The organism is Micropruina sp. (assembly GCF_027492755.1).
In the GTDB taxonomy this organism is placed as follows: Bacteria; Actinomycetota; Actinomycetes; order Propionibacteriales; family Propionibacteriaceae; genus Micropruina.
In genome coordinates this window covers 8,277-58,302 of the sequence record NZ_JAPUED010000118.1, presented here as the reverse complement: position 1 = coordinate 58,302, position 50,026 = coordinate 8,277, and the positions used below count along the sequence as shown (strand labels likewise).

Below are 50,026 nucleotides of genomic sequence, written 5' to 3'. Positions count from 1 at the left end.
GGTCGGGCCGCAGCAGGTAGGCGGCCAGCTGGGTATCGCTGGCCAGCCCGTTCAGTTCCCAGCCGCGCGACCAGAGGGCCAGCAGCGGCCCCTTCGCGTCATGCAGCGCCTTGGCCGCAGTGTCGTCGGCCAGCCAGGCGGCGAGCGCGTTGTCGTCCTCGGGGGTCAGCTCGGTCACGTCCAGCCAGCAGGCGGCACCGTCGGCGGCCGCCAGCGCCAGCCCGGTGATGTCGCCGGCGCCGGCGCGCCAGCTTCCGGTGACGTCGAGCCCGGTGAGCTCACCACGGCCGTGTTCGGCCAGCCAGTCGGCCAGTGCGCCCGGCTCGAGCACGTCGCCGACCACCTCGAAGCCGCCGGAGGGCCCGGTCTGCTCGGCCGGCAGGGTCTCCATCAGCCGGTCGCGCAGCACCCGGAACTCCAGGCCGTCGAAGACGGTGTGCACCGCTTCCCGGTTCCAGTCGCGGCGTTCCAGTTCGGGGACGGTGACCGCCAACTCGAGGTCGCCGACCAGGGCGTTCAACTCGCGGTTGCGGATCACGTCGTCGAGGTGTGCGCGCAGCGACTCACCGGCCTTGCCGGGAATCTCGGCGGCGCGACGGACGATGTTCTCCAGCCCGTCGTAGGCGCCGATCCATTTGGCGGCTGTCTTCGGGCCGACCCCGGGCACGCCCGGCAGGTTGTCGGAGGTCTCCCCCACCAGCGCCGCCAGCTCGGGGTACTGCGCGGGCGGCACGAAGTAGCGCTCGAGCACCGCCTCGGGGGTCATCCGGGCCAGGTCGGAAACGCCCTTGCGCGGGTAGAGCACGGTCACGTCGTCGGTGACCAGCTGCAGCGTGTCGCGGTCGCCGGTGCAGATCAGTACCTTCAGGCCCTGCGCGGCTGCCTGCTGGGCGAGGGTGGCGATGATGTCGTCGGCCTCGAAGCCGTCCAGCTCGACGTGGGTGATGTTGAGCGCGTCGAGCACCTCTTTGATCAGCGCGACCTGACCGGTGAACTCGGCCGGCGACTTCGAGCGGTTCGCCTTGTACTCGCTGTACTGGTTGCTGCGGAAGGTCTGCCGGGAGACGTCGAAGGCCACCGCCAGATGGGTCGGCTGCTCGTCGCGCAGCACGTTGATCAGCATCGAGGTGAAGCCGTAGACCGCGTTGGTGTGCTGCCCGGTGGTGGTCGAGAAGTTCTCCACGGGCAGGGCGAAGAAGGCTCGGTAGGCCACTGAATGGCCGTCGATCAGCAGCAGCGTGCCCGGGGAGTCACTCACCCATGCGAGGGTAGCGGAGGCCGCCGACAAAAGCGGACGCCATCGGACGCCGGCGACGGCCCGACAGCGATGTGGAATCGTAGGCGCCATGAGTCTGCCGGAGTGGGCCCAGGGCGTCCGTAGCGCCCTGGACGACAAGATGGGCATCGAGCTGTTCGAGATCGGCCCGCAGCGCAGTCGCGGCCGGATGCCGGTCGAGGGCAACACCCAACCGTTCGGGCTCTGGCACGGGGGCGCGTCCTGCGTGCTGGCCGAGACCCTCGCCTCACTGTCGGCCTACGCCGAGGTAGCCCCCTCGGGTCGTGCGTACGGTGTCGACATCAACGCCACCCACCACCGGCCGGGCACCTCCGGCTGGGTGAACGGCGAAGCCACCGCGTTGCACATCGGCGGCCGGCTGGGCACCTGGGAGGTGGTGCTCACCGACGACGCCGGCGAGCGGATGTGTACCGCTCGGGTCACCTGCGCGCTGGTCCGGCCGAAGAAGCAGTGAACCCGGACGACGTGGTGGCCGCCCTTCGTGCGGCCGGCTGCGTCTTCGCCGAGGACGAGGCCGCCCTGCTGCTGGCCGCACCCGGTCCGCTGGGGCCGCTGCTGGCCCGCCGCGTCGCCGGCGAACCGCTGGAACAGGTGCTGGGCTGGGCCGGGTTCGACGGCCTCCGGGTGGCGATGGCGCCCGGCGTCTTCGTACCGCGGCGGCGCTCCGAGCTGCTGGTCCGACTGGCCGCGGACGGCGTCCGGGCCGGTGACCTGGCGGTCGATCTGTGCTGCGGCAGCGGCGCCCTCGGGATGGCGCTACGCGTCCGCGTCCCCGGCATCGAGCTGCATGCCGCCGAGCTCGACCCGGACGCCGTCCGCTGTGCCCGCGGGAACCTGCCCGGCGCCTCGGTCTGGCACGGCGATCTCTGGGACGCCCTGCCGGCCCGGTTGCGCGGCCGGGTCCGGGTGGCGCTGGCCAACGCGCCCTATGTGCCGTCCGAGGCGATCGCGCTGATGCCCACGGAGGCCCGCGATCACGAGCCCCGGTTCACCCTGGACGGCGGCGGCGACGGGCTGGACGTCCATCGCCGGATCGCCGCCACCGCCCGCGATTGGCTGGCTCCCGGTGGACGGCTGCTGATCGAGGTGTCGGACGCCCAGGCCGGCCCCGCCGTCAGCCTCTTCGAACGCGCCGGGCTGCTGCCCGCCGTCCACACCGATGACGGCCTGGACGCCACCGCGGTGGTCGGGACATTGCCAATCGGATAGCGGTAGGTGACCGCAAAGAACCGTCCCCGGCGACCAGAAGAACCGTCCCCGGCGACACCTGAACATGCGACTGCGCCGGCCCACCGACGATGCGGTGGAACCGGCGCAGTTCTCGATCTAGCCGGTCAGGCGCCCGGACCGTCGAATCTGGCGGCGATGAGTCGGCGGAGGACCCGCGGGTCACCGCCCTCCGCGCCTGATTCGTGGTCGACGGGACCGGCAACTGCGTACCAGATCGCGCTCTTGATGCCTTGATAGAAGCGCCCATCCCGAACGGGATCGTATGCCTCTGCGCTATTCACTTTTCCTCACTCCTCGCATTGGATACAGATCAGTATACTGATTCGCGTGCGAGTATGCGAATGATGTGCGAGCGTGCGAATGAATGGTTGGGCCTGGTGCGAGCGGCTCCGAATGTGGTCCGGCAAGCTCGGCCAACGACTCCGACGGCTCAGCGCTGGGGCTTCTTGCCGCCCTTGGAGTGGCCGATCACACCCTCGGCGACCTCGCGCATCGACTTGCGCAGGTCCATCGCGGTCTTCTGGATCCAGCGGAACGCCTCGGGCTCGGTCAGGCCCAGGCCCTCCATCAGCAGCCCCTTGGCCTGCTCGACGATCTTGCGCGATTCGAACCGCTCCTGCAGATCGTCGATCTCGTCCTCGAGCGCCTTCAGCTCGGCGTGCCGGGCCATCGCGACCTCGATCGCCGGCACCACGTCGGACGCGTCGAACGGCTTCACCACGTACGCCATCGCGCCGGCCTCACGGGCCCGCTCGACCAGCTCGCGCTGCGAGAACGCGGTCAACATGACCACGGGCGCGATCCGCTCCTCGGCGATCGCCGAGGCCGCGGAGATGCCGTCCATCTTCGGCATCTTGACGTCCATCACCACCAGGTCGGGCTCCAGCTCGCGAGCCATCGCCAGCGCCTGCTCGCCGTCGCCGGCCTCGCCGATCACTTCGTAGCCCTCGGCGGTCAGCAATTCCACGAGATCGAGCCGGATGAGGGCCTCGTCCTCGGCAACGAGTACTTTCGCGCGGCCCTTGGGGGGTGCGGCTTCGGACGTCATTGTCTGCCCTCTTCTGTCGTGGGGACGGGTGGCCGGTCGGGCACAGGGAGCACCTTACTCCGACGGGCACACTCGACGAGAATGTGGCATGATCGTAGGGCTCCAGCCGGGGTGGCGGAATGGCATACGCGGACGGCTCAAACCCGTCTGCCCGCAAGGGCATAGGGGTTCGACTCCCCTCCTCGGCACTTATTCGGTCACGAGCGCGGAACGGCGAGCGGTTGTATGCTGCCCGGTATACCCCCTTCGAAGGAGATCCGGTGGCCCGACGATCGACCCAGACGATCGCGGCTGACGCGGTCCACGAACATCTACGCAACGCGATCCTGAGCGCCGAGTACCGCCCGAACCACCGGCTCGTCGAGCAGGAACTCTCCGACCAGCTCCACGTCAGTCGCACCCCCGTCCGCGAGGCACTGCTGCGGCTGAAACAGGAGGGCCTGGTCGTCCAGCAGAAGGGCTGGGTGGTCCGCGACCACGCGCCGCACGAGATCGTCGAACTGCTCGAGGCACGGGTCGAGTTCGAGTCGTCCGCGGCCCGGTTGGCCGCGGCCCGGATCACGTCGGAGACCTTGACGAAACTGCTCGAGCTGATGGAACGGATGGAGCACACCGAATCGCGGGCCGAGGTGAACCAGATGAACGACGAGTTCCATCTGCTGATCACCCAGTCTTCACAGAACCACGTGCTCACCGATGCCGCGCGCGGCACGATGATCAACTACTGGAACTTCAACGCCCCGATCGTGTTCACCGAGGCGGACATCCGGCTGGTCAACGACGAGCACCGCGCTCTCCATGCCGCGCTTGCCGCCGGCGACGGCGGGGCCGCCGCCGCAGTGGCCCGCACCCACGTTCAGCGGACGGCCGACATCATCACCCGCGCGCTGCGGCTGGACGCCACGTGATCGAGCAGCCGTTGCCGCTCACCGCCGGGTACAGCCATCTGTTCCGCGGCATCCGCTTGAGCCTGCCGCACGGCCTCGCACCGCCCCTGCGGCCGTGCGAGGTCCGGCTGGCCTTCAGCGATGGCGTCGAGCTGGCGGCCGAGTTGCTGACCGCACGCGACGGCGAGCTGTTGCTTGCGACACCGGCCTACCGCACCGCCGCCGGCAGCGACGTCGGGGCCGGGCTGTGGCCGGTCCGGGAGGTCGCCGACAGCGCGGATTCCGGCCAGCTCACGTTGCGCCTCGGCCCTCGGGTGGCCTGACCGGTCGGCGGTCCACCGCCTGCCGGAAGGTGGATATTCCGAACAGTGCGACACCGGCCAGCACGATCCCGATGCCCAGCCAGGCCTGCCAGCCCGGCCGCTCCCCCAGCACCAGCACGCCCAGGGCGATCCCGACCAGTGGCTGCAGATAGGTGTTCAGGCTGGTGATCGTCGATCCCCAGGTGCTGATGAAGTAGAAGAACATCACGTAGCCGAAGGCCGATCCGAGCACCCCCAGCTCGAGCAGCGCCAGCCACGAGACCAACGCGGCGTCAGCGGGCAGCTGCCATTCTCCGGTGAACAGCAGCACCGGGAGCAGCCACACGGTGCCGAAGCCGATCTGCAGAAAGGCGACGAGCAGCGGGTGGACGCCGGACACGAAGCGCTTGGTGTAGACGTTCGCCGCCGCGTAGTTGGCCGAGGTGATCACGATGATCACCGACCAGAACAGGTTGCTGGAGCCGGCCGGGTTGACCAGGGTGAGCAGGGCCACGCCGCCGAAGGCGATGCTGACTGCCACCAGCCGCGTCACCCCGAACATCTCGGTGCGCAGCCCGAGGGTCGCGATCAGGAAGACGAAGATCGGCGTCGTGGACGACAGCACGATCGCCGTGGACGAATTCACCCAGACCTGAGCCCAGGTGAGCAGGGTGTAGGGCAGCGCGATGCTCATCAGGCCGAGCAGTGCGAAATGGCCCCACAGTGCCGCGGTGCGCGGCCAGCGCGGCCGGATCACCGCGACGACGACGCCCAGGATGACCGTCGCGATCAGCATTCGCACCAAGACGATCTGGAACGGCGTGAAGGCTTTCAGGGCCAGGGCGGTGAAGAAGAAGCTCGACCCCCACACGGTGGTCATCAGGGCGTACAGCGCAACGCGGCCCGGGGTCACCGGGCCGGTCGCGGCGTGGAGCGGACGATCCGCCCGCACCACGCCGGGCTGAGACGAAGTGGTCACAGTGGTGTCAGGACTCCATCGCGGTGAGGAACGAACGGGTGCGGTCGTGCTCCGGGTTGGTGAGGATCTTCTCCGCGGAGCCGGCCTCGACGATGCGTCCGTCCACCATGAAGATGATGTAGTCCGCGATGTCGTGCACCAGTGGGATGTCGTGCGTCGCCATCAGCATGGTCGCCCTGTTGGCGGCCATCCCCTTGATGACGTTGGCGACCTCGACCCTCAGTTCGGGGTCGAGTGCGCTGGTCGGCTCATCGAGCAGGATCATGGTGGGATCCATCGCCATCACGCGGGCGATCGCCACACGCTGTTGCTGGCCGCCCGAGAGCTGAGCCGGGAAACGGTCTTCGCGCCCTACCAGGCCGACCCTCTTGAGGGCGTCCATCGCGGACGCTCGAGCCTCGGCCTTGGATCGTCCGAGCACCTCGATCTGCCCGTACATGACGTTGGCGACAGCGGTCATGTGCCGGAACAGGTTGAAGTTCTGGAACACCATGCCGATCCGGGCCCGCTGTGCCGCGGCCTCCTTGTCGGGCAACGGCTCCAGGTAGTCGCCGACCTTGCGGTAGCCGATCAGTTCCTCGTCCACCTCGATCGTGCCGGAGTCGATCGGCTGCAGGTTGTTGACGCAGCGCAGGAAGGTGGACTTGCCGGCACCGGACGGCCCGATCAGAGCCACCACCTCGCCGGAATGGACCCTGACCGACACATCGTGCAGCACCTTGACGTCCCCGAACGACTTGTAGACGTGCAGGGCTTCCATTTTCAGTTTGGGTTCGGTCATCGCCCTACCTCGCTGGGAATCTGCGTTCGAGGAACTGCTGGAGGAACGTGATGAGCGCCGTCAGCACGAGGTACCAGAACGCCGCGACGAGCAGCAGTTCGAGGTACTTGAAGTTGGAGTAGTAGATCCGGCTCACGGTGAGCAGCAGCTCCATGTACCCGATGGTGTAGGCCAGGGAGGTGTTCTTGATCATCATGATGTACTGGTTGCCGGCCGACGGAAGGATGATCCGGAAGGCCTGCACAAGAACGATCTGGGTGGTGATCTTCCTGCGCGGCAGGCCCAGGGCGGCCGCGGCGTCGCGCTGGCCCTGGTCGACACCGAGGATGCCCGAACGGACGACCTCGGCCATGTAGCCGGTCTCTGCCAACGAGAGCGCGAACAGACCCGCGATGAACGGCGTGAAGAACACGCTCGCCGGTTGGTCGACCCACACCACGTCGGTGAACGGGATCCCGATCCGGACCTGGCCGATCATCCGAGGGATGGCGTAGAACCAGATCAGCAACTGGACCAGCATCGGTGTTCCCCGGAAGAAGAACACGTAGGCCGCGGCCACTCCCGAGAGCACCCGGTTGCTGGATATCCGCATCAGCGCGACCAGGGTGCCGAGCACCAGAGCGATCGCCGTCGACAACGTGGCCAGGCTGACGGTGCCCCACAGGCCGGCCCAGATCTGCGGGCCGAACAAGTACCGGGCCACCGTCGCGAAGTCGAAGACTCCCGAGACCACGAAGCTGACGATCACCCAGCCGACGATGACAATGACCACCGCCGCCTGGAGGAACTGGCCCCACGGGAACTTCGACCGCACCGGGAAGTAGACGGCCTTGGACGCCTCGGTCGCGGCCGTCATGGCAAGACCGCCCGCTTTACGACGAGTCGATCACGGCGTCGCATTGAGATCACCGTTCAACGCCGGCTTCTTCAACCCGCCACGGTCGATGCCCCACTTGGTGAGGATCTTGTCGTAGCTGCCGTCGGTCATCATCTCCTGCAGGGTGTTGTACACCGCGTTGCGGAGCGCGGTGTTCTCCTTGGTGAACGTGTAGTTGATCAGGTAGTCCACCAGGACGTAGTCACCGATGGTGACCAGGTTCTTCGGATCCTGCTTGACGATGTACTGGCTCTGCGCCACGTCGGGGGTGTAAGCCTCGATCCGCTTGGACAGCAGCCCCTGAACGCCGAGGTTGGTGTTGGTGTAGGGCTCGATCTGGATCGGGTTCCCCCCGCACTTCTCATTCTCCTTGGCGATCGCCGCCTGCAGCGTGGTGGAGCCCTCGAGCATGCCGATCTTCTTGCCACAGAAGTCCTGGGAGGTCTTGTACTTCCCCTCGTCCTCCTTGCGCAGAATGTAGGTGGCGCCCGACTGGAAGTAGCCGACCATGTCGACCTGAGCCAGCCGATCGGGGTTGGGGCTCATGCCGCCCGATCCCATGTCGAACTGGTTCGACTGCAGGCCGGTGATGATGGCCGAGTAGTCGACCTGCTGCCACTCGACCTTCAGGTTGAGCCGCTTGCCGATCTCATCGATGAAGTCGACGCTGAAGCCCTGGACGTTGTCCTTGCCCTCCTCGAAGAACTCGCCCGGGATGTACGACTGCTGGGAGCCGACCTTGAGGACACCGGGCGTGAGGGTATGGACCTCGGCCGTCGAGCCCGAGGGTGACGCGCTGCTGCTACTGCTGGGGCCGACGCATGCGGTCAGCATCAAAGAGGCCGACGCCACGGCAGCCGCCGCGGTCAGACCGGCACGAAGGGTACGCAACATGGTGGTCTCTTTCCTTGAGGCGAATAAGCGGATTGTTCTTTCGTGGTAGGGGTGGGTCGGGCCGGTCACCGGGTGTCCGCCGAGCGACCGGGCGCCACGGCAGGTGCCGGACGGTCGAAATCGGGGCATTCGGCGGCGGCGTCGAAGATGGCCTGGACCTCGCTGCGGTAGTCGAGCGGGAACTCCTGCTCGACCAGGCCGTTGGGCACGCGCTCCCAGTAGAACCGCGGCGGCCGCATCGGCTGCCCGGGCTGCGAGAGCACGTAGGTGAACGCGTCATAGGTCTCACCGTCGTCGCCGCGGACGGTCAGGAAGATGATGTCGAAGTCGTCGAAATCATCTTTGACGCGATCGTCATTGACCTCGAAGACAATTCCCCTCGCGGTCTTGCCGAGGGTGCCGACGTCGGCCAGGTGGCACCAGCCCCGGTCGGTGCGGTCGCCCGCCGCCCGGAACTGGATCTGATGGTTGGGCGCGGTCGCCTTGGTGACCGTCACCGCCTCCGGCAGGTACTTACGCAGCTCGGAGTCGAGCAGGTACGTGCAGTAGCCGAAGTAGTACATACGGGTCTCCTCCCGACGACGCACCGTGCGTCGTCTGTATGGTGAACCGTACACGAGTTGGTATACATTGCCTAGAGCGTGCAGCGGCTCGAGGCATCCGCGCTCCCGCACCACACCCCGGACCCGGACCGCGTGCGTCCGGCAGAAAGGACCCGAAATGAGCGACCTATTCACCCAGCTGCACCACGTGTGCATCGTCGTCCATGACCTCGACCGCGCCGTTTCCGCTTATCAGCGGCTCGGCGTGGGTCCCTGGTTCGACTACCCCAAAGGCGGAGCCTACGTCGAGTACGACGTCCCCGACCCGGCCGGTTCGGCGGCCATGCGGTACAAGTGTTACGACTTCGAGAACTTCCAGCTGCAGCTCTGTCAGCCCGGCCCCGAGGACACTCCGCAGCGTCGTTTCCTGGACGCCCACGGCGAGGGCGTCTACCACCTCGGCTTCGAGGTTCCCGACCTGGCTGAGGCCGTCGCGACCGGTGGACGGCTCGGCCTGGACGTCATCGCGAAGGGCCAGCGCGCCGACGGCTCCGGCTTCGCCTACTTCGATACCCGTGCCGAGACCGGGGTGACGCTCGAGGTGCGGCGCACCAGCGCCGGCACGACGTCCGAGTCCGACCGGTACTGACCGGGCACAGCGCTCCGAACCGAAAGGAACAGCCATGGACGCCGCCACCACTCCCCCGCTTCCGATCAACGAGACCCCGCTCGACTACGCACCGGGTTCGCCCGAACGGGCCGAACTCCTGGCCCAGATCGACCGGCTGCAAGCCGAGCAGCACCCGATGGACGCCGTCATCGGCGGCCGGCACCGGCCGGGCGGAGGTGAGCAGATCACCGTCAGCCAGCCGCACGACCACCAGCACGTGCTGGGGGTGCTGGGCGCCGCCACCACCGCCGACGCCGCCGATGCCATCGCCGCCGCCCAGGCGGCCGCACCCGGCTGGCGCGAGCTCTCCTTCGACGACCGCGCCGCGGTGTTCCTGCGGGCCGCCGACCTGCTGGCCGGCCCGTGGCGGCAACGGCTCAACGCCGCCACCCTGCTCGGGCAAGGGAAAACCGCCTATCAGGCCGAGATCGACAGCGCCTGTGAGCTGATCGACTTCTGGCGGTTCAACGTGCACTACGCCGCGCAGATCCTGGGCGAACAGCCGATCGCCAACAGCCCCGGGGTGTGGAACCGCCTGGATCACCGCCCGCTGGAGGGTTTCGTCTACGCGATCACCCCGTTCAACTTCACCGCGATCGCCGGCAATCTGCCCACCGCGCCCGCGCTGATGGGCAACACGGTGCTGTGGAAGCCGTCGCCCACCCAGCAGTTGGCGGCGAGCCTGACCATGGAATTGCTGGAGGAGGCCGGGCTGCCCGCCGGTGTGATCAACATGCTGCCCGGCGACGGGCTGGCGGTCTCCGAGGTCGCGCTCGCCGATCCCGGTCTGGCCGGAATCCACTTCACCGGGTCGACCGCCACCTTCCACCGGCTGTGGGGCGAGGTCGGCGGCAACATCGGCCGCTACCGCAGCTATCCGCGGCTGGTCGGGGAGACCGGTGGCAAGGACTTCGTGATCGCCCACCCGTCCGCCGACGACGACGTGCTGCGCACCGCCCTGATCCGTGGCGCCTTCGACTACGCCGGTCAGAAGTGCTCGGCAGCGTCGCGGGCCTACTTGCCGCGGAGCGTCTGGAACCGGATGGGCGGCGAACTGATCGACGCGACCGAGGCACTGCCCATGGGCGACCCCCGAGACTTCGGCAACTACCTCGGTGCCGTCATCGACGACCGTGCGTTCGCCAAGCAGCGGGCCGCCATCGAGCGCGCTCAGGCGCAGCCGGGCCTCACCGTCGCCGCCGGCGGCCGGCTCGACGATTCGGTGGGATGGTTCGTCCGGCCGACGATCGTGCTCGGCGACGACCCGACCGACGAGGTCTTCCGTACCGAGTACTTCGGACCGATCCTGGCCGTGCACGTCTTCGACGACGCCGATTTCGACGCCGTCCTGGGCCAGGCGGAGGCGGCCTCGCCGTACGCCCTCACCGGTTCGGTGATCGGCCGGGACCGGACGGCCCTGGCCTCCGCCACCCGGTTGCTGCGGTTCGCGGCGGGCAACCTGTACCTCAACGACAAGCCCACCGGTGCCGTGGTCGGGCAGCAGCCCTTCGGCGGCGCCCGCGCATCCGGCACCAACGACAAGGCCGGGGCCCCACAGAATCTGCTCCGCTGGACGAGCCCCCGGGTGATCAAGGAGACCTTCGTTCCCCCGGTCGACCACCGCTACCCGCATATGGACTGACCGGGCTCGGACGTCGGCCCACCCGGTTCCGGCCGCGGGGAACCCCCGGGTCGCCGGCCGGACACGGCTCGGTCGGCCGGTGGACGGACGACCGAGGAACGGCCACCCGACGCGAACCTGGCGTTCTCCGCGGCCGCTACTGCGTAGGCTCCCCTTCGAGGCGGCGATCCGCGCCGCTCAGCGAAGGGAGAGTCATCGTCATGCGCGCCTTCACTTTCGCCGGGCCGTCCGCCCCGGCCAGGCTGACCGAGATCGCCACCCCCGAGCCGGGTCCCGGTGAGGTGCGGATCCGGGTCGGCGCGAACACGGTCTGCGGCACCGACCTGCGGATCCTGCGCGGCGAGAAGACCAAGGGCGTCGATCTGGGCGTGGTGCTGGGTCACGAGGTCTCCGGCCATGTGGACGCCGTCGGCGACGGCGTCCGGAACTTCGAGATCGGCGACCTGGTGGCGATGCCGCCGTCGCTGATCTGCGGGCTGTGCGGTCCCTGCCGGCGCGGCTACGAGCACCTGTGCGAGCGGGTGCACCTGGTCGGCTACGACGTCAACGGCGGGCTGGCCGACTACATGCTGATGCCGCGGGTCGCCGTCGCCAAGGGTCTGCTGATGAAGGCACCCGCAACCCTCGAGCCGGCGCAGCTCTCGTTGGCCGAACCGCTCTCCTGCTGCCTCAACGGGCTGGACAACTACCGGGTCGAGGTCGGTGACACGGTGGTGATCCTGGGGGCCGGCCCGATCGGCATGATCCATCTGCAGCTGGCCCGGCTCGCCGGTGCCGCGAAGGTGATCATCTCCGAGCCGCATGCCGGACGGCGCGGCCGCGCCGCCGCGTCGGGCGCCGATGTGATCGTCGACCCGGCCACCCAGGATCTGCTGGAGGTCGTCCGGGACGAGACCGGAGGCGCGGGTGCCGACGTCGCGGTGCTCTGCATCGGGCTGCCCGAACTCGTCAACGAATGCCTCAGCATGGTGCGCAAGCGCGGCCGGGTGAGCATCTTCGCGGGCCTGGCCGGCGAGGGCTGGTCGAACATCGCCGCGAATCTGATCCACTACCGCGAACTGACCGTGGTGGGCGCCTCGAACTCGGGCCGGGAGAGCTTCGCCCGAGCCATCCGGCTGCTCTCCAGCGGTGCGATCGACACCGGTTCGCTGCTCACCCACACCTTCGGGTTGTCCCGGGCGGCCGAAGCGATCGAGTTCGTGGCCACCCGCGAGGGGCTCAAGGTGGCGGTGGTTCCCGACTGACCCATCGGCGCCAAGCCCGCCGAATCACCGCCAACCCCACAGAACCTGTGGGTTACCACACGTAATTTGTCCCTTTCCGCGGTCGGACCCTCCCGGCAACGCGCCGCATCGAATACCGTTCAGGGTGGGGAGGCAGCAACGTCGCGTCCTCCCAGGAGAGCAATGTTGCTCGCAGAAAGGAGCCACCATGGCGAAGGACAAGAGGTTGGTCATCGGGATCGACTTCGGCACCGGCAGCTCGAAGGGCGTCCTCGCCCGGCTGAACGGCAAGGTGATCGCCACCTCGGAGAAGCCGCACCGCACCTCGATGCCGAAGCCCGGCCATGTCGAGCACGACGCCGACGAGGTCTGGTGGGCCGACTTCCTGGCCATCACCGCCGACCTGCTGCACAAGGCGACCGGTCCCGTCGTCGGCATCACCACCTCGGGCATCGGCCCGTGCAGCGTTTTCACCGACGGCGACGGCAAGCCGCTCCGTCCGGCGATCCTGTACGGCGTGGACACCCGCGCCTCGAAGGAGGTCGCCGAGCTGACCGACAAGCTGGGCACCGAGGCGCTGATCGAGCGCTGCGGCAACGTGCTGACCTCGCAGTCGCAGGGTCCGAAGTTCCTGTGGACGGTGCGCAACGAGCCGTGGGTGTGGGAGAAGACCAAGTACTTCTTCATGGCCCAGTCGTATGTGGCGTTCAAGCTGACCGGTGCGTACGTGCTCGACCACCTGTCGGCGTCCATGTTCGACCCGATGTACTCGCCGAAGACCCAGGACTGGATCCCGGAGTGGTGCGAGATGGTGGCCCCGGGCCTGCAACTGCCCGAACTGAAGTACTCCAACGAGATCGCCGGCTACATCACCGCCCAGGGCGCAGCCCTCACCGGCCTGCCCGAAGGCATCCCGGTCGGCGTGGGCACCACCGACGCCTTCAGCGAGGCGCTCAGCGTCGGGGTGAAGGATCCGGGCGACGTGATGCTGATGTACGGCTCGACGATCGTCGCCAACCTGGTCGCCAGCCAGTTCATGGCGCACCCGAACCTGTGGGCGATCACCGGCCTGTACCGCGACACCTTCGCGCTGGCGGGCGGCCTGTCGGCGTCCGGTGCGTTGACCACCTGGCTGAAGGACATCAGCGGCGGCACCGAGTACGCCGTGCTGTCCGAGGAGGCCAGCGACGTCGCACCCGGCTCGAACGGCCTGCTGGCACTGCCCTACTTCGCCGGCGAGCGGACGCCGATCAGCGATCCGCGGGCCCGCGGCGTGATCGCCGGCCTGACCCTGAGCACCACCCGCGGTGAGCTGTACCGGGCGCTGCTCGAGGCCACCGCCTACGGCACCCGGCATCTGCTGGAGGCCATCAAGGAGGCCGGCGGCGAGGGCAAGCGGTTCGTCGCGGTCGGCGGCGGCACCAAGGGCGGCCTGTGGACCCAGATCATGTCGGACGTCTGCGGCATCGAGCAGGTGCTGCCGAAGCTCGCCATCGGCGCCAGCTACGGCGACGCCCTGATCTCGGCCCAGAACGTCGGCGAGGCGGACGAGTCGACCAGCTGGATGAAGGTCTCGGCCCACGTCCAGCCCGATCCGGAGAACAAGGGTCTCTACGACGACTTCTTCGGCAAGTACCTCGAGCTCTACCCGGCCACCAAGGACGTCGCGCACTTCCTGGCCGACCACCAGCTCGCCGACTAGCCCTTGCAGTCAAACGACGGACGCGACCACCTCGGTGGTCGCGTCCGTTGGTCGTTGATCGAGCTTGCCGAGATCGGTCACCAGGGTTTCGACAAGCTCAACCAGCGGTGGCCCGTTGATCGAGCTTGCAGATGGTGAGTTCGGGGCTACTCGTGCAGTTCGTAGATGCGCACCGAGTTGGTCTGGCCGCCGCTGCCGGAGGGGTTGCCTGCGACGATGACGATCAGGTCGCCGGGCTTGACCCAGCGGGTCTCCATCAGTGCGGCTTGCACCGACTGGACCATCGATTCGGTGGAGACGAACTCGGGCGTGACATAGGACTGGACCCCCCAGCACAGGGTCAACTCGAGGGCCGTCCGGGGCTTCGGGGTGAAGGCCATGATCGGGATCTCGCAGCGCAGCCGGGCGAGTCGGTGCGGGGTGTCGCCCGAGACGGTGAAGGCGGCCAGGTACTTCGCACCGACCCGTTCGGCGATGTCGACCGCGGCCTTGGAGATGACGCCGGCGTGGGTGTGCGGATCCCAGTCGATGTGCCGGATGTTGATCAGGCCCTGCTCTTCGGTGTAGTTGATGATCCGGCTCATCACCTCGACGGCCTCGATCGGGTACTCGCCCATCGCGGTCTCGCCGGACAGCATCACCGCGTCGGCGCCGTCCAGGATGGCGTTGGCGACGTCGGAGGTCTCGGCCCGGGTCGGCTGTGGCGCCCCGATCATCGACTCCAGCATCTGGGTGGCGACGATCACCGGCTTGGCCCATTTGCGGGCCTCTTCGATGATCCGTTTCTGCACCGACGGCACCTGCTCGGGCGGCAGTTCGACGCCCAGGTCGCCGCGGGCCACCATCACCGCGTCGAAGGTGTCGATGATGTCGTGCAGGTTGTCGATCGCCTGCGGCTTCTCGATCTTGGCGATCACCGGGACGTGCCGGTCCTCGGCGTCCATGATCTCGCGCACCCGGTCGTAGTCGGAGGCACTGCGCACGAAGGACAGCGCCACCATGTCGACGCCGTGCCGCAGCGCCCAGCGCAGATCCTGCTCGTCCTTCTCGCTCAGCGCCGGCACCGAGACGGCCACGCCGGGCAGGTTGATGCCCTTGTTGTTCGACACCCGGCCGCCGACGACCACCTCGGTGACCACGTCGGTGTCGGTCACCTCGACCGCACGCAGATGGATCCGGCCGTCGTCGACGAGTACCTGGTCGCCGGGCTGGACGTCCATCGTGAGGGTCTTCAGCGTGGTGCCGCAGCGTTCGGCGGTGCCGAGCACCTCGTCGGTGGTGATCACGAACCGCTGCCCCGCCTCGAGGATCGCGAAGTCGTTCTCGAACCGGGTCAGCCGGATCTTCGGGCCCTGCAGGTCGGCGAACACACCCACCGGACGACCCACCTCGTGCGAGGCGTCCCGGACCAGCTTCAACCGCCGCATGTGCTCCAGGTGGTCGCCGTGAGACATGTTCAGGCGGGCTACGTTGATGCCGGCCTCCATCAGGCCGATCACCTTTTCCAGACTGTCCGTCGAGGGACCCAGTGTTGCCACGATCTTCGCTCTGCGCACGTTGTGCACCCTAGCGGACTGTCGTTAACAGCGGGATGACGGAATCGGGCAATCGGGCGTCACAGCTCGCGGAGCTGCTGCAACGCCGCGGCCAGGTCATCGGGGTAGGGCGAACTGAACCGCACCTGCTCACCGCTGCCGGGGTGTTCGAAGCCGAGTTCGACGGCGTGCAGCCATTGCCGCTCCAGCCCCAGCCGGCGGGCCAGCACCGGGTCGCTGCCGTAGAGCGGGTCGCCGACGCAGGGATGCCCGATCGCCTGGCAGTGCACCCGGATCTGATGGGTGCGGCCGGTCTCCAGGTGCACCTCGAGCAGGGTGGCGCCGCGGAACACCTCGAGGGTGTCGTAGTGGGTGACGCTGTGCCGTCCGCCGTCGATGATCGCCATCTTCCAGTCGTGCCCGGGGTGCCGTCCGATCGGTGCGTCGATGGTGCCCACGTGCGGGTCGGGAAAGCCCTGCACCAGCGCGTGATAGACCTTGTCGACCGTGCGGTCGCGGAAGGCTCGTTTGAGCAGCGTGTAGGCGCGTTCGCTCTTGGCCACCACCATCAGCCCCGAGGTGCCGACGTCCAGCCGCTGCACGACGCCCTGTCGTTCGGCCGCCCCCGAGGTGGAGATCCGGAACCCGGCCGCGGCCAGATGCTCGGTCACCGACGGGCCGTCCCAGCCCAGCGACGGATGCGCGGCCACCCCGGCCGGCTTGTCGATCACCACGATGTCGGCATCGTCGTGCACGATCCGGACGCCGGCCACCTCGCGCGGCACGACCGGCACGGACGCCACCGGCTCGGGAAGCGTCACCTCGAGCATCTCGCCGCCGTTGACCCGGGTCGACTTGGTGACGCCGCGGCCGTCGAGTTGGACGTGGCCGTCGGCGATCAGGTCGTCGATCCGGCTGCGGGAGAGTCCGGTCATCCGGGCGGCGGCGCTGTCGATGCGTTGGCCGGCCAGGCCGTCCGGCACCAGATGGATGCTCACGGCCGGGCTTTCGCCGAGGTCGACCCGCCCCGCTCGGCCTTCTCGCCGGACAGCGTCACGCTGGTGATCAGGGTGAGCCAGATCACCGTGACCGCGGCGAAGGTGATCCAGATGTCTGCCACGTTGAAGACCGCGAACCAGGGCACCTGGAGGAAGTCGACGACATGGCCGTGGAACGCCCCGGGTTCACGGAACAGGCGGTCGAAGAGGTTGCCTGCGACGCCGGCCAGCAGTAGCCCGGTGGCCACCGCCCAACCCGGATGCCTCACCCGGGGGACCATCCAGAACAGCAGGAAGAGCAGGGCGGCGATGGCCAGGCAGGTGAGCACCACGGTGAAGCTCTCCCCCATGCTGAACGCCGCGCCGGGGTTGCGGATCAGCCGCAGGTACAGCTGTCCGGGAATGACCTGCACCGGCGCCGTCGGGTCGAGGTTGGCCAGCACCCATTCTTTCGTCGCCCAATCGAGGGCGAAGCCGCACAGTCCGAGCAGCACCGCCCACAGGCCGTAGCGGCGGGTCTTGCCGGCTATCGCCGTTCCTCCCGCTTCTTGCAGTCCATGCACAGGGTGGCCCGGGGGAAGACCTGCAGCCGGTCCTTGCCGATCGGTCGTCCGCAGGATTCGCAGCTGCCGTAGTCACCGGTGTCGAACAGCCGCAGCGCGAGCTGGGCCTGATCGAGCATCTCGCGGGCGTTCTGCGCCAGCGACATCTCCTGGTCACGTTCGAAGTTCGTCGAGCCGACATCGGCCGCGTCGCGTCCGGCGCCCTCACTGCCGTCGGAGAAAAGATCCTCCAAGCCGGCCTGGGCGACCGCGATCGCCCGCTCCAGGCGGGCCACCTCGCCGGTCAGCTCCTCACGGATCTCGGTCAGTTCTTCCTGAGTCCACGGCTCTTCGCCCTCGGCGACGGGAATGGACGCCGGACCGTTGACAACGGGATCCGTCCTACGAGCCGGTGACATGGCGAAGAACTCCTTGGGTCGTGTTCCGAGCGGAGAGAGTATCACCCGGCTCGAAGCAACCGAAGGCCACGACTGCCGATGATCTGCCGCGACGCAACCGGCCGAGGAGTGCGCCGCCGGGCACGGCCGCGGACGTGGGACGAAAAGAACCGTCCCCACAGTCACCGGGGACGGTTCCTTCGGTCACCGGGGACGGTTCTTCTGGTCACCCGGATGGCGAGCGGGGGGTCAGCCCTGTTCGTTGAGCAGAGCGTCCAGCCGCGGCGTCGCCGATGCCTCGGCGGCGGCCGGGTCGAGCAGCTCGGGCTCGTCCTCGGGCCGGGCCTTGCCGGACAGCGAGTCCAGGTGCGCCTGCAGCTGGGTCGCCAGGCTCTGCCGGAACCGCTCCTCGAACGAACGCAGGTGGTCGACCTTGCCGCGCAGCTCGTCACGCTCGCTCTCCAGCACCGAGAACAGCTCGGTGCGACGCTCGGCGAGTTCGGCGTTCAGGGCCTCGGCCTTCGCCTTGGTCTCGGACGCCAGCGCTTCGGCGGCCGCGCTGGCCTGCTGCTGGATCTCCTCGGCGCGGGCGCGGGCGCCGGTCAGCGCCTCGTGCGCCTTCGCGGACGCGTCCTCCACCGTCGAGGTGGCCTTGCTGGACGCCTCGGAGCTGATCCGCTCGGCATCGGCTTCGGCGTCGCCGACCAGCCGCTCGGCCTGCTCGGTCGCCATCTGCAACAGCTTGGTGACCGCGGGCGCGGCATCCGCGGCAGCGGTGACCTCGATGTGCTCGATCTTCGAGGTGCGCTCGACCTGCGCCTCCCGGGCGGTGGCCAGATCGGCGCGGACGCCGTCCAGCTCGGACTGCAGCCCGCTGAGGCGCTCATCGCGACCGGCCAGCTCGCCCTTGACCTGGTCGAGTTCGGCCTGCAGCCTGCCGACCAGCTCACCCTGGTCGCCGTCGGCCAGCGAGCCCTTCGCGGTCTGCAGCTCGGCCCGGACGGTCTCCAGCTCGCTGCCGCGTCCGTCGAGTTCGCCGCGCAGTCGCTCGACCTCGGCGTTGGCGTCGGCGAGCTGCTGGCGCAGCTCATCGGCCTCGGCGCCACCGTCGGCGGCCGGCGGCACAGCACCGCCGTCGCCTGCGGTCAGCGCCTCGACCTGCTTCTTCAGGGTCTCGTTCTCTTCGCCGAGTTGCGCCAGCGTCACCTCGACCTTGTCGACGAAGTTGTCCACGTCCACAGGCTCATAGCCGTTGCGGCGAGCCAGGTGGAAACGAGTCTGACGGACCTGCTCCAAGGTCAAGGTCATGCTTCACCTCACGAAGGAAGGATGGGAAAGAGCCTCGGTCAGGTTATCGGTGCGGACACCCGAACACAAAGGTTCCCGGGCAGCTCCGGACGACGCTCAGACCATGAACAGCAGGACCAGTCGCTGCACGAACGAGAGCCCGAGGAAGAGCACCAGGAAGCCCAGATCCCAACTGGTCGAGCCGATCCGCACCGGCGGAATGATCTTGCGCATCAGCCGCAGCGGCGGGTCGGTGAGGGTGTAGACGAACTCGGCGAAGACCAGCATGAAGCCGCGCGGCTGCCAGTCCCGGACGAAGAGGGGGACGAACGAGAGCACGGCCCGTGCCATCAGAATCGCCAGATAAGCCCACAGCACATACCAGAGGATCAATCCGACCAGTTGCACGGGCACTTCCTTCGGTGATGAGCCTGGCTAGCTCTGGTTGTAGAAACCCCCGGCAAGCCGCTCCTTGTCCTCGGCGGTCACGTTGATGTTGGGCGGCGAGAGCAGGAACACCTTGCTGGTGATGCGATCAATACTGCCATGCAGTCCGAAGATCAGGCCCGCGGCGAAATCGACCAGCCGCTTGGCGTCCTCGCCTTCCATCTCGCCGAGGTTCATGATCACCGGGACGCCGTCGCGGAAGTTCTCACCGATGGTGCGCGCCTCGTTGTAGGTGCGCGGGGTGACGGTGATGATCCGGCTCAGGTCGGCCGGGCGCTGCACCGGCGCCGTCGGCCGGCGGGACTCCAGTTCGGTGACGGTCGCCGCGGCGGGCACCGGCGCGGCCGGAACCGCCTGTTGGTGAGCGACGGGCGCCGCCGCCTGCGGGCGTTCGCCCTCGCGCGGCACCTCCTGGGTCACGTCGTCGACGCCGTACTCGGATTGTGCGTAGTTGTTGTCCGAGACCAGCCCGAGCCAGACGGCCGCCTTCTTCAGTGTGTCAGCCATTTCCCATCCCTCGTCCGCGCGTACAAGCTGCAACCTAACCATGGTGACAGGCGGTCCAGCGGCAATCTTCATCCGACACGCGCGGCTACGAAGGTGTGCCGCCGGTCAGCCAGATGATCCCCGCCTGCCGTCCGGACGCGGCGGCATCGCGCCGGTAGGAGTGCAGGGTCGGGGTCTGCAGGGTGCAACGGCCGACCTCGTGCACTCGCACCCCCAGGCCGGTCAGCACCCCGAGGGCGCCCGCCCCCAGGTCGAGGCCGGGAGTGCCGCGGTCGGTGGTGCCGCGGCTGCCCGGCACCCGCTGCTCCACCTCGGTGGCCATCGCCTCGGGCACCTCGTAGCAGCGGCCGCAGATGTGCGGCCCGATCCACGCGGTGATCGCTTCCGCCCCCGCGTCGCGCATCGCGGCCACCGTGGTCTGCAGCACGCCGTCGGCCAGGCCGACCCGGCCGGCGTGGGCGGCCGCGATGACGCCGCCGGCGGCGTCCGCGAACAGCACCGGCACACAGTCGGCGACCCGGACGGCCAGGCCGATACCGGGACGGGTGGTGAGCAGGGCGTCGGCGCTGCGGGTGGCCAGCACGGCCAGATCGGTATCGGCCCCGACGACGGCGACGTCGGTGCCGTGCACCTGGCTCACCACGGCCAGCGGCACGCCCAGGTCGGCCTCCAGCACCGCCAGGCCGGGGGCCCGTCCGGTGGCGCCGTGCGCGCCGCCCAGGCTGAGCACACCGCCGTCGGTCGCGACCGCGTCGGAAAAGGCGACCCCGACGCCGTCGGCGCCGGGGTCACGGTAGAAGTCGTACATCGCTGAGGTTCCGCAGGTAGGGGCTGTCGAGTTGGGCGTCGTTCCAGTGCGTGCATGAGTGCCGCCGACGAGGGAGTCGTGGCGGAGCCACGACGACTGAGGAGAAGGTGCTCAGGTGCGTGCTGGGGCGGCGGCCAATCGACATACGCCCTACCTGTGGGACCTCCTACTTCAGGAAGTCGGGCACGTCCAGGTCGTCGTCGGCCGGCGGCTGCATCGGACGCGGCGCGTAGCTGGGGCGCTCGACCGGGGGCTGCTGCTGCGGGCGGGCGAACGGCTCGGCGGGCTGGGCCGGCGCCGTGGGCTGCACCTGCGGGGCCGGACGGGTGAACGTCGGCTCCGGACGGCTCACCGGCGCCGCGCCGGGACGCCCCTGGCGCAGGTCGGGTGACCGGGTGATGCCCGGCTGGCGTCGCGGCGGCTGCCCGCCGTCGAAGCCGGCCGCGATCACGGTGACCCGCACCTCGTCGCCGAGCGCGTCGTCGATCACGGTGCCGAAGATGATGTTGGCGTCCTCGTGGGCCGCCTCCTCGATCAGGTTGGCCGCCGCCGAGACCTCGAACAGGCCCAGGTCGGAGCCGCCCGCGATCGACAGCAGGACGCCGTGCGCACCGTCGATGCTGGCCTCGAGCAGCGGCGAGCTGACCGCCATCTCGGCGGCCGCCCGGGCGCGGTCCTCACCGCGGGCCGAGCCGATGCCCATCAGCGCCGAGCCGGCGTTGCTCATCACGGCCTTGACGTCGGCGAAGTCGAGGTTGATCAGGCCCGGGGTGGTGATCAGGTCGGTGATGCCCGAGACGCCCTGCATCAGCACCTGGTCGGCCTGCTTGAAGGCGTCCAGGATCGCCACCTGGTGGTCGGTCATCTCCAACAGCTTGTCGTTGGGGATGACGATCAGGGTGTCGACCTCCTCGCGGAGGTTGCTGATGCCGTTGTCGGCCTGGGTGGCGCGGCGCTTGCCCTCGAACGAGAACGGCCGGGTGACCACACCGATGGTCAGCGCGCCGAGCGAGCGGGCGATCCGGGCCACCACAGGCGCGCCGCCGGTGCCGGTGCCACCGCCCTCGCCCGCGGTGACGAAGACCATGTCGGCGCCCTTCAGCACCTCTTCGATCTCGTCGGCGTGATCCTCGGCGGCCTGCCGGCCCTTATCGGGATCGGCGCCGGCGCCGAGTCCGCGGGTCAGGTCGCGGCCGATGTCGAGCTTCACGTCGGCGTCGCTCATCAGCAACGCCTGCGCGTCGGTATTGACGGCGATGAACTCGACGCCACGCAGGCCCGATTCGATCATCCGGTTGACGGCGTTGACACCACCGCCACCGACGCCGACGACCTTGATGACCGCCAAGTAGTTCTGGGATGCACTGCCCACGAAGATTCCCACCTCAATAGCGCTGTATGCGTTGCCGAAAAAGTCTCAAGTTGCGGTGCAGACCGCACGGGGAAGGCAACTCGGTGACGTCGAGAGCAAGGCTACGCAGCCGCCAACACCCCCGTCCAACGCGAGGTGGCTCATCGGCGAGTCCCTCAAGTACTACTTCAGGGTTGTCTCGACCTCATCGAGTGACCGGGTTGGACGGCGCAGAGACGTCATACACCCGGTGCTGATGGGCCATCAGCACGCTCAGCACCTGCGCCTTCAGTTCGGATTGTTCCGCGCTGCCCCAGATCACCGTGACCCCGCCGGACAGGCCCAGGGTGATGCTGTCGGGAGTCTCGGCCGACAGCGTCCGGATCCTGCCGCGCACCTCGGACGGCAGGCTGCGCAGCACCGTGCCCAGGTCGCGGATCAGCCGGGCATCGCCCGAGGGCACCCGGGCGGCCAGCACCCCACGCGGCGGCTGCGCCGCCGAATCGAAGATGATGCCCTGATCGTCGGCGATCCAGTAGCCGCCGGGGGTCTCGATGGCGAAGGCCGGCGTCCGCTCGGTGAGGGTGATCCGGATCGTGTTCGGCCATTGCCTGGCCACCGACACCCGGGCGACGGCCGGCAGCCCGGCGACCCGGGTCGCGACGGCGTCCAGGTCGACCCGGGCCAGCGGCTGCCCGGCCGGCACGTCGGCGACCCGCTCCACCTCGGCCGCAGCGACCAGCTTGGCGCCCTGCACCTCGACGTCCTTGACGCCGAGCACGGACGAGCCGAACACCAGCCAGGCCAGGGTGCCGAGCACGACGACCACCGCTGCCGCGATCGCGATCAGCAGCACCCGGCGACGGCGTCCGCGGCGACGGCGCAGATCGAGCCGCTCGGTCGCGTCACTGACCCCGGTCACCGTCATCGGGCGGCCCCCACGGCCGCGGGACCGACCGCGGTGACGTCGCCGGCGCCCACGGTGAGCGCCAGGTCGCCGGGCCGCAGCAGGCCGGCCAGCACCTCCGGAGCACGCTGTTTGTCGGCCACGTAGGTCACCGCCGCGGCGCCGGCAGCGCGGGCGGCCTGCGCCACCAGCTCACCGGTGACACCGGGGATCGGGTCCTCCCGGGCCGGATAGACATCGAGCACCACCACTTCGTCGGCCGCCGCCAGGGCGGCGCCGAAGTCGGCCGCGAAGTCGCGGGTGCGGGTGAACAGGTGGGGCTGGAAACAGACCACCAGACGGCCCTCGCCGGCCAGTGGCCGGGCCGCGGCGAGCAGGGCCCGCACCTCGGTCGGGTGATGGGCGTAGTCGTCGTAGACCCGGGCACCGCGCACCTCGCCGACGTAGCTGAACCGGCGGTGAGTGCCGCGGAACGCACCGACGGCCTCGCGCAACACGGCTCCGTCCAGCCCGAGCGCACGGCCGATCGCGTAGGCGGCGGCCGCGTTGGCCAGGTTGTACCGGCCCGGGACGGCCAGTCGCAGCGGCCCGGCGTCGCCCTGCGCGGTGAGCGTCGCGGACGCGGTCGGGGTGTCGGTGACCAGGTCGCTCAGCCGGACGTCGGCCTCGGCAGATTCGCCGAAGGTGAGCACCCGGCGTCCGCCGCCCTCGATGCGCGGCCGCAGTGCCCGGGTGCCCGGGTCGTCGGCGGACAGCACCACGGTCCGGACGCCGGGGCGGGTCGCCAGCGCCACGAAGCCGTCGAAGTAGCGCTCGGGCGTGCCCCAGTTGTCCAGGTGGTCGGCCTCGATGTTGGTGATCGCCACCACCTCGGCCGGGTACTGCAGGAAGGAGCCGTCCGATTCGTCGGCCTCGACCACGAACGCCTCTCCCGCGCCCAGCCGCGAGCTGCTGCCGGTGCTGGCCAGCGGCGACCCGATCACGTACGACGGGTCGGCGCCGAGCGCGGTCAGCATCTCGGCGGTCATGCCGGTGGTGGTGGTCTTGCCGTGGGTGCCGGTGATCGCGACGCCACGTCGGCCCAGCATCAGCGCGCCCAGCGCCGCGCTGCGGTGCCAGACCCGGAGCCCGCGGCGGCGGGCCTCCGCGAGTTCGACGTTCGACTCCCGCACGGCCGAGGACACCACCACCGTGCGCGCGTCGCCCAGATTGGCCGGATCATGCCCGACGTGGACGGCGATGCCGGCCTGTTCCAGCCCGCGCAGGGTGGCCGAGTCGGCCTGGTCGCTGCCGGAGACTGCGACGCCGAGAGCCGCGTATGCGGCGGCGATCCCGCTCATCCCGGCGCCGCCGATCGCGATGAAGTGGACGCCACCCAGCTCGTCGGTGGGCAGCAGCTCCACGGGTTCGACCAGCGCCATCTCAGGACCGCCTCGGACGTGCCGACCCGGCATTCGTCGAACCGGCGATGGCCAGCACCCGCTCGGCCAGGGCGCCGGCGGCGTCCGGTGGCACCAGGTCGCGGCTCGCCCGGCGCATCGCCGGCAGCCGCTCCGGATCGTCGAACAGCGCCCGCACCTCGCGGGCCATCCGGACGGCGTCGAAGTCTGCGTTGTCGATCAGCAGCGCAGCCCCGCCGTCGACCAGGAAGGTCGCGTTGCGGGCCTGCTCACCGTTGCCGTGCGGCAGCGGCACGAAGACCACCGGCAGGCCGACCGCCGCGGTCTCCATCACCGTGCCGGCGCCGGAGCGGCCGACCATCAGATCGGCGGCGGCGTAGGCGTCCTCCATGGCGTCCACGTAGCCGAGCGGGACGTAGCGGGCGCCGGTGGTGTCGTCGGTCACCACCACGTCGGCGTCGGAGATGTTCTTCGGCCCGAGCACGTGCAGGATCTGGATGCCGGCGGCGAGCAGTTCGGCGCGGGCGCCCAGGGTGGCGGTGTTGATGCTCTGCGCGCCCTGGGAGCCGCCGGAGACCAGCAGGGTGGGTCGGTCGGCGTCCAGGCCGAACCCGACCCGGGCCTCCCCGCGGCGGGCCTCGACGTCCAGCTCGGCGATGCTGCTGCGCAGCGGCAGGCCGAGGTACTGCGCGCCCGGCAGCGGGGTGTCCGGGAAGGAGACGGCGACCAGCCGGGCGAACCGGGCCGCCACCTTGTTGGCCAGGCCGGGCAGCGCGTTCTGTTCGTGGATCACCACCGGGACGCCCATCGTGCGGGCCGCCAGGTAGACCGGCAGCGACACGTAGCCACCGAAGCCGACCGCGACATCGGCCTTCTCCCGGGAGAGGATGCGGCGGGCCTGGCGCACCGAGTCGACCAGCCGCCACGGCACCTTGAGCAGGTCGACGGTGAGTGAGCGCGGCAGCGGCACCGGCGGAATCAACTCCAGGCGCAGCCCGGCGGCCGGCACCACGGTCGTCTCCAGGCCTTTCGGGGTGCCGACCGCGACCACGCTGCCCGACGCGTCGGCGCGGGCGATCCGTTCGGCGGTGGCGATCAGCGGCGAGGTGTGTCCGGCGGTCCCTCCACCGGCCAGCACGACGTGAGCCATGATCCTCCTCGCGGTATGTCTCTCAGATGGGCTGCTGCGGGCCGCGGTCCAGAACTATCGGGATTCGACCACGGTGACCGCTTTGCGGCCCTTGCGCTTCTTGCGCTCGGCCAGCCTACGGGCGTCCGGCTCGAGCTTCGCACACGCCAGCAACAGGCCGATGCCGGCAAGGTTCGCCATCAACCCCGACCCACCGTAGGAGAGCAACGGCAGCGTGACGCCCAGCACCGGGATCATCCGCAGCACCACCATCACGTTGACCAGCGCCTGGATCATCAACCATGAGGTCACCCCGGCGGCCAGATAGCGGCAGAACGGCAGGTCGGAGCGCAGCGCGATGCGGAACCCGGCATAGCCCAGCACCAGGAACAGCGACAGCACCACCAAGGTGCCGACCAGGCCGAGTTCCTCGCCGATGATCGCCAGCACGTAGTCGGTGTGCGCCTCGGCCAGCGAGCCCCACTTCTGCCGGGACGCCCCCAGCCCCAGGCCCCACCAGCCGCCGGAGGCCAGGGCGAACACCCCGCGCAGCGGCTGCATGTTGACACCCATGGTGTCGTGGTCGGCGTTGAAGAAGCCGAGGATGCGGCCCATCCGGTTACCGGACGTGGCGACCAGGATGAGGACGGCCGCCGCCACCGTGACGCCGATCGAAGCGAGGATCTTCCAGGACGCACCGACGTACCACAGGATGGCCACCACGATGGCGCCCATGATCATGCCGGTGCCCAGGTCGTGCTGCAGCACGACCAGGCCGATCAGCAACGCCGAGACCGGCACGAACGGCACCAGCAGATGCTTGGGCTGGTCGAGCAGCTTCTGCTTGCGGGCCAGCAGATCGGCGCCCCACATGATGATCGCCAGCTTGCCCAGCTCGGAGGGCTGGATACGGAAGAACGACGTGCCGAACTGCACCCAGTTCTGGTTGCCTTTCGCCTCGCCCCAGCCGAGCGGGGTGAAGGTGAGGATCTGCAGCAGCAGCGCGGCGATCACCAGCGCCCAGCCCAGGATCTTCAGCGCCCGCGGTTGCAACCGCGACAACACCACGGCGGCGATACCGCCGACGGCGAGGAAGAAGACCTGCCGCTTGACGAAGTAGTAGGCGTCGCCGAAACGGACGCTGCCGAGCACGCTGGACGCCGACAGCACCATCATCATGCCGAGGCTGAGCAGCAGCACGGTCGGCACCAGCACCAGGTAGAAGCTGGCCTTCGGGTGCGCCAGCGCCTCGCCGATCACACTGGGCCGGCTGCGCCGGCGGGTGGCACGGGTGGTGGTCTGCTTACGATCCAGCGGGGAAGAAAGGATCGCCACTTGCCTCAGCCCTTCTCCTCGACTCCGGTGATCGCTCGGACCGCCTGGGCGAACGCCGTGCCGCGCGCGTCATAACCGCTGAACATGTCCTTGCTGGCACAGCCGGGAGCCAGCAGCACGACATCGCCCGGTCGGGCGAACCCGCGCGCGGCGGCAACCGCCTGCGCCATCGCACCAGTGTCGGTGGAATCGATGACGGTGACGGGGATCTGCGGCGCGTGTCGGGCGAGTGCGTCCGCGATCACCTCGCGATCGACGCCCAGCAGCACCGCGGCGCGCAACTTGTCGCCGTAGGCCTGGACCAGTTCGTCGAAGCTGGTGCCCTTGGCCTGGCCGCCGGCGATCCAGACGATCGAGTCGAAGGCCCGCAGCGACGAGGCGGCCGCGTGCGGGTTGGTGGCCTTGGAGTCATCCACCCACCGGACGCCGTCGGCCTCGGCGATGGTCTGGATCCGGTGGTCGCCGAGTTCCAGGTTCCGCAGCCCGTCGCGGACGGCGGTCGCCGGCACTCCGAACGACCGGGCCAGCGCCGCGGCCGCCAGGGCGTTCTCGACGTTGTGCGGAGCGTAGGGCCGGACGTCGGACAGCTTGCCGAGTTCCATCGCCGAGTCGCGACGCTGGGCGATGAACGCCCGGTCGACCAGCAGGTCGTCGACCACGCCGAGCTGACCGATGGTCGGGATGCCCAGGGTGAAGCCGATCGCCCGGGCACCCTCGGTGACCTCGGCCTCCTCGACCATGTGCAGGGTCGCCTCATCGGCCACGTTGTAGACGCAGCTATGGGTGACCCGGGAATAGATCCGGGCCTTGTCGGCGGCGTAGGCGGCCATCGCGTCCGCCGCGTCGCTGTCCCAGGACGCCGGGTCGGCGTACCACTCCAAGTGGTCGGGGTGCAGGTTGAGCACGGCCGCCGAGTGCAGGCTGAGCGAGTGGGTGGAGTGCAGCTGGAAGCTGGACAGCTCGACGGCCAGCACGTCGTAGCTGACCTCGTCGAGGATCGCCTCGACGATCGGACGGCCCACGTTGCCGACGGCGCTGGTGGTCAGCCCGGCGGCGGTCAGCATCGATTCCAGCATGTTGACGGTGGTGGTCTTGCCGTTGGTGCCGGTGACCGCCAGCCAGGGCACCACCCGGTCGGGTTGCATCATCCGCCAGGCCAGCTCGACCTCGCCCCAGACCGGCACCCCGCGCCGGCGGGCCTGCGCGATCAGCGGGGCGCGCGGCGTCCAGCCCGGTGAGACGACCAGCAGGTCGGCCTGCTCGGGCAGCGTCGCGGTCGACCCGGGGCCGAGCCGCACCTGGGCGCCGAGGATCTCCAGGATCTTCGCCTTCTCGGCGTTGGCCGCGGTGTCGGCGTCGTCGAGCACCAGTACCCTCGCACCCAGTTCGAGCAGTCCGTCGGCGGCCGCATAGCCGGACGCCGCCAGCCCGGCGACCACCACGGTGGCCTGTCCCCACGGCGACAGCCGGGTGGCGTCCGGCAACCAGTCGATCACGGTAGGCCCACCGTCCATTCGGCGTAGAAGATGCCCAGGCCGAGCGCGACGCACAGCCCGCAGATGATCCAGAACCTGATCACGATGGTGATCTCGGCCCAGCCCAGCAGCTCGAAGTGATGCTGCAGCGGGGCCATCTTGAACAACCGTTTGCCCTTGGTCGCCTTGAAGTAGCCGACCTGCAGCACCACCGAGAGGGTGATGATCAGGAACAGGCCGGCGACGATCAGCATCAGCAGCTCGGTGCGGGTGAATACCGACAGCGCCGCCAGGCCGCCGCCGATCGCCAGCGAGCCGGTGTCGCCCATGAAGATCTTGGCCGGGCTGGCGTTCCACCACAGGAAGCCGAAGCAGGCACCGGCCAGAGCCAGCGAAACCAGCGCCAGGTCGCGTGGATCACGCACCCAGTAGCACTGCGGGCCCGAGGTGGACAGCGTCGCGCAGGACTGGTTGTTCTGCCAGATGTTCACCAGGGCGTAGGCGGCGAACACCATGGTCGCCGCACCGGTGGCCAGGCCGTCCAGGCCGTCGGTGAGGTTGGCCGCGTTCGACCAGGAGGCGATCACCAGGACGATCCAGATCACCGCCGCCCAGATCGGCAGCTGCAGCCAGCTGATGTCACGCAGGAACGAGATGGCGTTGCTGGCCGGGGTGATGCCCTGGTCGTCGGGGAACTGGAAGGACAGGATCGCGAACGAGATCGCGACCAGCGCCTGCCCGGCCAGCTTGGCCCGGCTGCTCAGGCCCAGCGAGCGGGCCTTGGAGATCTTGATCCAGTCGTCGGCGAAGCCGACCAGGCCCAGCCCGGTGACGAGGTACAGCACCAGGATCCCGGACGCCGTCGGCGGCGACCAGGTGATCAGATGGGACAGCGCATAGGCGAAGATGACCGATCCGATGATGACGATGCCGCCCATGGTCGGAGTGCCGCGCTTGGTGTGGTGCGCGGTCGGGCCGTCGTCGCGGATGAACTGGCCGTAGCCGTTCTTGACCAGCACCCGGATCGCGAACCGGGTGCCGATCAGGGTGCCGAGCAGGCCCAGTCCGCCTGCGAGCAGGATGCTCCTCACGCCGTCCTCCCCGCCTCGCGCTGGGGGCCGGACGCCAGCGCGTCCGCCACCACGTCCAGGGCCAGCCCCCGGGATGCCTTGACCACCACGACATCGGACGGTTGCAGATCAGCCCCCGCCACCGCAACCGCGGCGGCCCGATCGGGGACCACCTGGACCGTCTCGCCAACCTCGCGAACCCCCGCGGCGATGTCGTCGGCGAACTCGCCCACGGCCACCACCTCGAAGCCGAGACCGGCGGCCAGCTCACCCAGCCTGCGGTGCTCGTCGGCGGCGTCCGGGCCGAGTTCGAGCATGTCGCCCAGCACCGCGATCAGCCGGCCCCCCGGACGCCGCATCGCGGCCACCGTGGTCAGCGCGGCCCGCATCGAGTCGGGGTTGGCGTTGTAGGAGTCGTTCACGATCAGCACGCCGTCCGCGCGTGGGCTGAGCTGCATCCGCCACCGGGACCGGGCGGTGGCGGTACTCAGTGCGTCGGCGATCAGTGCCGCCGGCAGGCCGGCCGCCAATCCGGCGGTGGCCGCGGCCAGCGCGTTGGCGACCTGGTGCCGTCCGGAACCCTGCAGGCGCACCGGCGCCGAGGCCTCGACCGCGCCCGCGGCGCGCAGGGTGAACGCGTAGCGCTGCAGCTCGTCCGGTGCGCTGTCGGCGGCCCAGACCCGCAGCTCCCCGGTGATCGGTTCGCCGGCCAGCGAGAAGGTGGCCAACCGAGCCGCGGTCCGGGAGGCCATGCCGAGCACCAGCGGATCGTCGGCGTTCAGCACCGCCCAGCCGTCGGCGGGCAATGCCTCGACCAGTTCGCCCTTGGCCCGCGCGATGCCGGCGACCGAGCCGAACTCGCCCAGGTGCGCGTGGCCGACGTTGAGCACCACCCCGATCCGCGGCGGCACGATGCTGCACAGCCAGGCGATGTGGCCGTCGCCGCGGGCACCCATCTCGCTGACCAGATAGCGGGTGTCGTCGTCGATGCGCAGGGCGGTGAGCGGCACGCCGATCTCGTTGTTGAAGGAGCCCTCGGGGCTCACCGTCGGTCCCGCCGCGGCCAGCACCTGGCCGAGCAGGTCCTTGGTGCTGGTCTTCCCCGACGAGCCGGTGATCGCCAGACAGACCAACCCGGACGCCGTCGCCTGCGCCACCACGCCCCGGGCCAGTGCGCTCAGCCCGCGCTCGGCGTCATCGACCACCAGGTGCGCCAGCGGCGCGTCCGTGGCCCGGGTACAGACCGCCGCCACCGCCCCGCGCCCGGCCGCCGCGGCGAGGTAGTCGTGGCCGTCGACGTGTTCGCCGGGCAGCGCCACGAAGACCGCGCCGGGCGTCGCCAGCCGGGAGTCGATCACCACGTCCGGGCCGGCCGGGCGGTCGCTGTCGATCGGCGCGGCACCCGCCAGCGCCGCGACTTCTCGAATCGTCCGTTCACGCACCTTCGCTGCTCTCCCCCACCAGTCGTTGCCATTCTTCGCGGAGCACCGCGACGTCGTCGAACGGGCTGATCACACCGGCCACGTCCTGACCGGTCTCATGCCCCTTACCCAGTACCGCCACCCAGCCTCGTCCCGCGGAGCGGCGCAGTGCGAGCCCGATCGCGGACCGCCGGTCGCCGCCGTCCACCACTTCGGCAGCCTCCGCTCGTTCGGCGCCGTCGCGGACGGCGGCCCGGATCGTCGCCGGATCCTCCGAGCGGGGGTTGTCGTCGGTCACCACCACCAGTTCGGCGTTCGCGGCCGCCGCGGCGCCCATCGGGCCCCGTTTGCTGGGGTCGCGGTCGCCGCCGGCGCCGAGCACGGCGATCCTAGGCGCCGGCAGGGCCGCCAATGCCGCTGCCACCGCCTCCGGGGTGTGTGCGAAATCGACAACGGCAGCCGGGGCACCCGGCCCCAGCTCGACCCGCTGCATCCGGCCCGGGACGGCGGCGGTGGCGAACGCCGGGACGGCCGCCGCCGCGTTCAGGCCGGCGGCGTGCACCATGGCCGCCGCGGTGATCGCGTTGGCCACGTTGAAGGCGCCCGGCATGCCGACGCTGAAATCGAGGGTGCCGGCCGGGGACGCGATCCGCACCGCCGTGCGGCCCGCGGCGTCCGGTTCGGCGCGGAGCAGCCGGAAGTCGGCCTCGGCAGCCCGTCCGGTGGTGAACAGCGGGGTGCCCTGGGCGCGGATCAGGCCGGCCAGCTGGCGTCCCCAGTCGCCGTCGATGTTCACCACGCAGGCCCGCGCCCGGCCGTCCAGGAAGAGCTCGGTCTTGGTCGCGAAGTAGCTCTCCATGTCGCTGTGGAAGTCGAGATGGTCACGGCCCAGCTGGGTGAACCCCGCCACGTCGAAGACGATCCCGCCGACCCGGCGCAGCGCGAGCGCGTGCGAGGAGACCTCCATCGCCACACTGCTGGCACCGGCGTCCCGCAGCTGAGCGAGCAGCTCCTGCAGGTCGGGCGACTCCGGAGTGGTGATCGTGCTGCGACTACGGTCGATGGCCGCCCCGGCCAGCCGGAAGCCGATGGTGCCCACAGTGCCGACCCGTTCGCCGAGCGCGGTCAGCGCCGCCTCGAGCAGGAACAGCGTGCTGGTCTTGCCGTTGGTGCCGGTGAGCCCGAACATGCGCATCGCCCGGGCCGGATAGCCGTGCACGGCAGCGGCCACCTCGGCCAGGGTGGCACGCGGGTCGTCCACCACGACGACCGGGACGCTCGCCTCGACCAGTTCCGCGCCGGCGGCGTCGGTGAGCACCGCTACCGCGCCGCGCCGGACGGCCTCGGAAGCGAACCGCGCGCCGTGGGTGCGTTGCCCCGGCAGCGCCGCATACACATCACCCGGCCGGACCGCCCGCGAATCGAGGGTCACGCCGGTGACGTCGGCGTCCCCCGCTCCGGGCAGCAGCCCGGCCAGGCGAGTAGCGCGCTCAGCCATGGTCACGACCCTATTACTGGAGCGGGAGTTTGACGCCCTTGGTGGACGACGGCGGGACGGCGTAGCGGGGCAGCGCCAGCTGCATCACGTCGTGCATGATCGGGGCCGCGACGGCCGCGCCGGAGGCGCCCTTCTTCGGGTTCCAGACCACCGCGTAGACCAGCACCTGGGGGTTGTCGATCGGGGCGACGCCGACCGTGGAGACCACCAGCCGGTCACGCGAGTAGCAGTTGCAGCCGGGATCGAACAGCCGCGCCGTTCCGGTCTTGGCGCCGATCCGGTAGCCGTTGATGCTGAACGCCGGGCTGGTCTGGTTCAACGCCTGCTGCTCCATCAGCGAACGCACCTGCGCCGAGGTGTTCTCGCTGATCACCCGGCGCGGCGTGGTGTCCTGGTTGGGCCGGGTGTAGGGCTGCCCGTCCATCGTCGAGATGACCGTGGGCGCGTGGTACACGCCGCCGTTGACGATCGCGCCGACAGCCGCCGCGTTCTGGATCGCGGTGACCGACAGTCCGCTGCCGAACGAGTTGCTGTCGCGGGTGTAGTCGGCGATGTTCGTCTTGGGCAACAGTCCTGCGGACTCGCCGCCCACCCCGATGTTGGTGCGCTTCCCGAGGCCGAACGCGGTGTAGTAGGAGTACAGCTGCTCCTTGCTCATCTTCCGGGCCAGGGTGATGGTGCCCAGGTTGGACGACTTGGCGAAGATGCCGCGGGCCCGCAGGGTGATCTCGCCGTGGCTCCAGGCGTCGTGCACCGAGTTGACCTTGTCGTACTTGATCACCGCCGGCACCTTGACCTTCTCGTCGGGGTCGATGGTGCCCGAGTCGAGCATCGCGGCGAAGGTGAGGATCTTCTGCACCGAGCCCGGCTCGTAGGCGTTGGTGGTGATCCGGTTGGTCATGTCCTGGGGATTGCTCTTGCCCGGGTCGTTGCTGTCGAAGGACGGCGCATTGGCCATCGCCAGCATCTCGCCGGTGTTCGGGTTCATCACCACCACCGCGGCCGCTTCGGCGCCGGTGTCGGCGAGCGCCTTGGCGAGCCGCTGCTCGGCCAGCAGCTGCAACGAGTTGTCGATGGTCAGACCGACGTTGTGGCCGTTCTGCGGCGGGATCAGTACGTTGTCGCCGAGCGGGATCTTGCCGTTCGGCGAGGAGTCGTAGACCTCCTTGCCGTCGGTGCCCTTGAGTTGCTTCTCCAGCGACAACTCCAAGCCGCCGGCCGCCTCGCCCTGCTGGTTCACCCAGCCGATCAGGTTGGACGCCAGCGAGCCGTTCGGGTAGCGCCGGGTCGGGGCGGTGATCCGCCGCAGGCCGAGCAGCTTGGCCTGGGTCATCTCAGCCTGGATGTCGGCGAAGGTCTGCGCGGGCACCCGCTTGGCGATGACCTTGTAGGACGACTTCGGGTCGGTCAGCTGCGGCAGGTACGACTGCGGGGTGTTGCCCAGATGCCTGGCCAGGATCTCGGCCAGCTGCTGCGGCGCCGCGGCAGCCACCTCGCGGTCGTAGCTGGTCATCTGGCCGTCGGTCATCTTGCCGTTGGTCCGGATCATCTTCGGGTCGGCCACCACCTGCACCGTGTCCTCGGTGAAGGCCAGGATGTCGCCGTAGCGATCGCTGATCTCACCGCGGGACGCGGGCAGCACCTGGGTCTGCTGCATCTGGTCGGCGGCCGCGGTCGCATAGGTCTTGGCGTCGAACGCCTGCACCTGCAGGGCGCGGCCGGCGCACAACGAGAAGACCACGGCGATGGCGATCAGCAGCGCCCGCAGCCGACGGATCGGCGAGACCAGCGGCAGCCGGGCGCGGCGCAGCCGGGACAGCTGCCGGGCCGCGGTGGACTTCGGCGCCGTCATCGGCCGCTCTCGTTCCGCTTCTTGCCGGACTCACCCGGCTTCTTCGCCTCTGCCTTCTTCTTCGCCGCCTCTGCCTTCTTCTTGGCTTCCGCCGCCTTCTTCTTGGCCTCAGCCGCCTTCTTCTCGGCCGCGGCCTTCTTCTCGGCGGCCTTCTGCTTCGCCTCCGCGGCCTTCTGCTTGGCCTCGGCGGCTGCCTTGGCGATGGCCTCCTCGCGGGCCTTCGCGATCTTGGCGAGTTCCTCGGGGGTCCGGTAGCGGACGTCCGGCACCTCCTGACCGGTCATCGCGGTCGGCTTGCCGATGATCTCGCCGCTGGGCAGCTGCAGGTAGGCCGGGTAGGGGTTGGGCACCATCCCGAGCTTGGACGCGGCCACCGCCAGCCCCTCGCTGGAGCGGGCCTGGGTGACCTCGGTCTCCAAAGCGGCCATCCGGTAGCCGAGCTGGGTGGCCACCTTCTGCTGGTCGCGCACCGCGAAGGCCTGCTCCTGCAATGCCGTGTTGAGCAGCAGCAGCCCCACCATGCCCAGCGCCAGCAGCACCCCGAGACCCAGGATGAACGGGATGCTGGCCACCGTGCGCTGCGGTCGCCGAACCTCGCGGAGACTCTCCCGCGGCACGCGTTGCTCGGAGCGACGCTGACCAGGATTGGGTTTCGGGGCCAGGAGTGCTGTCATGCTGCTACCTCGTTGATCCGTTCTCCCGCGCGCAGCCGTGCCGAGGCGGCGCGCGGATTGACCTGCACTTCGTCTGTGTCGGGACGCTCGGCGCCGCGGGTGAGCAGCACCAGCCGGGCCCGTAGGGCGGCCGGGACCTCCGGCAGCCCGCGCGGGGCGCGATCGGTGGCCGCCTCGCGCAGCGCGTTCTTCACCAGCCGGTCCTCACCGGAGTGGTAGGCCAGCACCGCCAGGCGTCCGCCGGGTGCCAGCGCGTCGATCGCCGCCGGCAGCAGGCCGGCCAGGGCGGTCAGTTCGTCGTTGACCGCGATACGCAGCGCCTGGAAGGTGCGCTTGGCGGGGTGTCCTCCCCCGGACGCGCGGGCCGCGGCCGGGATCGCCTGTTCGATCACCCGGACCAGCCGGGCGGAACCGGTGAACGGCTCCGTCGCGCGTTCGGCCACGATCCTGCGGGCGATCCGGTCGGCGAACCGCTCCTCGCCGAACCGGCGCAGGATGCGGGTCAACTCGGCGACGTCGGCGGTGTTCAGCAGTTCGGCCGCGGTCAACGTCTGAGTGTCGTCCATCCGCATGTCGAGGGGGGCGTCGGCCCGGTAGGCGAAGCCGCGTTCGGTGCGGTCGATCTGCATCGACGACAGCCCGAGGTCGGCGAGGATCGCCTGCACCGCCGGGCGCTCGGCCTCGGCGAGCACCTCGGGCAGTTCGTCGTAGCGGGCCTGGAACAGGGCCACCCGGTCACCGAACGGGGCCAGTCGGGCCGCCGCGGCGTCCAATGCGTGCCGGTCGCGGTCGATGCCGATCAGCCGGGCCTGCGGACAGGCGGTGAGAACGGCCTCGGCGTGACCGCCGAGGCCGAGGGTGCAGTCCACGTAGGTCGCCCCGGGAGCTTGTAGGGGCACGCTGAGCAGCTCAACGATGCGCGTGCACATCACCGGCACGTGCACAGCCTGCTGCCCGTCCATCTCGACCCCTCCATCAACCTTGGATGGCACCCTCGCGTGCGCCGTGGTTTCAATCCGTGGGGGCCGCCTGGCACCGGGGAAGGTGCGCCAGGGGGCGTTGCCCTCGGATTGAAGCCGCACCGCACGCGACGGTGTTGCTTCGGCGGGTTACCCCGCTCCGAATACCTCTTCGTCCATTTGTGCGAAGGCCTCCTCCTGCGCCGCGGCGTAGGAGGCCCAAGTCTCCGCGTCCCACACCTCGATGTGGTCCAAGGCGCCGATCACGACGATCTCCCGACGCAGGCCCGCGTAGTTCCGCAGGTGCTCCGGCACGGTGATCCGGCCTTGGCTGTCCGGTGTGGACGAATCCGCACCGGAGGCGAACATCCGCTGCACCGAGCGCACCTTCGCCAGGCTGGACGATCCCGCGATCATCCGATCGGCAGCCGCCTGGTAGGCGGCTGGGGTGAAGATCGCCAGGCAGCGGTCAGGCTGCCTGGTGATGACCAGGCCCCCGTTCAGTTCCTCGCGGAACTTCGCGGGGAGGAAGAAACGACCTTTGTCATCGAGCTTCGGCGTGTGGGTTCCCAAGAACATCTGGGACCCACCCCCTCGACTCTGTCCTCCACTTGGCGCCACTGTACTCCACTTTCCTCCACTGAGGTATCAGTGCGCGCCCGTCGGTGCGTCGGAGACGCCCGGTAGGGTGGCCGCAGCGCCGAGGCCAGAGGGGGAATTCGTGGAACGCAGCCCAGCGAGCCAGGTCGACGACCTGCGCGCTGTCGCCGACGACATCCGCACCGCGGTGCAGAGCGTGATCGAAGGGAAACCCGAAGCCGTGGAACTCGCCCTGGTGGCGCTGTTCTCGTCGGGTCACCTGTTGATCGAGGACGTCCCGGGCGTCGGCAAGACGATGCTCGCCAAGGCGCTGGCCCGGGCCATCGGGGGCACCGCGCAGCGCATCCAGTTCACCCCCGACCTGCTGCCCAGCGACATCACCGGGGTGTCGATCTTCAACGCCGAGCACCGGGTCTTCGAGTTCAAACCGGGCGGCGTGTTCGCCAACGTGGTGATCGGCGACGAGATCAACCGGGCCTCCCCCAAGACCCAGTCGGCGCTGCTCGAGGCGATGGAGGAACACCAGGTCACCGTCGACGGCGTCACCCATCCGCTGCCGCACCCGTTCCTGGTGGTCGCCACCCAGAACCCGGTCGAGATGGAAGGCACCTATCCGCTGCCCGAGGCGCAGCGCGACCGGTTCAGCCTGCGGATCTCGATCGGCTACCCGGTACGGGCCGCCGAGATCGCGATGCTCGACCACCACGGCGGCGGTGATCCGCTGGGCGAGTTGCAGCCGGTCACCGACGCCGACACCGTGGCCGCGCTCACCGACGCAGTGCGTGCGGTCTTCGTCCACACCGCGATCAAGGACTATCTGGTGGCGATCCTGGAAGCGACCCGGACCAGCCCCGACGTCCGGCTCGGCGGTTCACCGCGCGCCGGCCTGCAGCTGCTGCGGGCCAGCCGGGCCCGGGCCGTGCTGCAGGGGCGCAATTACGTGATTCCCGACGACATCCAGGCGCTCGCCGCACCGGCGCTGGCGCACCGCATCCTGCTCAGCCCGGCCGCCCAACTGGCCGGACGGAGCGCCGACGACGTGGTGCGGGCCGCGGTCGACGGTGTCGGCGTCCCCGACCGCGACTGACGATGGTCCGGCTGACCGCGCGCGGCCTGGGCCTGGTCACCGCGGCGGTGGTCCTGTTGATCGCCGCGGGCGTGACCGGACTGCGTCCGCTGGCCTGGCCGGCCGGCCTGCTGCTCGGCCTGGTGGCCGCGTCGACCCTGCTGGTCTGGCTGTCGGCGCGGCGCGCCTGGCTGCGGCGCCGACTGTCGACCGACCGGGTGGCGGCCGGCGCCTCGGTGCCGGTCCGGCTCGACCTGAGCCGGGACGGCATCGGGCTCGGCGCCTGGGGATATCTCGAGGACGCGGTGCCGCCGGGGCTGGCCGGTGCGCCGGTGTTGCCGGTGCCGTCCGGCTGGGGGCATCTGGAGACCGAGCTGCACTACAGCCTGGGCACCTTCCTGCGTGGCCGGTACCGGATCGGACCGTGCCGGTCGACGACGCTCGATCCGCTCGGGCTGGCCAGCTCCCGCCGCCGGCTGGGCGGCCGCAACCTGCTCACCGTGACGCCCGCCGTCCATCCGCTCGGCGCGACCACAGCAGGGGCGGGCACCGGCCTGGTCGGCGAGGCGACGCAACGCCGCAGCAGCGTGCTGGGCCCCGATGACGCGCTGATCCGCGAGTATCGGCCGCGAGACGAGCTCCGTCGCATCCACTGGCCCTCCACCGCCCACACCGGGACGCTGATGGTGCGCCGCGAGGAGCACGCCTGGGAGCCCAGCGCGCTGATCCTGCTGGACAACCGCAGCACCGGGCATGTCGGTGCGGGGCCGGCGTCCAGCTTCGAGTGGGCGGTGTCGGCGGCCGCTTCGGTCGGTGCGCACCTGATCGACGCCGGCTACGACGTCACGCTCAGCGAGACCGACGGACGCCGGCTGACGGTGGCCGGGGACGCCACCCGGGAAAGCCTGCTCGATCACCTGACCGACAGCACGCTGACCGATGCCGGGGACTTGGCCGACGCGTTGCGCTCGGACAGCGGCGGCCGGGCCGAGTTGCTGATCGCGATCATCGGACGGCTCTCCCGCGCCGATGCGCTGGCGCTCACCACCCTGCGGCGGCACGGCGCACTGTGCCGGGCGATCCTGCTGCAACCCACCGAGCCCGACCCCGACGACCCGGCTGACATCCTGCTGGCCAACGGCTGGCGGGTCGTCCGGGACGCGGCCGCCGGCGGGATCCCGCAGGCCTGGACAGCCCTGGCCGACGAGGTGCCGCGATGATCCGGGCCTCGGACCGGACCGGCGCCGCGGTCGCGATCGCGATGGCGCTGGCCCTCACCACGCTCGCTCCGATCACTTCCGACAGAGGGCTGTTCCTCGACTGCGTGCTGCTGATCGCGGTGATCGGCGCCGCCGGGATCGTCGCCCGCCGGAGCTTGCGCAACGACTCGGTGGCCGGGCTGGCGCAGGCCTCCCTCGGCGTCCTGGCGCTGGCCGGACTGGCCCTCAACGCCGGGCTGACCAACCCGTTCGCACTGCCCGCCGTGCTGTCCGACGGCGTGCATTGGGTGGCGGCCTCGTCGGCGCCGATGGGGCCCAACCTCGGCGTCCGGCTGATCACCACCAGTGCCATCGGCGTGCTCGCCTTCCTCGCCGATCAGCTCGCGGTGACCCATCGGCAGGCGGCCTGGACCCTGCTGCCGCTCGGCATTCCCTACCTGCTCACCGCGTTGGCGCTGCCGGCATTGGTTCCGTTCGGCGCGCTGCTCTGGCCAGCCGTCGGCTATCTGCTGGTGCTGTTGGCCGACACGTCCGGACGGATGCCCCGGTCGGCGGCGTCCGCCAGGACCGGCTGGGGCCTGCTGACCGGCGGCCTGGTCTGCCTGCTGGTCGCCACCCCGTCCGCACTGCTGGCCGGCCTGGTGACCCCGGGACTGAATCCGGGCAAGACGGCGCCGTTCACCGGCCAGGGCCCGGTGCAGATGGGTGACCCGTCGCTCGACCTGCGCCGCAACCTGCAACTCCCGGTGGACCGGCGGGTGCTCAGCTACACCACCAGCAGCGGCGACGGCACCCGGTTGCGGCTCACCTCGCTGCCCGCCTTCGACGCGACCGGCTTCCACCTCGAGCCGATCGACCTGTTCTCCGGACCGCTGCCGGCCCCGCCCGGGGTGACGGCCGGACGTCCGCGCTTCCAGGTCGACGTCAGCATCACCGACTTCAACTCCCAATGGCTGCCGCTGCCGTACGCGCCGGCGGAGTTCACGGCGTCCGGGAGTTGGCGGCACGACCCGCTCTCGCTGAGCGTGCTGGCGACCGGCGACGGACGCGACGCCGCCACCAATGGCCTGCATTATCAGGCCACCATCGTCGATGTGGCGCCGACCGCGCAGCAGGTGGCCGCCGCGGGAGCGGGCGATCCCAACGACCGCGGGGTAACCGCCGCGGTGCCCGCCGACCTGCCGGTCCGGATCCGTACCCTGGCCGAGGAGATCACCCGGCGGGCGACCACCGACGGGCAGAGTGCCCAACTGATCCAGGACTGGTTGCGCTCGCCCGCCTTCAGCTACAGCCTGGATCCCGCACCCGGCTCGGGCTACGACGCCCTCACCCGGTTCCTCTTCGACGATCGCCGTGGCTATTGCGAGCAGTTCGCCACCTCGATGGCCGTGCTCGCCCGCACCGTCGGCATCCCGGCGCGGGTGGCCGTCGGCTTCCTGCCCGGTGAGCGCGCCGGGGACGCCTGGGATGTGTCGATCCGCGACATGCACGCCTGGCCCGAGCTGTACCTGGAGGGTCTGGGCTGGGTCGCCTTCGAGCCGACGCCGGCGGTCGCCGAGCCACCCGACTATGCGACGGGCACGCAGACGACTCGGCCGACCCATTCGGCGACGCCGTCGGCCTCCGCCACTCCGAGCGAGGAGCCCGAGCCGAGCGTGGAGCCGGAAGCGCCCGAGCCCGAGGCGGCACCCACCGACCCGACGGCCGGGCTTGACCTCGGCTGGCTGGGCTGGGCCGGCGGTGCACTGCTCGCCGGCGCGGCGGCGGTCACGCCGACGCTGCTGCGTCGTCGGCGACGCACGCTGCGGTTGGCGGCCCGGACGCCGCGCGCGGCAGTGACCGGCGCCTGGGACGAGATCAGGGACAGCGTCTGGGACGCCGGACGGCAATGGCCGGCCGGCTCACCGCGACAGATCGGCACGACGCTCGCCGACGGATTGCCCCCCGACGCGGGTGCCGCGCTGCGGCGGGTGAGCCTGCAGGTCGAGCGGGCCCGCTACGCGGAGGATCTGGGCGAACTGGGCGAACTCGGTGCGGACGTGGCGGCGGTGCGCAGCGGCCTCGCTGCAGGCGTCAGCCGTCCACGGAAGTGGGGGCGGGAACTGCTGCCACGGTCACTGTGGCGGCGCCTGCACTGGCGCGGATAGCTGGGGATAGCCGAACGGGAGGGTTACTGGCCCTCGTCCTGGCGACGGCGCCAACGCTCTTCCATCTTGTCCATGAACGCCTTCTCACCCTGCGGCGAGCGGCTCGACGGGTGCGCGGCTGCGGTTTCGCCGACGTGGCGCCACGAGGTGATCGCGACCACGGTCGCGGCGAGCATGATGACGAAGCCGACGATGCTCAGCGCCGGGCTCAACTGCATGCCACCGATCAGGCACCCGATGCCGATCAGGAAACCGACGCCGGCCAACGCGGCTCGACGACGATGCAGCCGCCGGGTCGTGGTACCGCGCAGAGTACTGGCCAGCTTGGGATCCTCGGCTGCCAGAGCCTCCTCCAGCTGCGAAAGGAGTCGCTGTTCGTCCTCTGAGAGAGCCATGCCAACCTCCCTTCGGGTTCAATGGAGCACGCACGGCTGAGCCGCAAAGCAAGTCTAGGCTGGCGACCCACCAAACGGAACAAAGTTCGAAAACGGCTCACCCCGAAGGGGTGGATTCCGTCGCGTCGCGCCGGGTCAGCACCGCACGTTCCAAGCAACGCGCACCGAATTTGGCGCGCACCGCGTCCATCGCCAGCTCGGCCTCGCGCCAGCCACGCTCCGGGTCGCCCAGCGCCGGCTGACAGTACGCCCGGCCGGCCTCGACCAAGCCCTGCACCCGGACGCCGACCCGACGGACCCTGGCGTCGGAGCGGCCGATCCGACCGAACAGCGCGACCGCCTGAGCGTGCAGCTCGTCGGTACGGTCGGTGAGGCCGGTCAGTGTCGCCGAGCGCGAGGTGGTGCGGAAATCGGCGAACCGGATGGTGACGGTGAGCACTCGGCCGAGCACCCCGGCCCGGCGCATCCGCCGGGCCACCGTGGCACAGACCCGCAGCAGTTCGGCGCGCAGCTGCGCAGGGTCGGCGATGTCGTGGGCGAAGGTGTGCTGGCAGCCCACCCCGCGCTCACCGGGCCGGGCGATCACCCGGCGGGAGTCCCGTCCCCAGGCGAGTTCGGCCAGCAGCGCTCCCTGATGACGACCGAAGGTGCGCTGCAGGGTGCCGACCGGGGTACCGGCCAGGTCGGCTACTGAAGTGATGCCGAGCCGATGCAGCCGGGTGGCGGTGGACTCACCCACACCCCAGATCCGCTCGATCGGAAGCGGATGCAGGAACGCGGCCTCGCCGCCCGGCGGCACCTCGATCAGCCCGTCGGGCTTGGCCTGGGACGAGGCGACCTTGGCGACGAACTTGGTGCGGCCGATGCCGACCGAACAGGTGATGCCCTGCTCATCGGCCACCAGTGCCCGCAGATATTCGCCGAGCGCCCGCGCCGAACCGAACGCCCGCAGGCTGCCGGTGACGTCGAGATAGGCCTCGTCGATGGACGCCATCTCGACCTGCGCGGTGACCGATTCGAAGACAGCGCCGATGCCCGCCGACACCTCGGTGTAGGCATCGAAGTCAGGAGGGACCGCCACCGCCTGCGGGCACAGCCGGCGGGCCCGCGCCGAGGGCATGCCACCGACGATGCCGAAGGCGCGCGCCCGGTAGTTGGCGCTCAGCACCACACCCCGGTGGGCCCCGCCGACGTAGACCGGCAGCCCGGCCAGGTCAGGGCGGCGACGCAGCTCGACCGAGGCGTAGAAGGCGTCCATGTCGACGTGCATGATCACCCGCGGATCGACCGCCGGTGAGGCGGTCACGGTCATGACACGTCTTGTCGCGACAACGACCGGCCCAGCCGACGGGCCACCCGGTCGAGGAAGATGCCGACGTCGCGGAGCAGGTCATCGGCCTCGCGCGCGCTGATCACGGCCACTGCCCCGGAACGCACTGCCTCGCATTTCGGCGCCAGCGCGGCGAAGAAGCCGGCCCACTCGGCATACTCCGGGGCGGTCCGGGCGAGCACCTGCCAGACGTTCTGCGGACGAGTCGATGCCCTGCCGACGGTGCGGCAGGCGAGCACCACGGCCGCCACCCGCAGTGCGGCCAGGTGGGCCAGCAGGAACCGGTCGGACGGCCGTTCGGCGCATTCCGCCTCGGTCAATGCCGCAGTCGCCGCCGCCAGAACCGGGACGCCCGACCGGGAATCCTCACGCTCGTCGATTGCGCGCACGAAGTCCTCCCCTCGGTCACCACGTCGTTCGGCCGGAAAGGAGCCGCGATCCCCGGTGCGGACGGGGGTCGAGGTCCGTCCGCACCAGGGAGTTGCGAGCCCTCCCCCTGACTCATTATCGAACGTTTGTTCGATGTCGCTCCAGCATAGCTCTCCAGTGCCGGAACACGTCAAGCCTGACAGCGGGCACCGACAGAAAACCCGGGCGTCGCACCGGTGCTGTGCGACGGAGGTTCTCCGGGGACGCCCGTCGGGCAGCACCAAGGGGTCCGCAGGCAGGGCGTATGTCGGCTGGCCGGCCCCCACCTGCGGAACCTCTAAGGTGACGCCATGAAGCGCATCCTGCTGATCAGGGCGGTCAACGTCGGCGGCACCGGCAAGCTGCCGATGGCGCAGTGGCGGGAACTCGCGGAGTCGCTGGGCGCTCGCGACGTGTCCACCTACATCGCCTCCGGCAACATGGTGTGCACCCCGCCCGACGACGACGAGGCGTTCGAGCGGGCACTGGAGCGTGCCGTGGAGGAGAAGTTCGGCTTCTTCCGCGAGGTGATCAGCCGGTCCCGCGACGAGGTGATCGCCGCGCTGGAGGCCCACCCGTTCGAGATCATCGAGCCGAAGTACTCCTACATCAGCTTCCTCACCGCGGCACCCACCGCCGCGGCGATCGCCAAGGCCGGCGAGGTCGAGACCGGTGACGACCGCTGGGCGGTCCTCGGCCGGGAACTGCACCTGCGCTACGCGAACGGCGCCGGACGAGCACAGCTGAAGGACGCCGCCCTGGGCCGCGCCCTGGCCGTGGCCGGTACCGCGCGCAACCTCAACACCGTCCGCAAGCTGATCGAACTGGCGGCCTGATGCCGCTGCGGGCGGCGTCCGGGAGCCTGGCGTGAGCACGATCGGGGTGGTCGGCGGTTCGCTGGCCGGCATGGCGGCGGCGGCCCGGTTGGCGAAGGCCGGCCACCAGGTGCTGTTGTTCGAGGCCGGTGACCGGCTGGGCGGACGCTGGGCCGAGTCCGGTGCCCTGCCACCGGTGTTCACCTTCCCGGCGCCGTGGCGTGACCTGTTCCGCAAGTCGGGGCGTCCGTTCGATGCCGAACTGGCCCGCAGCGGGCACGCGCTGGTGCCGGCAACGCCCGCCGTCCATCATTTCGCCGACGGGAGTTCGCTGACGCTGCCGGCCGACCGGGGCGACCAATGGGCGGTGTTGAGCGAAGCCTGGGGCACGCCCGCGGCCGCCCGCTGGCGGGACCTGCTGGACGATCTCGACGAACGCTGGCAACTGCTGCGCCGGCTCGGGCTCGAGGACGAGTTCACCGACGCCGCGTTGACCCCGCGGCGCCGTCAGGCTCTCGGCCTGAACCACAGCCTGGCCCGGATGGCCCGCCGCTTCGGCCACCCGCAGGCGGCGGCCCTGCTGCGCTCGACGGCCTGGCGGATCGGGTCACGGCCGGAGCGAGCCCCGGAGTTCGTCGCCGTCCGGCTGGCGCTGGAGCGCACCTTCGGCCGCTGGCAGCTCACCCGCGACGGTGCACCGGTGCCGGCCACCGAGCTGATCGACCTGCTGACCGCACGCCTGGCGTTGCGCCGGGTCGAGGTGCACACCGGGGAACCGGTGACCGCACTCGCCGAAGGCACCCTGACCACCGCGTCCGGCACGGTCGCGGTCGATGCGATCGTCGCGACGGTCAACCCCTGGGAGTATCTGCGGCTGACCGGCGGTGAGCCGACGCTGCGTCGTCGCACCGCCTGGACCCGGCCCGCCCTGGCCCCCCGAATCACCGTGATGCCCGCGCCGGCGGAGATCGCCGAACAAGGATCCGGATCGGGCCTGGCTGACCAAGCCCGATCCGGATCCTTATCCGCTGTCGCGGGAAACCGCTCGGACGACATGGTCACCGAACACGTCCAGCACACCTCGACCGGGGTCAAAGTGGAGTACCGGCTTCCCGGCCAGGCCGGGCAGGTGATCATCCACGACCACACCGCCGGCACGCCCGATCCGTCGTTCGGCACCCGCTGGACCTCGCCCCGCACCTGGCTGCGGCAGCCGCCGCTGCGCCCGGAGACCCCGACGGTCACGCTGGCGAGCGCGTCCAGCCGGGGCGGCAACGATCCGTGGGCACAACTGCTGTCGGCGGCGCTGGCCACCTACGTCACCCACGAGAACCTCACCGGTGCCGACATCCGTCCGACCAACAAGGCGGTCAAGGTCCGCTGACACCGCTGGTTCGAGCTTGTCGAGGCCGGTGCCGGCGGTGCGGCGTCGATCAGAGCAGGAGCAGCACCAGCAGCAGGATCGCCACCGCGATGCCGGTGCCGAGACCGGCGGCCAGCATGATCGCGCCGCGGTTGCCGGCGCTCTTGGCCGGAACCAGCTCGCCGGGCGCCACACTCCCCTGCTCGATCACGGACGGCACCGCGAAGGTGTCCTTGGCCGGCAGGGCGGAGACCACGTCCGCGACATCACCCAGGGTGCGGGCGGCGAACACCCGGTCGAGCATCGCCCGGTAGTCATCGGTGTCGATCCCGCCGCGGGCGAACTCCTCGTTCAGCCGTCCGGCCAGTTCCTCGCGCTCGCCGTCGGTCAGCGGATCCAGCGGCCGCGAACGGTACTTCGACGAGATCGGCAGGTTGTCCACCCACCCAGGCTAGCCGGACGACGCAGCGCTCAGGCGAGCACCGTCATCTCGACCTCGACGTACATCTCCGATTCGGCGGCGCCGGAGTAGATGCCGCGCAGCGGCGGCACGTCGGAGTAGTCGCGTCCGATGCCGACCTCGACGTGGAACTCGCCAGGTGCCGAATCATTGGTCGGGTCCAGCCCGACCCAGGCGCCGTCCCAGTACTGCAGCCAGGCGTGCGACTCGGCCTTGCGAACCTCGCCGAGCACCGGATCAGCGGCCGGCATCAGGTAGCCCGACACGTAGCGGGCCGGGATGCCGACGCTGCGCAGCGCGCCGAGCGCGACGTGCACCATGTCCTGGCAGACGCCCGCCCGGGCCTTCCAGACATCGCGCGAGCTGGTCCGGACGTGGGTGACGCCGGGCACATAGTCCACCCGTTCCCGGATCGTCGCCGCGACCGCGGCGACCGTCTCAGCCGGACTGGCCTCGCGGGCGACACCCGCGGCGAAGTCACGCAGCTCGGAGCCCGGGTCGATGTGGTCGGTGAGCGTCAGCATCTCGACCATCCGGTCCTCGAGCCCGGGGTCGCGCAACTCGTCCCAACTGGCGCCGGGCGCCTGCTCGCCGGCGCGAGTCACTTCGACGGTGGCGGTGGAGGTCACCCCGAGCCGGGAATGCCGCTCGCGGATCTCGAACGAGGTCACCTTGGTGCCCCAGTAGTCGCGGTAGCTGAGCACCCACGGCGTCGGCTGAATGTCGATGCGGGACGACAGCACCCACTGCTCGCGGCTGGCCCGCGGGGTCATCCTGACCTCGTTGTGCGAGCCGAGCACCGGCTCGCGATAGGCGTAGCCGGTGTGATGGACGATCCGGATCTGCCTGGTCACTGTTCGCCTCCCCGCCACACAGCGGCTGTGGCGCCCTCGAAATAGCGTTGGCTGATCGCCGTGCTGGCCTGGTTGCACACCCACTGCAGGTCGGCCATCCGGCTGGGCAGGTCGTGCAGCACCTCGCCGGGCGGCCGGTACTCCAGCTCGGCCCGGGCGGTGCCGAGCAGCCGCTGGGCGGCGTCCTCGATGCCGGCCCGCCGTTCGGTCTGGCCGAGATCGGCCAGCGCCTCCTCGGCGGCGGTCAGGGTGAACACCAGCGAGCGCGGGAACAGCCGGTCGAGCAGCAGGAACTCGGCGGCGTCCCGGTCGGTGGTGACACCGCCGTAGGTGCGCAGGAAGGCGTGATGCGCGCCACAGCCGCGGAGCAGGTTGTTCCAGGCGCTCTGCGAGCCCGACGTCAAGGACGCCGACTGGATCAGCCGGGCGGTCATGTCGGCGCGCTCGATGGAGCGGCCGAGCACCAGGAACCGCCAGCCCTCGTCGTGGCTCATCGTCGAATCGGCGGTGCCGGAGATGACCGCGCAGCGCTCCCGGATCAGCTTGAACGCGGTGGCCGGACGCATCCGCTGCAACCGTCCGCCGCGCACCGAGTTCCAGGTGGTGTTGATCGCCTCCCACATCTCGGTCGAGACGGTCTCACGGGCCCGGCGGGCCGATTCCCGGGCGCCACCCAGCGCGGCCGCCACGGACGCCGGCGAGGCCGCGTCGTAGCACAGCGCGGTGAGCACGTACTGGGCGTCGGCGGTGCTGCCCTCCGGAGGCGGGCAGCCCATCACCTCCAGCAGCGACTGCCCGGCGGCGTCCTGGTCGACGCTCGGGTCGTCGAGCAGCAACTGCAGGTGCACCTCGACGATCCGGCAGGTGTACTCGGCGCGCTCCAGGTAGCGGCCGATCCAGAACAGCGACTCGGCGATCCGGCTCAGCATGACGCCTCCGTTCCCCGGCCCTGCTGTTGCTGCTGCTCCTGTTGCTGCTGGACGCCTTCCTCACCGATGTCGACCCGTGGCACGCCGATCGGCACCGGCTTGGGCCTCGACCGCTTCCGTTGCGCCCGGACGCCGTCGCGGGCCAGCACCCAGGTGTCCTTGGAGCCACCGCCCTGGGACGAGTTCACGATCAGTTCGCCCTCGGGCAGCGCCACCCTGGTCAGGCCGCCGGGCAGCACGTAGATGTTGCTGCCGTTGTTGACCGCGAACGGCCGCAGGTCGACGTGCCGGGGCCGCATGCTGCCCTCGATCATGGTGGGCACGGTGGACAGCTGCACCACCGGCTGGGCGATCCAGCCGCGCGGGTTCGCCAGCACCTCGCCGCGCAGCTTGTCGAGCTTGCGCCTGCTGGCGGCGGGGCCGATCACGATGCCCTTGCCGCCGGAGCCGTCCACCGGTTTCAGCACCAGCTCGTCCAACCGGTCCAGCACCTCCTCGCGGGAGTCCGGATCCTCCATCCGCCAGGTGTCGACGCCGGGAATGACCGGCTCCTCGTTCAGGTAGTAGCGGATCAGGTCGGGCACGTAGGTGTAGACCAGCTTGTCGTCGGCAACTCCGTTGCCGACGAAGTTGGCCAGCGTCACGTTGCCGGCCCGGACGGCGTTGATCAGGCCCGCGCAGCCCAGCATCGAGTCGGCCCGGAACGTCGCCGGGTCGAGGAACTCGTCGTCCAGCCGACGGTAGATGACGTGCACCGGGCGCAGCCCCTGGGTGGTGCGCACCCGGACCCGGCCGGCCTGGCAGACCAGGTCGCGGCCCTCGACCAGTTCGACGCCCATCATCCGGGCCAGCAGCGCATGCTCGAAGTAGGCCGAGTTGTAGACGCCCGGGGTGAGCACCACCACGTTGGGGTCGGAGATGCCGTTGGGTGCGGCGGCCCGCAACGCCGCCAGCAGCTGCAGCGGGTACTGCTCGACCGGGCGGATCCGGTGCCGGCTGGTCACCTCGGGCAGCGCCGAGAACATCGCCCGCCGGTTGGTCATCACGTACGACACCCCGGACGGCACCCGCACGTTGTCCTCGAGCACCCGGAAGGTGCCCTCGTTGTCACGGATCAGGTCGATGCCCGAAACGTGCACCCGGACGCCGTTGGGCGGCACGATGCCGTGCATCACCCGGTGGAAATGCGGCGAACTGGCCACCACCCGGCGCGGGATCACCCCGTCGTCGAAGACCTTGCCGTCGCTGTACACGTCGGCCAGGAACGCCTCCAGCGCCTTGACCCGCTGGGCGACTCCGGCCTCGACCACCGCCCACTCGTCGGCGAGCAGGATCCGCGGCACGATGTCGAGCGGGAAGGGCCGTTCCTCGCCACCGATGTCGAAGGTGACGCCCTGGTCGAGGTAGGTGCTCTTCAGGTAGTCGGCCCGCGAGCGGACCTCGTCCGCTTCGAGCTTGCCGAGCTGGCGCAGCGCGGACGAATACGCCGTCCGCACGCTCCCGTCGCCGGCGATCATCTCGTCGAAAGCCGGCCCCGATGCCTGGTAATCCGAGAACAGTGCGCTCACGTCGCTCAGAGTATTGCCGAAATGTTTCGCGGCGGTATCACTCGTGCTGTGTGTCCCGCCGGGTCGGGTACGGTGCTCTCACGTCCCGGTGCGTTCAGGCAGTCCGCACCGGCCGACTCAGCGACGCTGGTCCGAGGCCGGACCGTGCCCCTCAGACAGCCGGATCAGAAGGGTTTCGATGAATTTCCGCAATGTCCAGGCCCCGACTGCCGTGGTGATGGTGCGTCCGCACCGTTTCCGGGTGAATCCGCAGACCCTGGCCGACAACGCGTTCCAGACCCTGCCCACCGGTGAACTGGCCTCCGACGCGATCGCCGCCGCGGCCAGGCAGGAGTTCGACTCGGCCGTCGACCAGCTCTGCGCGGCAGGCATCACCGTTCACGTCTTCGACGACTTCGGCCAACTGGACACCCCGGATTCGGTCTTCCCGAACAACTGGTTCTCCACCCACCACGGCGGACGGATCGCGATCTACCCGATGTACGCACCGAACCGTCGCCGGGAACGCCGCGCCGACGTGATCGACCTGCTGAAGAGCACCTACCGGGTGCAGGAGGTGATCGACTACTCGGGCCTGGAGTACGACGACCTGTTCCTGGAGGGCACCGGGGCGATGGTGCTCGACCACGCCGAGCGGCTGGCCTACGTGGCCAACTCGCACCGCGCCGACCCGGTCATCCTGGAGCGGTTCTGCACCGCGTTCGGCTACGAACCGATGGCCTTCCCCACCGCCGGCCCGGACGGCCGCGCCGTCTACCACACCAACGTGATGATGGGCATCGCCTCGGAGTACGTGCTGATCTGCCTGGACGCGATCAGCGAACCGAAGCGGCGCGACCAGGTGGCCCAGCGGCTCGCCGACAGCGGACGCGCGGTGCTGGAACTCAGCTTCGACCAGGTCGCGGACTTCGCCGGCAACACCATCGAGCTGACCGGGACGAACGGACGGGTGCTGGCGCTGTCCGCGCGCGCCGCCGGGGCGCTCACCGACGCGCAGCGGGCGGTCATCGAGGAATCCGCGACGCTGCTGCCGCTGGACATCCCCACCATCGAGCGGGCCGGCGGGTCGGTGCGCTGCATGATCGCCGGGGTGCACCTCACACCGCGCTGAGAGTGAGACCGTTGGTTGAGCTTGTCGAAACCCTCACCACCGTTGGTTGAGCTTGTCGAAACCCTCACCACCGTTGGTTGAGCTTGTCGAAAC

The 50,026-nt window shown here is 70.1% G+C and carries 49 protein-coding genes and 1 tRNA gene; 15 read left to right on the top strand and 35 right to left on the bottom strand.

Annotated elements, in window-relative coordinates; translation table 11 throughout:
- Positions 1-1,258, bottom strand: a 1,258-nt coding sequence (locus tag Q0066_RS08490) for a 5'-3' exonuclease H3TH domain-containing protein (protein ID WP_298131974.1), incomplete at its 3' end; no start/stop codon positions are given.
- An 88-nt stretch (positions 1,259-1,346) separates the two neighbouring features.
- Here Q0066_RS08490 and Q0066_RS08485 point away from each other — a divergent pair.
- Positions 1,347-1,751, top strand: a complete 405-nt coding sequence (locus tag Q0066_RS08485) for a PaaI family thioesterase (RefSeq protein WP_298131973.1) — start codon at positions 1,347-1,349, stop codon at positions 1,749-1,751.
- On the top strand, positions 1,748-2,506 hold the full coding sequence (locus Q0066_RS08480) for a putative protein N(5)-glutamine methyltransferase (protein WP_298131970.1): 759 nt from the start codon (positions 1,748-1,750) through the stop codon (positions 2,504-2,506). Before Q0066_RS08485 ends, Q0066_RS08480 begins: the two co-directional genes overlap by 4 nt.
- 451 nt (positions 2,507-2,957) lie before the next feature.
- Here Q0066_RS08480 and Q0066_RS08475 read toward each other — a convergent pair whose 3' ends face one another.
- Complete coding sequence (locus Q0066_RS08475; protein ID WP_298131968.1) at positions 2,958-3,575, bottom strand: response regulator; 618 nt, start codon at positions 3,573-3,575, stop codon at positions 2,958-2,960.
- Positions 3,576-3,680: 105 nt separating this feature from the next.
- Here Q0066_RS08475 and Q0066_RS08470 point away from each other — a divergent pair.
- The 3 genes from Q0066_RS08470 to Q0066_RS08460 all read left to right on the top strand — a co-directional run bounded on the left by Q0066_RS08470 (position 3,681) and on the right by Q0066_RS08460 (position 4,785).
- Positions 3,681-3,763: transfer RNA gene (locus Q0066_RS08470), tRNA-Leu, on the top strand.
- Positions 3,764-3,835: 72 nt separating this feature from the next.
- Positions 3,836-4,483 (top strand): GntR family transcriptional regulator, encoded by a 648-nt coding sequence (locus Q0066_RS08465; protein ID WP_298131967.1) that lies wholly within the window; start codon positions 3,836-3,838, stop codon positions 4,481-4,483.
- Complete coding sequence (locus Q0066_RS08460; protein WP_298131965.1) at positions 4,480-4,785, top strand: hypothetical protein; 306 nt, start codon at positions 4,480-4,482, stop codon at positions 4,783-4,785. Before Q0066_RS08465 ends, Q0066_RS08460 begins: the two co-directional genes overlap by 4 nt.
- On the opposite strand, the gene Q0066_RS08455 is transcribed toward Q0066_RS08460, so the two are convergent.
- From Q0066_RS08455 to Q0066_RS08435, 5 genes are all read right to left on the bottom strand, one after another.
- Positions 4,754-5,743 carry a DMT family transporter gene (locus Q0066_RS08455; protein WP_298131963.1) on the bottom strand — a complete coding sequence of 330 codons (990 nt, stop codon included), beginning with the start codon at positions 5,741-5,743 and terminating at the stop codon, positions 4,754-4,756. The genes Q0066_RS08460 and Q0066_RS08455 overlap by 32 nt on opposite strands.
- Positions 5,744-5,750: 7 nt before the next feature.
- The gene (locus Q0066_RS08450) at positions 5,751-6,524 is read right to left on the bottom strand and encodes an amino acid ABC transporter ATP-binding protein (protein WP_298131961.1); all 774 of its coding nucleotides are present in this window, start codon (positions 6,522-6,524) and stop codon (positions 5,751-5,753) included.
- Positions 6,525-6,528: 4 nt separating this feature from the next.
- Complete coding sequence (locus Q0066_RS08445) at positions 6,529-7,380, bottom strand: amino acid ABC transporter permease (RefSeq protein ID WP_298131960.1); 852 nt, start codon at positions 7,378-7,380, stop codon at positions 6,529-6,531.
- Positions 7,381-7,410: 30 nt separating this feature from the next.
- Positions 7,411-8,295, bottom strand: a complete 885-nt coding sequence (locus Q0066_RS08440) for an ABC transporter substrate-binding protein (RefSeq protein WP_298131958.1) — start codon at positions 8,293-8,295, stop codon at positions 7,411-7,413.
- 65 nt (positions 8,296-8,360) lie between these two features.
- Positions 8,361-8,858, bottom strand: coding sequence for a hypothetical protein (locus tag Q0066_RS08435; protein WP_298131957.1), 498 nt, complete (start codon positions 8,856-8,858; stop codon positions 8,361-8,363).
- Positions 8,859-9,015: 157 nt separating this feature from the next.
- Here Q0066_RS08435 and Q0066_RS08430 point away from each other — a divergent pair, with 157 nt between their 5' ends.
- The 4 genes from Q0066_RS08430 to Q0066_RS08415 all read left to right on the top strand — a co-directional run bounded on the left by Q0066_RS08430 (position 9,016) and on the right by Q0066_RS08415 (position 14,074).
- The gene (locus Q0066_RS08430; RefSeq protein WP_298131955.1) at positions 9,016-9,486 is read left to right on the top strand and encodes a VOC family protein; all 471 of its coding nucleotides are present in this window, start codon (positions 9,016-9,018) and stop codon (positions 9,484-9,486) included.
- A gap of 34 nt (positions 9,487-9,520) precedes the next feature.
- Positions 9,521-11,149, top strand: coding sequence for an L-glutamate gamma-semialdehyde dehydrogenase (gene pruA, locus Q0066_RS08425; protein WP_298131953.1), 1,629 nt, complete (start codon positions 9,521-9,523; stop codon positions 11,147-11,149).
- A 200-nt stretch (positions 11,150-11,349) separates the two neighbouring features.
- Positions 11,350-12,393 (top strand): alcohol dehydrogenase catalytic domain-containing protein, encoded by a 1,044-nt coding sequence (locus Q0066_RS08420; protein WP_298131952.1) that lies wholly within the window; start codon positions 11,350-11,352, stop codon positions 12,391-12,393.
- Between the two features lie 187 nt (positions 12,394-12,580).
- Positions 12,581-14,074, top strand: coding sequence for an FGGY-family carbohydrate kinase (locus Q0066_RS08415; RefSeq protein ID WP_298131950.1), 1,494 nt, complete (start codon positions 12,581-12,583; stop codon positions 14,072-14,074).
- Between the two features lie 146 nt (positions 14,075-14,220).
- Here the strand turns inward: Q0066_RS08415 and pyk are convergent, their stop codons facing one another.
- The 21 genes from pyk to mraZ all read right to left on the bottom strand — a co-directional run bounded on the left by pyk (position 14,221) and on the right by mraZ (position 36,246).
- Positions 14,221-15,630, bottom strand: a complete 1,410-nt coding sequence (pyk, locus tag Q0066_RS08410; RefSeq protein WP_298131949.1) for a pyruvate kinase — start codon at positions 15,628-15,630, stop codon at positions 14,221-14,223.
- Between the two features lie 59 nt (positions 15,631-15,689).
- Positions 15,690-16,607, bottom strand: coding sequence for an RluA family pseudouridine synthase (locus Q0066_RS08405; protein ID WP_298131947.1), 918 nt, complete (start codon positions 16,605-16,607; stop codon positions 15,690-15,692).
- The gene (lspA, locus tag Q0066_RS08400; protein ID WP_298131946.1) at positions 16,604-17,170 is read right to left on the bottom strand and encodes a signal peptidase II; all 567 of its coding nucleotides are present in this window, start codon (positions 17,168-17,170) and stop codon (positions 16,604-16,606) included. The genes Q0066_RS08405 and lspA overlap by 4 nt, the downstream gene beginning before the upstream one ends.
- Positions 17,134-17,568, bottom strand: a complete 435-nt coding sequence (locus Q0066_RS08395; protein ID WP_298131945.1) for a TraR/DksA C4-type zinc finger protein — start codon at positions 17,566-17,568, stop codon at positions 17,134-17,136. The genes lspA and Q0066_RS08395 overlap by 37 nt, the downstream gene beginning before the upstream one ends.
- Before the next feature lie 228 nt (positions 17,569-17,796).
- On the bottom strand, positions 17,797-18,855 hold the full coding sequence (locus tag Q0066_RS08390; RefSeq protein ID WP_298131943.1) for a DivIVA domain-containing protein: 1,059 nt from the start codon (positions 18,853-18,855) through the stop codon (positions 17,797-17,799).
- Positions 18,856-18,951: 96 nt separating this feature from the next.
- Positions 18,952-19,242 (bottom strand): YggT family protein, encoded by a 291-nt coding sequence (locus tag Q0066_RS08385; protein WP_298131942.1) that lies wholly within the window; start codon positions 19,240-19,242, stop codon positions 18,952-18,954.
- Between the two features lie 27 nt (positions 19,243-19,269).
- Positions 19,270-19,788: a cell division protein SepF gene (sepF, locus tag Q0066_RS08380; RefSeq protein WP_298131941.1), complete on the bottom strand. Its 519-nt coding sequence runs from the start codon at positions 19,786-19,788 to the stop codon at positions 19,270-19,272.
- A gap of 85 nt (positions 19,789-19,873) precedes the next feature.
- Positions 19,874-20,596 (bottom strand): polyphenol oxidase family protein, encoded by a 723-nt coding sequence (locus Q0066_RS08375; RefSeq protein WP_298131939.1) that lies wholly within the window; start codon positions 20,594-20,596, stop codon positions 19,874-19,876.
- Between the two features lie 166 nt (positions 20,597-20,762).
- Positions 20,763-21,968 carry a cell division protein FtsZ gene (gene ftsZ / locus Q0066_RS08370; protein WP_298131937.1) on the bottom strand — a complete coding sequence of 402 codons (1,206 nt, stop codon included), beginning with the start codon at positions 21,966-21,968 and terminating at the stop codon, positions 20,763-20,765.
- A gap of 184 nt (positions 21,969-22,152) precedes the next feature.
- Positions 22,153-22,875 carry an FtsQ-type POTRA domain-containing protein gene (locus Q0066_RS08365; RefSeq protein WP_298131935.1) on the bottom strand — a complete coding sequence of 241 codons (723 nt, stop codon included), beginning with the start codon at positions 22,873-22,875 and terminating at the stop codon, positions 22,153-22,155.
- Entirely contained in the window at positions 22,872-24,275 is a 1,404-nt protein-coding gene (gene murC, locus Q0066_RS08360) for a UDP-N-acetylmuramate--L-alanine ligase (RefSeq protein WP_298131933.1), read from the bottom strand. The genes Q0066_RS08365 and murC overlap by 4 nt, the downstream gene beginning before the upstream one ends.
- A 1-nt stretch (position 24,276) precedes the next feature.
- Positions 24,277-25,404 carry an undecaprenyldiphospho-muramoylpentapeptide beta-N-acetylglucosaminyltransferase gene (murG, locus tag Q0066_RS08355; RefSeq protein ID WP_298131932.1) on the bottom strand — a complete coding sequence of 376 codons (1,128 nt, stop codon included), beginning with the start codon at positions 25,402-25,404 and terminating at the stop codon, positions 24,277-24,279.
- Positions 25,405-25,458: 54 nt separating this feature from the next.
- A complete protein-coding gene (gene ftsW, locus Q0066_RS08350) occupies positions 25,459-26,718 on the bottom strand; it encodes a putative lipid II flippase FtsW (RefSeq protein WP_298131931.1) in 1,260 nt (419 codons plus the stop codon).
- Between the two features lie 5 nt (positions 26,719-26,723).
- Positions 26,724-28,232, bottom strand: coding sequence for a UDP-N-acetylmuramoyl-L-alanine--D-glutamate ligase (gene murD, locus Q0066_RS08345; protein WP_298131929.1), 1,509 nt, complete (start codon positions 28,230-28,232; stop codon positions 26,724-26,726).
- Positions 28,211-29,284 (bottom strand): phospho-N-acetylmuramoyl-pentapeptide-transferase, encoded by a 1,074-nt coding sequence (gene mraY / locus Q0066_RS08340; protein ID WP_298131928.1) that lies wholly within the window; start codon positions 29,282-29,284, stop codon positions 28,211-28,213. The genes murD and mraY overlap by 22 nt, the downstream gene beginning before the upstream one ends.
- Entirely contained in the window at positions 29,281-30,705 is a 1,425-nt protein-coding gene (murF, locus tag Q0066_RS08335) for a UDP-N-acetylmuramoyl-tripeptide--D-alanyl-D-alanine ligase (protein ID WP_298131926.1), read from the bottom strand. The genes mraY and murF overlap by 4 nt, the downstream gene beginning before the upstream one ends.
- The gene (locus Q0066_RS08330; RefSeq protein WP_298131924.1) at positions 30,698-32,182 is read right to left on the bottom strand and encodes a UDP-N-acetylmuramoyl-L-alanyl-D-glutamate--2,6-diaminopimelate ligase; all 1,485 of its coding nucleotides are present in this window, start codon (positions 32,180-32,182) and stop codon (positions 30,698-30,700) included. Before Q0066_RS08330 ends, murF begins: the two co-directional genes overlap by 8 nt.
- Before the next feature lie 13 nt (positions 32,183-32,195).
- Positions 32,196-34,034: a penicillin-binding protein 2 gene (locus Q0066_RS08325; RefSeq protein ID WP_298131922.1), complete on the bottom strand. Its 1,839-nt coding sequence runs from the start codon at positions 34,032-34,034 to the stop codon at positions 32,196-32,198.
- Positions 34,031-34,708, bottom strand: a complete 678-nt coding sequence (locus Q0066_RS08320; protein WP_298131920.1) for a hypothetical protein — start codon at positions 34,706-34,708, stop codon at positions 34,031-34,033. Before Q0066_RS08320 ends, Q0066_RS08325 begins: the two co-directional genes overlap by 4 nt.
- A complete protein-coding gene (gene rsmH / locus Q0066_RS08315) occupies positions 34,705-35,670 on the bottom strand; it encodes a 16S rRNA (cytosine(1402)-N(4))-methyltransferase RsmH (RefSeq protein ID WP_298131918.1) in 966 nt (321 codons plus the stop codon). The genes Q0066_RS08320 and rsmH overlap by 4 nt, the downstream gene beginning before the upstream one ends.
- A 147-nt stretch (positions 35,671-35,817) precedes the next feature.
- Positions 35,818-36,246 carry a division/cell wall cluster transcriptional repressor MraZ gene (gene mraZ / locus Q0066_RS08310; RefSeq protein ID WP_298131917.1) on the bottom strand — a complete coding sequence of 143 codons (429 nt, stop codon included), beginning with the start codon at positions 36,244-36,246 and terminating at the stop codon, positions 35,818-35,820.
- Between the two features lie 142 nt (positions 36,247-36,388).
- On the opposite strand from mraZ, the gene Q0066_RS08305 reads away from it, so the two are divergent.
- From Q0066_RS08305 to Q0066_RS08295, 3 genes are read left to right on the top strand one after another with little or no spacing between them, the layout of a single operon-like run.
- A complete protein-coding gene (locus tag Q0066_RS08305; protein WP_298131915.1) occupies positions 36,389-37,354 on the top strand; it encodes a MoxR family ATPase in 966 nt (321 codons plus the stop codon).
- A gap of 2 nt (positions 37,355-37,356) precedes the next feature.
- Entirely contained in the window at positions 37,357-38,553 is a 1,197-nt protein-coding gene (locus tag Q0066_RS08300; RefSeq protein WP_298131913.1) for a DUF58 domain-containing protein, read from the top strand.
- Positions 38,550-40,700, top strand: a complete 2,151-nt coding sequence (locus Q0066_RS08295; protein WP_298131911.1) for a DUF3488 and transglutaminase-like domain-containing protein — start codon at positions 38,550-38,552, stop codon at positions 40,698-40,700. The genes Q0066_RS08300 and Q0066_RS08295 overlap by 4 nt, the downstream gene beginning before the upstream one ends.
- Positions 40,701-40,723: 23 nt before the next feature.
- Here the strand turns inward: Q0066_RS08295 and Q0066_RS08290 are convergent, their stop codons facing one another.
- The 3 genes from Q0066_RS08290 to Q0066_RS08280 form a co-directional block, all read right to left on the bottom strand.
- Positions 40,724-41,095: a DUF3040 domain-containing protein gene (locus tag Q0066_RS08290; RefSeq protein WP_298131909.1), complete on the bottom strand. Its 372-nt coding sequence runs from the start codon at positions 41,093-41,095 to the stop codon at positions 40,724-40,726.
- 97 nt (positions 41,096-41,192) lie between these two features.
- Positions 41,193-42,407, bottom strand: a complete 1,215-nt coding sequence (gene dinB, locus Q0066_RS08285) for a DNA polymerase IV (RefSeq protein ID WP_298131907.1) — start codon at positions 42,405-42,407, stop codon at positions 41,193-41,195.
- A complete protein-coding gene (locus tag Q0066_RS08280; protein ID WP_298131906.1) occupies positions 42,404-42,814 on the bottom strand; it encodes an SAV_6107 family HEPN domain-containing protein in 411 nt (136 codons plus the stop codon). Before Q0066_RS08280 ends, dinB begins: the two co-directional genes overlap by 4 nt.
- Before the next feature lie 330 nt (positions 42,815-43,144).
- Between Q0066_RS08280 and Q0066_RS08275 the strand changes: the two genes are divergently transcribed.
- Both Q0066_RS08275 and Q0066_RS08270 read left to right on the top strand, forming a co-directional pair.
- Positions 43,145-43,669, top strand: a complete 525-nt coding sequence (locus tag Q0066_RS08275; RefSeq protein WP_298131904.1) for a DUF1697 domain-containing protein — start codon at positions 43,145-43,147, stop codon at positions 43,667-43,669.
- 31 nt (positions 43,670-43,700) lie between these two features.
- Positions 43,701-45,032 carry an FAD-dependent oxidoreductase gene (locus tag Q0066_RS08270; RefSeq protein ID WP_298131902.1) on the top strand — a complete coding sequence of 444 codons (1,332 nt, stop codon included), beginning with the start codon at positions 43,701-43,703 and terminating at the stop codon, positions 45,030-45,032.
- A 49-nt stretch (positions 45,033-45,081) separates the two neighbouring features.
- On the opposite strand, the gene Q0066_RS08265 is transcribed toward Q0066_RS08270, so the two are convergent.
- Genes Q0066_RS08265 through Q0066_RS08250 form a run of 4 tightly spaced genes read right to left on the bottom strand, consistent with a single transcriptional unit; the run spans position 45,082 to position 48,822 of the window.
- Positions 45,082-45,453, bottom strand: a complete 372-nt coding sequence (locus Q0066_RS08265; protein ID WP_298131900.1) for a DUF1707 domain-containing protein — start codon at positions 45,451-45,453, stop codon at positions 45,082-45,084.
- Between the two features lie 29 nt (positions 45,454-45,482).
- Positions 45,483-46,325 carry a transglutaminase family protein gene (locus Q0066_RS08260; RefSeq protein WP_298131899.1) on the bottom strand — a complete coding sequence of 281 codons (843 nt, stop codon included), beginning with the start codon at positions 46,323-46,325 and terminating at the stop codon, positions 45,483-45,485.
- Complete coding sequence (locus Q0066_RS08255) at positions 46,322-47,254, bottom strand: alpha-E domain-containing protein (protein ID WP_298131897.1); 933 nt, start codon at positions 47,252-47,254, stop codon at positions 46,322-46,324. Before Q0066_RS08255 ends, Q0066_RS08260 begins: the two co-directional genes overlap by 4 nt.
- Positions 47,248-48,822 carry a circularly permuted type 2 ATP-grasp protein gene (locus Q0066_RS08250; protein ID WP_298131895.1) on the bottom strand — a complete coding sequence of 525 codons (1,575 nt, stop codon included), beginning with the start codon at positions 48,820-48,822 and terminating at the stop codon, positions 47,248-47,250. Before Q0066_RS08250 ends, Q0066_RS08255 begins: the two co-directional genes overlap by 7 nt.
- A 178-nt stretch (positions 48,823-49,000) precedes the next feature.
- On the opposite strand from Q0066_RS08250, the gene ctlX reads away from it, so the two are divergent.
- A complete protein-coding gene (gene ctlX / locus Q0066_RS08245) occupies positions 49,001-49,933 on the top strand; it encodes a citrulline utilization hydrolase CtlX (protein WP_298131893.1) in 933 nt (310 codons plus the stop codon).
- Positions 49,934-50,026: the final 93 nt, after the last annotated feature.

Excerpts from the sequence above, each read along its gene's own strand:
- Q0066_RS08485 (WP_298131973.1), top strand. The coding sequence starts at position 1,347 with ATGAGTCTGCCGGAGTGGGCCCAGGGCGTCCGTAGCGCCCTGGACGAC.
- Q0066_RS08475 (WP_298131968.1), bottom strand. The coding sequence starts at position 3,575 with ATGACGTCCGAAGCCGCACCCCCCAAGGGCCGCGCGAAAGTACTCGTT.
- Q0066_RS08450 (WP_298131961.1), bottom strand. The coding sequence starts at position 6,524 with ATGACCGAACCCAAACTGAAAATGGAAGCCCTGCACGTCTACAAGTCG.
- Q0066_RS08445 (WP_298131960.1), bottom strand. The coding sequence starts at position 7,380 with ATGACGGCCGCGACCGAGGCGTCCAAGGCCGTCTACTTCCCGGTGCGG.
- Q0066_RS08440 (WP_298131958.1), bottom strand. The coding sequence starts at position 8,295 with ATGTTGCGTACCCTTCGTGCCGGTCTGACCGCGGCGGCTGCCGTGGCG.
- Q0066_RS08435 (WP_298131957.1), bottom strand. The coding sequence starts at position 8,858 with ATGTACTACTTCGGCTACTGCACGTACCTGCTCGACTCCGAGCTGCGT.
- Q0066_RS08430 (WP_298131955.1), top strand. The coding sequence starts at position 9,016 with ATGAGCGACCTATTCACCCAGCTGCACCACGTGTGCATCGTCGTCCAT.
- pruA (WP_298131953.1), top strand. The coding sequence starts at position 9,521 with ATGGACGCCGCCACCACTCCCCCGCTTCCGATCAACGAGACCCCGCTC.
- Q0066_RS08420 (WP_298131952.1), top strand. The coding sequence starts at position 11,350 with ATGCGCGCCTTCACTTTCGCCGGGCCGTCCGCCCCGGCCAGGCTGACC.
- Q0066_RS08415 (WP_298131950.1), top strand. The coding sequence starts at position 12,581 with ATGGCGAAGGACAAGAGGTTGGTCATCGGGATCGACTTCGGCACCGGC.
- Q0066_RS08395 (WP_298131945.1), bottom strand. The coding sequence starts at position 17,568 with ATGTCACCGGCTCGTAGGACGGATCCCGTTGTCAACGGTCCGGCGTCC.
- Q0066_RS08390 (WP_298131943.1), bottom strand. The coding sequence starts at position 18,855 with ATGACCTTGACCTTGGAGCAGGTCCGTCAGACTCGTTTCCACCTGGCT.
- sepF (WP_298131941.1), bottom strand. The coding sequence starts at position 19,788 with ATGGCTGACACACTGAAGAAGGCGGCCGTCTGGCTCGGGCTGGTCTCG.
- Q0066_RS08375 (WP_298131939.1), bottom strand. The coding sequence starts at position 20,596 with ATGTACGACTTCTACCGTGACCCCGGCGCCGACGGCGTCGGGGTCGCC.
- Q0066_RS08365 (WP_298131935.1), bottom strand. The coding sequence starts at position 22,875 with ATGACGGTGACCGGGGTCAGTGACGCGACCGAGCGGCTCGATCTGCGC.
- murC (WP_298131933.1), bottom strand. The coding sequence starts at position 24,275 with ATGGCGCTGGTCGAACCCGTGGAGCTGCTGCCCACCGACGAGCTGGGT.
- murG (WP_298131932.1), bottom strand. The coding sequence starts at position 25,404 with ATGGCTCACGTCGTGCTGGCCGGTGGAGGGACCGCCGGACACACCTCG.
- murD (WP_298131929.1), bottom strand. The coding sequence starts at position 28,232 with ATGGACGGTGGGCCTACCGTGATCGACTGGTTGCCGGACGCCACCCGG.
- Q0066_RS08330 (WP_298131924.1), bottom strand. The coding sequence starts at position 32,182 with ATGGCTGAGCGCGCTACTCGCCTGGCCGGGCTGCTGCCCGGAGCGGGG.
- Q0066_RS08325 (WP_298131922.1), bottom strand. The coding sequence starts at position 34,034 with ATGACGGCGCCGAAGTCCACCGCGGCCCGGCAGCTGTCCCGGCTGCGC.
- Q0066_RS08320 (WP_298131920.1), bottom strand. The coding sequence starts at position 34,708 with ATGACAGCACTCCTGGCCCCGAAACCCAATCCTGGTCAGCGTCGCTCC.
- rsmH (WP_298131918.1), bottom strand. The coding sequence starts at position 35,670 with ATGGACGGGCAGCAGGCTGTGCACGTGCCGGTGATGTGCACGCGCATC.
- mraZ (WP_298131917.1), bottom strand. The coding sequence starts at position 36,246 with ATGTTCTTGGGAACCCACACGCCGAAGCTCGATGACAAAGGTCGTTTC.
- Q0066_RS08300 (WP_298131913.1), top strand. The coding sequence starts at position 37,357 with ATGGTCCGGCTGACCGCGCGCGGCCTGGGCCTGGTCACCGCGGCGGTG.
- Q0066_RS08295 (WP_298131911.1), top strand. The coding sequence starts at position 38,550 with ATGATCCGGGCCTCGGACCGGACCGGCGCCGCGGTCGCGATCGCGATG.
- Q0066_RS08290 (WP_298131909.1), bottom strand. The coding sequence starts at position 41,095 with ATGGCTCTCTCAGAGGACGAACAGCGACTCCTTTCGCAGCTGGAGGAG.
- dinB (WP_298131907.1), bottom strand. The coding sequence starts at position 42,407 with ATGACCGTGACCGCCTCACCGGCGGTCGATCCGCGGGTGATCATGCAC.
- Q0066_RS08275 (WP_298131904.1), top strand. The coding sequence starts at position 43,145 with ATGAAGCGCATCCTGCTGATCAGGGCGGTCAACGTCGGCGGCACCGGC.
- Q0066_RS08255 (WP_298131897.1), bottom strand. The coding sequence starts at position 47,254 with ATGCTGAGCCGGATCGCCGAGTCGCTGTTCTGGATCGGCCGCTACCTG.
- ctlX (WP_298131893.1), top strand. The coding sequence starts at position 49,001 with ATGAATTTCCGCAATGTCCAGGCCCCGACTGCCGTGGTGATGGTGCGT.